Below are 57,671 nucleotides of genomic sequence, written 5' to 3'. Positions count from 1 at the left end.
GAAAAAGGTGCAGGAGGAGAACTACAATTAACCGATGCTATTAAAGCGTCACTAGGGGATGAAAAATGTTTTGGAATAAAGATTGAAGGTGATCGTTATGACATCGGCAAAGAAGAAGATTACATCAAGCTGATTAACAGGCTGTGGAAGAACAACTCTCTGAAATCTGAAACAGGGAAATAAAAGTATTAGTTGCTTTTATTTGCCTGTTCTTTTTGGACTAGCATCACGAGACATGATTGAGATGTTAAATCTCTAGGCAGATTTACTTTTCACTGTAATATCAATCTATACAACCTACTTAAAATGTTCATAAAATGTTCGAAACCCAAAAATCCTTATAAATCACATGTTTCTAAGGAGATTGTTAATATTAAGCTTTTTTATGTGATTTTTTTCACAGTTATTAGTTAAGTTTAGTAATAATCTAAATTCATAAGAAAAGCTAAAAGTAAGTTGTTTAAATCGTTTATAGATTGTAACAAATAAATAATTGTAGAATATTTCAAAGTTATAAAATTTAGTTAGATAAAAGAAAAAAATATAAAGAAGCTTGGTGATGAAAATGCATGGAATAGGAAAAGGACATCCACATGGAAACGGGCACCCACACGCAACTGGTGGTCATCCAGGAGGTATGGGAGCGCAAATTGATTATGATAAAGACCCATTTATTGTTATTTGGGAGGTAACGCGTGCTTGTGAATTAAAGTGTGTTCACTGTCGTGCTGACGCACAAACAAAACCAGATCCAAATGAATTAAGCCATGAAGAAGGCATTAAGCTTATTGATGAGATATATGAAATGAACAATCCAATGCTCGTATTTACAGGTGGTGACTGCATGATGCGTAAAGACCTTTTTGATCTTTCCGAATATGCAGTTAAAAAAGGAATGCGCGTTTCAATGACGCCTAGTGCAACTGATAATGTAACGAAAGAAGCAATGGAAAAAGCGAAAAATGTCGGACTTTCAAGATGGGGGATTAGCCTTGATGGGCCAACACCGGAAATTCATGATCATTTCCGAGGAACTCCAGGGTCATTTGATTTAACAGTAGAGAAAATTAAGTACTTAAATGAATTAAATATGCCGCTGCAAATTAACACAGTTATCTCTCGTTATAATTATGATTCATTGGAGAAAATGGCTCAATTAGTTGGGGAATTAAAAGCAGTGATGTGGTATATCTTCCTCCTTGTTCCTACAGGAAGAGGGCAGATGGATGCGTGCTTAACGCCAGCTGAACATGAAAAAGTTTTCCGTTGGCTCTATGAATTAGGTAAAACTGCACCTTATGATATTAAAACGACCGCTGCACAACACTATCGACGTGTAGTTATTCAACAGAAAACAAGAGAGAACCTTGTTGGTAAAGGTGATATTCGTTATGAAGATTCAATTACAGATACTGCTTATTTAATTGATGGCTTAAAGCGTGCACCTAAAGGGGTAAATGATGGAAATGGTTTTATTTTTGTTTCCCATACTGGTGATGTTATGCCAAGTGGTTTATTACCAATTGTAGTAGGGAACGTCAGGGAAAAGCCTTTGAAAGAAATTTATCGAGAGTCTCCCGTACTGAAAGAGCTACGTAATCCAGATCTATACAAAGGTAAGTGTGGTGTTTGTGAGTTTAAATTTGTTTGTGGTGGTTCTAGATCAAGAACATACGCTGTAACTGGTGACTATTTAGAGAGTGAGCCATTCTGTGTGTATATTCCAGAGGCTATGCGCACAAAAGAAAATTCACCTTCTGTATAAAAATTAGAGCACGAGTTTGACAATAGTCAAATTCGTGCTTTTTTTTATTTGTCAAACATATACATAGCATTTTCCATAAACTGACGAAACTAGCAATCTGTGATAATAAGCCCTAGATACGGTGTAAATATTATAGTAGAATTATAGGAGAAATTGAATTTACTAGGAATTAATATTCATTTAACTGTGAAGTAATTTTCGGTCGAGTTCTATCGCTCCTTTCTTTTACAGGAACTGGAAACAACGAAACGAAAGAAGTCGGCCGAAATTTCTATGTGAAAAAGTTGGAAGTAGAAAGGGATAATATGAAACTTAAAACAAAATTATATATCGGCTTTGGAACTATTGTAATCATTTTGTTAGTTATCAGTACAATTGTACTCTATACATTGAGTCTACAAAAAGACAAAATGGAGAACATCGTAAGAAACAATTATGAACGGGTTAGTTTAGCTCATAACTTGAAATACAATGTACAGACAAAAGCAAGAATAGTCAGAGAGTATTTTATCCATGATGAAGATGAGCTGCCAACATTTGAAGAAGAAACAATTAAAGATTTAATTCAGGAATCACACATGTTGTTTAGTCATTTAAAACAATTAATAACTCCTGAAGACGAATTGAAAAACATTGTTAATGAGTTAGAGCAACTCAATGTAAAACATAATGCAAATATTGAAGCTGCTCTACAATTTGTGAAGACTGGAAATCATAAGTCGGCAAAAGAAATTATATTAGTAGATAATTCTGAAGTGAGAATGTCCTTAATTCATGGTATAGATCAGTTAACAGACAATGAAGAAGTTGCAATGGATTTAGTGTTAGATGAAGCATTACAAACATATCAATTTACACTTGTTTTATTTGCAATATTAATTTCAATTAGCTTACTGTTAGTCCTTTTTATTACAGCTTCAGTAATACGTAGTTTTTCCATTAGTTTAAATAGCGTTCGCAATGTTATGATGAACATACCTAAGCAATCTTTTGCAAAAATCCCGAGAATAGAAACGAATATTAATAATGAGTTTGATGATGTTGCTAAAGCTTACAATGAAATGGCAGACGCTCTAGAAGAATATGCTAACAATGAAAAGGCATTGAAAAATTCATTACAAGAAGAAAACTGGGTCAAAACAAAATATGCTGAATTGGCTACTAGTTTTCAAGGTACACATAAATTGTCTGTATTTAGTGATACATTCATTACGAAAATTGCCCATTTTGTCGAGGCTAAGTACGGAGTTTTCTACTTTAAAGAACAAAAACGTTTTAGGAGAACATCGTCATACGCTGGTAACAAAGTCGATGATTTAGGGGAATTGCTCATACATGAAGGTGAAGGTCTCGTTGGTCAATGTGCATTGGATCAACAAATTATCCAGATAGATCAATTACCAAATGGATACATTGAGACAAAATCTGGACTTGGGCGAGCTAAGCCGACAGCGTTAATCATTCTGCCAATAAAATTTGAAGGTGACGTTTTAGGTGTTCTAGAATTAGCTAAATTTGAACCATTTACTCCACTGCAATGTCGCTTGCTTGAACAAGTTTGTAGTTCAATTGGCCCTAACCTTGATCGCATCCAATACCATATGGAAATTGAAAGGTTGCTATCTGATTCGCAAGCTTTAACAGAGGAATTACAAGCTCAGTCAGAAGAACTACAACAGCAACAGGAAGAACTTAGAACGATTAACGAAGATCTTTATAGAGAAAACCTTCGAGCTGACGAAAAAACAAAAGAGTTAGAATTAATAAAAAGTGATCTTGAACAAAAAAACAGAGAAGTAGTTCTGAGCTCGAAATATAAAACCGAATTTCTAGCAAATATGTCCCATGAACTAAGAACACCACTAAATAGTATGCTAATCTTATCGGAAATTCTTGCAGAAGATAATGATGCTAACTTATCTTCAAAGCAAATTGAATATGCTCGAACGATTCATACTTCAGGAAAAGACCTTTTAAATTTAATTAATGACATATTAGATCTGTCAAAAGTTGAATCTGGGAAATTAGATGTTTTTCCAGAAGAGATTGAAATTAATGAAATAAAAGCGTTTGTTAACAGACAATTTCTTCCTATAGCACGAAGTAAAGACTTGGAATTCGATATTATCCTTGATAAGGATACACCACATATTATCGTTAGTGATGATCAACGCGTAAAACAAATACTAAAAAACCTACTTTCCAACGCCTTTAAGTTTACAAACAAAGGAAAGGTTACTTTACATATGAAAGCTGCTAAGGAAAATAGCCCTTCTAAAATAATCTTTACCGTCACTGATACAGGAATTGGTATTCCTAAAAATAAGCTACAAGATATTTTTGAGGCTTTTAGCCAAGTCGATGGAACCACTTCACGAAAATATGGTGGAACGGGTTTAGGGCTATCCATTAGTAAGGAATTGTCTCAATTACTAGGTGGTTTTATTGAAGTAAGCAGTGAAGAAGGACGGGGTAGTCAATTCTCGTTACATCTACCGAATCTTATCGAAGAGAAACTAGTCCCCGATAATAAATTTGTTGCTGTCACGGTCGATCAAGATGAAGCACAAGTAGCTTCAACTGACGGGATTACTGAGGGAGATTTAAGTGAAATAGAGGAGCTTAAAAATAAAACTGTCTTACTTGTAGATGACGACATGCGCAATATATTTGCCTTAACAAGTGCATTAGAAAAGGAGAAAATGAATGTATTATTTGCTGAGAATGGAATTGAAGCTCTTAGCATTCTAGACAAAACTGAAATTGATATCGTTCTAATGGATATAATGATGCCAAAAATGAATGGTTTCGAAGCAATGGAACAAATTCGTCAAAATGATAAATTGAAAGAAATACCTATTATTGCGTTAACGGCAAAAGCAATGAAAACTGATCGTCAAAAGTGTATTAGTGCAGGGGCTTCGGATTATATAAGTAAGCCTCTGAAGATAGAACAATTATTGTCAGTAATGAAAGTCTGGCTATATAAATAGATGGAGGAAAACATTTGATGATTGATACTTCAGCACAAGATCAAATAGAAAAAATTGAAGTAGAATTGTTTCTTGAAGCTATCTTTCGTCAATATGGTTTTGATTTTCGCGACTATGCCTATGAATCGATTAGAAGGAGAATTTGGCATAGTGCTCGGGAACTGAAAGTGACTTCGATTTCTGAATATCAAGGGAAAATCCTTTACCAACCAGATTTAATGAAAAAACTGATCAATAATATATCAATTACAGTCACCGAAATGTTTCGTGACCCTAGTTTTTTTGAATCATTTCGTGTAAATATTGTACCACTTCTGCGAATGCAGCCTTTGATTAGAATTTGGGTTGCTGGTTGTTCCTCTGGAGAAGAAGTGTACTCATTAGCAGTCATATTACATGAAGAAGGTCTGTTCGATAAAACTAGAATTTATGCTACAGATATGAATGAAAATATCCTAGAAAGAGCTAAGGAAGGGCGGATTCCTTTAACACACATGCAAAAGTACACCCGGAATTATTTACAAGCAGGTGGGACAAGAGAATTTTCAAAATACTATAAGGTAGATGGTGAATTCGTCACTCTTGAACCATTTTTAAAGAAAAATATTATTTTCGCCCAACATAATCTAGCAACTGATCAATCATTTAACGAGTTTCATGTAATCATATGTAGAAACGTTTTAATATATTTTAATAAAGCCTTAAAAAAAAGAGTGTTTCAACTTTTTTATGATAGTTTAAGTGAAGTTGGAATTTTAGGGTTAGGAAGCCAAGAAGCAATTAGTTCAACGAACGCTTTTTCTGATGTTGATTATACGAATAAAATATATAAAAAGCTGGTGACTACTAAGAACTGAAAATTGAACTTAGGGGGGAAGTATTCATGGACCGTAATAAACCAAAGGTTCTACTTGTAGATGATCGGCCTGAAAATTTATTAGCTTTAGAAGCAGTACTAGCTGATCGAAATTATGAACTAGCCTTTGCAAATTCAGGCGAGGAAGCATTAAAGCAAGTTTTACAAAATGATTTTGCCGTCATCCTCTTGGATGTTCAAATGCCTGGCTTAAACGGTTTTGAGACGGCCAAATTAATTAAAGGGCGAAAGAATTCTGCGCACATTCCGATTATTTTTATAACTGCCTTAAGTAAAGCAAACGAACATATTAAAGAAGGTTATTTAACAGGCGCTGTGGATTATATTTTTAAACCATTTAATCGGACGATTTTAAAAAGTAAAGTTGACGTTTTTGTGCACATATTTAGGAAACAGAAACAGCTTGAACTAGAGCGCAATAAACTAGCAGTTCAACAAATGGAATTAAAGCATCAATATAATAACCTAGAAAAAGTAATTCAAGACAAAACAAAAGAGTTAGTCCTCACAAATAAAACTTTACAGACTACTCAGGAACGTTTCCAAAAGATCTTTCAGTTTAGTCCGAACCTAAAAGCGATTCGCTCTTTACATAATGGTTTATACATAAATGTAAACCAAAGTTGGTCTGAGCTGACTGGATATAACTTAGAAGAAATTAATTCGTTAAAAGGTTTGGAAATAATATCTACTGAAAATGATGTGCCATTGGACTTAAAAGGTGACCTAAGTAATATTAAAATAAAATATGTAACGAAAAACAAAGAAACAAGGGTAGGATTGTTGTCGACTGAAAAGATTGTTATTAATGACGAATTATGTGTCCTAAGCGTTATAACAGATATTACAGAACGAACAAAGTTAGAAAAAGAAATTTCTCGCTTAGATAATTTAAACCTAGTTGGTGAAATGGCTGCCGGAATTGCCCACGAAATTAGAAATCCAATGACAACGGTTATTGGGTTCCTACAAATTGCAAAAAATGATATAGGCACACCTATATCTGAGGAATATCTTAATTTAATGTTATCTGAACTTCGGCGTGCAAATGGAATTATTACGGAATTTTTGACATTGGCAAAAGATAAGGCTAGTAATAAAAGGATAGAAAACCTTAATTCAATTATTCAACTGATTTTTCCATTGCTACAGGCAGAGGCTCTAATGGGGAATAAAGAAGTTCAAATGGTACTAGGCGATATTCCTAACTTGAGTGTTGATGAAAAAGAAATGCGGCAAATGATCTTAAATTTAGGTTTGAATGGATTAGAAGCAATGAGTCACGGAGGAACATTAATGATAAAGACGTTCCTAAATGAGGTTGACCAAATTGTGCTACAAATTAAAGATGAAGGTAGTGGAATAAAAAAAGAGGTTTTAGAAAAAATGGGTACACCGTTTTTCACAACGAAGGAAAATGGTACTGGTTTAGGAATGGCCATATGCTATAGCATTGCATCAAGAAATGATGCTGAAATCTCAGTTGAAACAAGTAATAAAGGAACTAGCTTCTTTATATGTTTTTCCCAAGAAAAGAGATTAGAAACTTTACATACATAAAAAGAGGAGCTGTGCTTAATTATTCTTATTAGCATAGCTCCTTTAGTGTAAAAACTCATTCTCTCGTTACTTTTTTGGAGGAAATAAAGCTCCGATCTGTTTCATAATTGGACTAACTTGATTTACAGTTTTTATCATTTGGTCAAATTGATTAACCGCCTTTTGAAAGTCAAAACTCCCATCAGGGCCCGTAAACATCCCAGCCTGCTGGTTTGGTTGCTGTTGATGATTTTGTTGCTCTTGTCCTGTTGCTTGCCCCTGTTGGATAGGATGAGAGTATGGCATTTGTGGATAATACGGAGGCTGATAATTAAAGGGCTGCTGGTATTGATTTTGATAGGGAAAAGGGTGCAATTGCTGCTGTTGCTGATAAGGGAATTGTGGCTGCTGATTTCTATAAAACATGAAGTTCACTCCCTTTTGGTTAGTTATTCGATTTCAATTGTTCTTTTTTTATTTGGCATTGTAATTCTTAAGAGTCCGTCTCTGTAAGAGGCTTTAACATCCTTTTCAGAAATATAAAATGGTACCATGACTACTCTTTCTGTTTTTTGATATGATCTAGTACTACGAAAACTTTGTTGGATATCGTCTTTTTCCTCAATGATCTCTGCATTTTGAACACTTATCTTAATATGATTGCTATAAATATCTAAATCGATTTGCTCCTTCTTGACTCCAGGAAGTTGGGCTTCAATAATATAATGGCTTTTTGTTTCATATTGGTGTAATGGAAAACCAGACACAAATTGAAAATTGCGAAAAGCATTCTGAAAGAAACCATCGATTGATTTTAGGAAATCCGCTATCGGTAGTTCATTAAGTGGAGCTGGTAAGTTATCTTTCTTCTTACTCATCTTACAATCACCTCGGTAAAATATAATCCCATTTTCCATGGTATTCTCTGTTTATAGTATGTAAAGGCAAAAAAAATGTTTGGGCTTTTTGTTAGAGTATTCGTCCAAATTTCCAAGAAATGAAAAGAGTCTAGTCCCTTTTTAAGTTAGTATGAATATACTAGCAAAAAGAGGGTGATGTAATAAATGCTAACCGAAATGTTATCTCAAGTCGAAATTAGTGAACAATTGGCAATTGTTGTACCTGCGCTAATGATCATTGGTTATGCATTAAAGCGAACACCAAAAATTGCTGATTGGATGATTGTTTGGATTCTCCTAGTAATAGGAGTGATTGCAAGTGGGTTTACTTTAGGTTTTACAATAAGTGGAGTTGGAAATGGTATTATTGCAGCTGGGGCTGCAATTACAACGCATCAAGCTTATAAACAAACAAAAAATAGAGATAAAGCAGAATTAATTAGAGAGATTGTTGATGATAAACTTAAAAATATCGATGAAAATATGAGTAGAAAAAAAGATAAAAAAAGGAACTGAAATAAATAATTCAGCTCCTTTTTTTAAGATTAAGATAATGATTAATTTTTATGCTTTTGTCCAATGTGAATTGATATCAACACCTGCTGCTTTTAGTGTTTGGAAGATTGGGCAACGGGCATCACTTAGTTCACGAAGTTCTTGGATACGATCTTCACTTTCTGTTGTATTTAGTTTTGCTTCAATTTTAACCCATTCAAAATAAGTTCGAACACTGTTATCACCCATAAGTCCTCGTAAATCTAGTTCCCCAGTAACCTCGTACTCTATTCCTTGTAGGTTGAAATTGATTTCTTTTGCTACAAAGTTAGCAATAACATTTTCACAAGACACAAGTGCGCCTAAAAGAGTTGATAGTGGGTCTGGACCTTGATTCGTACCACCAAAGCTATCTGGCTCATCAATTGTAAAAGAGTGTTCCCCTGCAGTTAATTGTGTTTTCATTTTTTTGCTCACACCATTTGTTTTTACTGTAAGTTTTGACATTTCTACACCTCGCTTTTTTGTAGTAGCTCAACTCTTAATTGTTTTGCTGCTTCATTCATATTCCTAAGCTTTTGTTTTGCAATTTCTGGAGTGTTCATCGGTCTTTGAGCAAAAGTCCCAAAGCCACAGTCAGGGTTTAAATACATTTTGTCGATCGGGAAATATTTCGCCGCTTGTTTAACTCTTGCAACGATTTCTTCAACTGATTCTATTGTAGGTGTACGAGGGTTTACGACTCCTAAACCTAACTCTACATTTTCAAGCTTTGCTAGTTCTGTTAAGGCGTGCAATTCTCCTGCTCGAGGGGTAGCATATTCTAAAACATACTGGTCAACATTCATTTTTGCTAAGAAAGGCATAAGTGGATAGTATGGCCCACGAAGTAGCGTATCTTCTTGAGTACTCCAGTTGCCACGACAAACATGTATGCCAATTTTCGTGCCGCGATCACGCATGTTATCAGTTAACTTATTAATTAATCCTGTAGCAAAAGTAAGTTCTTCTTCTGAATCAGCTTTTGCTGTTAGGGCTCCACACATAAACGTTCGGTTTGCATTTTTTTGTGTAAATACAAGTTCTGTTAAGACCGGTTCATCAATTTGAATAAAGTCAACACCAGCCGCAATTAAATCTTCTATTTCTTCTCGTAATACTGAGACGATATCAACAGCCAAGTCTTCCTTTGTTGGATAAGCCTCTTTTGATAAACCATCGACCCACATAGCTCGTGTTAACAAGTAAGGACCTGGAATAGCGACTTTAATTTGTGCGCTCGTTTGTTCCTTTAAAAATTTATATTCATCAGTGGCAATCGGTTTCTTACGAGAAATTTTTCCAAAAGCAGCTGGGTTAGTTAATGAATATGCAGGCACATCTAATGTTCCAAGAATTTCTTCAAAGCTAGCTTTGTCCTCTACATATTCAAGTAAGTCTGCAACCGTTAACATTTTTACATTATCGATTTTGTCAGCAACGAATGAAATGAAGTTATCACGCCTTTGTTCCCCATCGGAAATAATATCAATGCCAGCTTCTTCTTGTCTTCTTGCACATTCAATAATTGCAACATTTGCAATTTGTTGAAAATCTTCCTCTGTAATTCGCTCAGCCCGAAGATCTCTTAATGCCTTAAGTACTTCACGTGTTCGTGGCCAACTTCCCACGATTGTAGTAGGTAAAAGCTTGCTAGTCAATATGGTTTCAACCCCTTAAAAAAATGTAATCGATGTAGAGAAACTTGTTATAAACTTGTTATAAGACAACTTGAAATTTGAGATTTATAGAAACGGAAGGTAGTAATGTTTGATAAATTGGTGACCGCTCTATTGTTGTTCGCCAAACATCTTCTAGATCACTTTCATCATTTGGAGATGTGACATAAAAGACGCCTGTTATCTCCTCTACTTTAGGGCTTCCATGATCTTCTAGCTCCATATGATATAGAATATTTTCAAGTTTTCCCTTTATCGTAAATTCCATTTCATCAATTACGATTTGACGCTTAGAAGCATGGGCTTTAAAGCCCACAACAAGGCATGAGCCAAGGGAAGTAAGGAGGTAATCAATGGCACTTGGTGCATCAACTTTCGGACTAAATTCAGCAGGTTGACCAGCAGTTAAGGTATGATTTCTAGAGAAGACTTTAGCAGAAAGCCCTTGTCCCTCTCGAACTCTTACACTCCATTGATAGCCCCGAGCAGCTTCTAAGTCCTCTTCAACTGATCCACTGCTTCCACCTTTGCGCACATAATAACTAGTATGTTGTTCATGCTTTTCGGAACCTAAAAACTCGTGCTCAACCATGCGACACCAAGCAGGGAGGTCATCAGCAACTGTTCTCTCTCTGCTTCGCACTTCTAAAAGTTGACCAGGCTCTAGTGGGTCCATACTTTTCTTAATAATAAGGAGCAGTCCAGAACCACAGTCTAAATCGCCGCCATCGCACATTCCATCTGGCTTTTGAAAAACCATTTTTAGTACCTCCTAGTATGTAATCGAAGCGGCACCAAGAGATAAAAATTCTACGACTTTCGCGCCGCCAACAATTGTTGCACCTTCTATTAAATTGTTCTCATCTAATTCACGCTTTTTGTGGCAAGGGCTACATACCCAAATGATTCCACCAGCTTCAACAAATTGATCCATTAATCCTTTTAATGGTGCAAACCCTTCTTCATGAACATCATCTGCATAACCTTTATCTGCAAGGTAAACACCATCAATATTCAAAAAGACAACTACTTCTTTACCAGATGCTACTGCTGCATTTGCAACGACGAAACCTACTGTTGCACGGTCTGTATCGTTTTTGCCGTTAGTTAAACTTACTAAAAATTTGTTTGTCATAATAATTCTCTCCTCTAAATAGTTAATTTTTTTGAATTACAAAATGGGTGATAAGTAAACCTTCTTCAAAAACTTCTAATAATGAGTGACCTTGCATCCGACACCAAGCAGGTATGTCTTCTTTGGCTCCTAAATCATACGAAATTACATGAATGATCTCTCCTTTTTGCATTTTTTTAACATTTAAGAAAACATTCATAATTAATTCACCACAACCTGCTTCACCAGCGTCATAAACAACATCAATTTGACCTTTATTATTTATTTTTATCACCACCATAAATAAAAGTTATAGTATTACTATGTAATTTTACTAAACTTTTCTTTTTTTGTAACTACGTTTTTAATTGAAAAATAAAAAACAGTTGTTTTTGGAATTAGAAAATTTATAGTATAATTATTTGGACAAAGAAAAGAGGAGATTTTTCGATGAATTTTTTTATGTTTTTAGCTACAGTTATTACAATTGTTGGATTATTTGGTCTTTATGATAGCATTCGATCGATTAAAAGAAATGGCGTTTTTCCTTCTGACCGAAAGTTGTACCGCTGGTTTGCTTTACTATTACTATTAGTTTTACCGGTCAGAAATTTTCAGGACCAACTTCAGATGATTAAAATAGGTTATTACATATTAATTCCTGTTGTCTTAATATGGTTGTTCTATGTTCATTTTCGAGATGGCAAAGCCTATATGGTTGTAGATATAGCAGAGGATGAGTTGATCGTTAAAATTGAGGATTGTTTTAAACAGCACAAAGTAAAATTAGTAAAAGAAAAAAAGTCACAAGGGAATTTTTTGTATAGGTACAAGCTTTCTGACACTGAGGCAACTATTGTCGTTAAGCAGTTAAAAGACATCTTAAATGACAAAGATCACTACTCCTATACTCTTACATTCAAAAAATGGTGGAGGCTACCAAATAGCGAAATTATTATTGAAGAGTTGTTGCGTAAGCTTCAGTTAGAACGCAAACCGTTACGTTCTAGAAAACGAAAAATGGTTGCCTTTAGTTATGGACTGTTATTTTTAGTAGGTGCTTATTTAGCGATGAATATCATTTAAATAAAAGTAGAAATAGCGGATTACTGTTAAGAACCTTCCGTTTCTAGTTCATCCGATTGTATTATTTATGTTTGGGAAAGTAATGGAAGAATATAGTTAAATACCAAAGTTACCAATATACATCTTTATGGTACTTGGTTTAGTTGGTGTTACGTTTGCTTTATTAGCTCTATAAACACAAAAAGTCTAACTTCGATTTATAGTTGAAGTTAGACTTTTTAATATACGAGTATAGTAAGCGTTTTCAAAAAAAAGGTCAGTGTAAAATACGTATATGGGGTTCTGTCTTTTCTATTAATTTCCCGTCTACAAGCTCTAGAATTCGATCGAAAAATTGCCCGCTTTCTGTTTCACCCGTAATAACTAATGTAAGTTGTTGCCTTCTTACGTAGTTTACAAGCACACTGTACAATTCATATTGTTCTTCATCATTTAACCCTTTTGTCAATTCATCTAATAATAAAAGCCTAGGATTCGACATTAAAATTCTAGCTATTGTAATTTTTAAACGGTCCAGCTTAGTTAAACTGTCAGGATATTTTGTAAGTTTTTCATCATTAATTCCAAGCATCGATAAAATAAACTGGGCCTCACCATTACATAAATCATAATCTGGACTATCCACTTCTTGGCCCATTAACAAATGCTGCTTCACACTTAAATATGGAATTAAGCAATCCTCACTTGTTAAAAATCCAATATGCTTCATACGCCAATCTGAACGCTTTTCAATGTCTAACAAGTTTGTTCCAAAGACTTCAATTGTTCCGTGATTAGGTGGTGTCATTGCAGCGATCATTTTTAATAATGTCGTTCTTCCACTACCATAATGACCGCCAATAAAGACGATCTCCCCTTCATGAACATGTAATGACAAGTCTTTAAATAAAATATTTTTTTGCTTTCCTGTAATATATTTCTTGGAAACATTATTTGCGGTTATCACATACACGCCCATCACCCCTCTCAATAATTAATAATATGATCTCTATATTTCTCCCATGTCTTTATTTAATCATTATTTAAATAGAAAATAAACACGAATTAAAGGAGAAAATCGAATATTGTATTAATTATTATCTTAATTCTGTTAGGTTGAGCTTGAGCTTAGTCTGTACTCCACCTGTTGCACAAAAGTAGTCACTAAGTATATGATTTATATAGGCGAAAATTATTAGGAGGAAGGCAAATGCTTGACAATTTATTATCTCGATATTCTTGGCTTGCGCAATGGGAAGATATCGGGATTGCTTTAGGTATTTTAATTATTTTTCACGTGTTTCGAAAAATCTTTACAAAGTATATTTATAAACTGTTATTACGTTTGGCGAAAAAGACGCCAACAGATATAGTTACGAATATATTCGTTGCCTTCGAAGGTCCTTTACGATTATTTTTTGTTGGAATTGGTTTCTATGTAGCTTTAATGTATTTACCATTAGAGAAAAATACAAACGAAATAATTATTCAAGTTTTTCGATCGTTTATTATATTTCTTGTTGGTTATGGACTTTTTAATTTATCGGCAGCTTCGTCAGCATTGTTTCAAAAGATTGGATTAAAGCTTGATGTCGAAGTAGATGAAATTTTATTACCGTTTCTATCTAAGCTTGCAAGAATAGTCGTTATTGCCTTGATGGTTAGTATTATTGCTGATGAATGGGGTTATGATATAAACGGTTTTGTAGCAGGTTTGGGCCTAGGGGGTCTAGCATTCGCGTTAGCTGCCAAAGACGCAATCGCCAACCTTTTTGGTGGCGTTATAATTATTACTGAAAAACCATTTTCAATTGGGGATTGGATCAAAACGCCAAGTGTAGAGGGGACGGTAGAAGATATTACATTTAGAAGTACAAAAATTCGTACCTTTGCGCAAGCGGTTGTTACTGTTCCAAACTCTACGTTATCTAACGAGCCGATTACGAACTGGACCAAGATGGGGAAACGGAGAATTTCATTTCATTTAGGTGTTACATATTCTACTCCTAAAGCAAATTTGGAAGCTTGTCTAACGAAAATAGAAAATATGCTTAAACTTCATGATGAAATTGATCAGGAAACAATATTCGTTCGCTTTGATGAATTTAATGAAAGTAGTTTAGATATTTTTGTATACTTTTTTACGAAAACGACTGTTTGGGGACAGTTTTTAGCTGTGAAAGAAGATGTCAATTTTAAGATCATGGAAATTCTCGAAGCAGAAGAGGTTTCTGTAGCATTTCCTAGTCGTAGTATTTATGTTGAGAAAGAAGCTTAAATTAAAAAAGGATGACAGTTAAATATGCCCTGTCATCCTAACCAAATTTATTTAATAAAGGATTTTAACCCCAAGATACCATCCTGCAATCTAATATCAACGATTTCTGCATCTTCAATATGTTGTAATATCATTCTATTTGCTTCGTCAAATGTTTCCTTGGTCATATGAATTTGTTCCATTACTTCTTTACTAAACGTTTGTTGTTTTTCGATTGAGAAGATTAATTCTTCAACGTTACCTTGAACTAAGCTAATAGCTCTAATGATACTGTCAATACTATTAGCAGTCTGGTCACTTAAAGTGATACCTTCATTTACAGCAACTAAGCTAGTTTGGGAGTCTTTTAACGCTTTTTCTGTATCTTGTTGCATATGTTTGATAAGCTCAGTAATGGAACGTGTACTTTGAGATGTATTTTCCGCCAACTTCCTTACTTCATCGGCAACAACCGCAAATCCTTTTCCATGTTCACCAGCTCTAGCAGCTTCGATAGATGCATTTAAAGCTAGAAGGTTAGTTTGTTCAGCGATATCGTTAATAACATTAACAATTCCTTCAATTTCTTTAGATCTAGAACCAACTTGTGACATACTTAAAGCTGTTTGTTTTGCTTCCTCACCAAGTCTATGAATAAGAGATTGAACTTGTTCGACAGCTTTTTGTCCTTCTTTTGATTTTATCTCCATTTCATTTGCAGACTGGATTAATGACCGCCCTTTTTCAGATGTTGCAACTGAATTATTACTAGCTTGGAGACTAATGTCATTAACAATAGTGAAGTGTTTTTTAATTTTTTCAACGAGGTCAGCTAAAATTGTATGCTGATTATTAACAGAATCGTGTTGGTCTAAGATCCCAGCTAAATCCTCATCCATTGTTTGTAAAAATGAATGAATAGCTTCGTTTTTTTCTTGTAGAGCCTTTTTTGTTACACTTAATTCTAAAGTTAGTTCTTCTTTTTCATTGAGTAAGTTCTTATAAGAACTTTTTAATACGATCATTCTTGATGCACCCCGATTTTCCTTAGTACTATAATGAGAATAATAATCAATTAATACCTTAAATATATTATAATATTATCATAACATAAAAGTTAATCGAGAATACTATAATTTCTAACATTATTACTGTTCTAATAGTGGGTTTTAGTTAGAGATTGAGAAGGTTATTTGCAGGATTTTGACATTTTTAATAGAATATCTTTTGAAGGATATTTTTGGCGGTTAAATTATAATAATAATTATTATTACTTTATATTTACTATCAATTGTTATTAAATACTGTATTTTACACTAATAGTGGAGGGATATTGATGTCTTCTGAAGTAATTGTATATAGTAGTACAGGCTGTCCTTACTGTGAAAAAGTAAAAAATCAATTAACTGAATGGGGAATTGATTACGAAGTACGAAATGTTTCGATACATAAGGAGTATTTTGATCAATTACGAGCAAATAAAGTTTACGGTACGCCTGCTACATATGTTAACGGTAAACTAATCTTAGGGTTTCAAGAGAAAAAATTCAAAAAAGCCTTTGGTATTGAGGACAAGGAAGCAAATACAGAAAGGTAAAACTACAATATTAAACAGCGTAAGTCGAGAAAGAGAATTGATCAATTCAATTCTTTTTTTTTATTTTAAAAAAAGGTTGCAAATATAAAACCTCTGTTATAGTATAATCTTATAAAAGTAAAACTGTAGTAAAACAGTTTGTTGAAACTATAAAAAACTAGGAGATGAGAAAAAATGAAAAAGTATCAAGAAGAAGTATATGAATTAGAAACAAATTGGCAAAGTGAAAGATGGGCAGGAATTATTCGAAATTACACTGCTGAAGAAGTAGTAAGATTAAGAGGTTCCGTCCAAATTGAACATACACTAGCACGGCGTGGTGCAGAGCGTCTTTGGAACCAATTACAGTCTATGGATTTTGTAGCCGCGTTAGGTGCATTAACTGGTAACCAAGCAATTCAGCAAGCGAAGGCAGGGTTGCAAGCGGTATACTTAAGTGGGTGGCAAGTGGCTGCTGACGCTAATTTAGCAGGACAAATGTATCCAGATCAAAGCTTATATCCAGCAAATAGTGTACCTATGGTTGTTAAAAGAATTAACCAAGCATTACAACGTGCAGACCAAATTCAACACATGGAAGGAAAAGATGAAATTGATTACTTTCTCCCGATTGTGGCTGATGCCGAAGCAGGTTTTGGTGGTCAATTGAATGTTTTTGAACTAATGAAAGGAATGATCGAAGCTGGAGCTGCAGCGGTTCATTTTGAAGATCAGCTTGCTTCAGAGAAGAAATGTGGACATTTAGGTGGAAAAGTATTAATTCCCACACAAACAGCTATTCGGAACCTTACAGCTGCAAGACTTGCTGCTGACGTCTCTGGTGTCCCAACTCTTATCATTGCAAGAACAGATGCGGATGCGGCAGACTTGATTACAAGTGATGTTGATCCATACGATCATCAGTTTATTACAGGTGAAAGAACACCCGAAGGTTTTTTCCGTACTAATGCAGGCATTGAACAGGCAATTTCGCGTGGGTTGGCTTATGCTCCTTATGCCGATTTAGTTTGGTGCGAAACATCAAAGCCTAGCTTAGAAGAAGCCAAAGCATTTGCTGATGCTATTCACGCTAAATTTCCAGGAAAGATGCTCGCCTATAATTGTTCTCCTTCATTTAATTGGAAAGCGAATCTTGACGAAGATACGATCGAGCGCTACCAAATTGAACTTAGTAAAATGGGCTATAAATTCCAATTTGTTACATTGGCAGGCTTTCACGCTTTGAACCACAGTATGTTTGAATTAGCTCACGCCTATAAAACTCGTGGTATGGGGGCTTATTCTGAACTTCAACAAGCAGAATTCGCTAGTGAAGCTAAAGGATACACCGCTACTCGTCACCAACGAGAAGTAGGAACAGGTTATTTTGATGAGGTTTCACAGGCAGTTTCAGGTGGGACATCTTCAACAACAGCATTAAAGGGTTCTACTGAAGTGTCGCAGTTCTAATTTGTTTTAAGCGTTATTAAACTCCATCTGAAGAGGCTGTCCGATAAGTCTCAGTTCACCTTTAAGTGCTATGTAGAAGTGTATGTTTGTATACGATCTAATCATAGTTGACGAGGTGACTGTAACTTGCTTTTCGGTTAGTCTCTTTTTTTCTTCCTTAAATAAATTTTTCCAACTTACACATGAATATTTATAATTTTAGTCAAACTAAGCGAGGAAGAATTTATTAGATTGGAGTTTATAAACAATGAAAAAAAGGACAATAACTATTATTTCACTATTAGCGGTCATCATTGTAGGTACAGTTCTATTTCGTTTTTTACATCTTGAATTCGCATTTGTTCCAGGTAATGAAGTAAGAGTCAATGATAAAGACCAAGGGGGACTATTTGGTGGTCAAGCAACTGAAGAAAATGAAGGGCAAGAGCAAATTGAATTAGGTAGAGAAATGTTTTATACAGAAACGTTTGGCAATGAAGTGTTTTTCACTGATATTATGGGATTATTTGATGGACCGTTTACTTTAATAAACATCGGAAAGGCGATTATGCAGTTAAACGGTGAAGGAACTTCAAATCTTCAAGTTGAAGCAGCAGAAGATTTTCAAGCAGGTGACATAACGATAAAAAAAGGGGAATTAATAAACACAGGACTTGATGTAGCAAAAGGGGGCATGACACCAATAGGTGTAAAATTTCTAGTAAGTGAAGGCCGTCTTAAAGCAGGGATTAGCTGTGCAATTTGTCATGCTTCTGTAGATGATCGTGGAAACGTCATTTCTGGTATCCCAAACAATGATTTAAATGTTGGTCTATCCCTAGCAATGGCTACCAATACAGCTTCTTATTTTACTCATGGGCAGTTGGACAGCTTAGAAGATTTTGTTTCAGAACATTATTTAGTCAAAGTTGAAACAGACAAAGGGAAAAAAGAACAGTTACCAGATCCTGATTTACTAGAAGCATATATTGATGAAGAACTAGTGAAATGGCCAATTGGTACTAATGATCCAACAATTAATGAAGATAACAATGCAGTGAAGTTCCCACATGTTTTTACAAAGGGAAATCACCCATATGGCTGGAGTGGTCAAGGTTTAATCGGTCCATTTAATGGTTTAAGTGCAGCGTTAAACAATGCCCATGGACAAAATATGGATGCGACAAGTCAAGCGCCGAAGAGTAAAGAAGTTTTGGATATTCATGAAGAAGTTTATTTAGGAACTGTTCTGCAACGTTCCCAATCTCCTAAATACCGCTGGGATCCGAAAAGTGGTGAAAAACCTTCGGAGTTTTTTAAGAGAGTAGATCCTACACCTGGTGCGCCTGGTGTAATTGAATTGATACCGACACCGAATTTTCCAAAAATGTCCTTTTTATCAACTGTTGGTGCATTTACTAGTTCGCCAGGGTATAAAGCGTGGGAGCAAGTGAATGCGATGGCTGCGTTTATGAATTCATTAGAGCCTCCAAAAACAGGTTTAAAAAAGGATCCAGAAGTTTATGCCGAAGGAGAGCGGGTATTTGAACAGGCTGGCTGTACAAGTTGTCATGGGGGGCGCTATTTTACCAATAATACATTAATCCCAGTCGAGGAAATAGGAACGAACCCAGCAAGAGCAAAAGCATTTCGTCAGGCAGAAAATTATTTTGATAAAGATGCGAAAATGTATGCAAAGGATACACCGGTTCCACTCCCTGATAAACCAAAGGTAATAGATGTCGAAATGTCTAAAGAAGAGCAAGAACAGCTAGAGATGGGCTGGGCGCAAGAGGGTTCAAACGGAGGTTACAAGACGATGGGCTTATTTGGTTTATACTGGACTGCTCCGTATTTACATGATGGTGGTGTTGCGGTAGGTAAAAAAGGGGAAATTGGTGTACCAAATACATTGCTAAAAGGGATCAAAGCAGACCCAGTGGAAAGTCTTCGTGCGTTAATTGACTCAAATATTCGTCAGCAAGTAATTGCAGCTAATGAAGAAAACGAGAAGCTTCGTACTGCAAATGTGACAGGAAGAGGACATGAAAAATGGGTAGATGAGTCGACAGGTTTTACAAAAGAACAGCAGGATGCGTTAATCCATTACCTTTTACAAATTACTGATAATTAAATGGGGCATTTCAAATGAAAGCAGTAACGTATCAAGGTGTTAAAAAAGTAAAAGTACAAGAAGTTGAGGAGCCGATATTAGAATATCAGGATGATATTATAATTCGGACAACAGCTTGCTCAATATGTGGTTCTGATCTCCATTGCTACCATGGTATGATCCCTAGCATGTCTAAAAATTATATAACAGGTCACGAAGTAGTGGGAGTTGTTGAAGAAGTTGGTTTGGAGGTTACAAAAGTAAAAAAAGGGGACAAAGTTGTTGTTCCCTTTAATATCGCTTGTGGAAAATGTTACTATTGCCGTAACAAATTGGAAAGTCAATGTGAGGTTGCAAATCGCAACTATGAAATAGGTGCAACATTTGGTTGTTCTCGACTTTATGGAGATTATCCAGGCGTTCAAGCTGAATTTGTACGAGTCCCCTTTGCTAATTTTGCACCGTTTCGTTTACCGGAACATAACGAACTTTCAGATGGAGAGCTTGTCCTATTGACTGATGCATTACCAACGGCCTACTGGGCGGTAGAACAAGCTGGTGTGAAAGCTGGAGATACAGTTATTATTTTAGGGTGTGGACCAATTGGCTTACTAACACAAAAAATGGCTTGGTTTAGAGGTGCAAAACGTGTAATTGCTGTGGATCATATTCAGACCCGACTACAACATGCACATAAAACGAACAAAGTTGAAATATATAATTTTAAAAAAATAAATGAGCTCGGAAATCTTCTAAAAGAAATAACACACGGTGGTGCAGATTCCGTTATTGATTGTGTTGGTATGAGTGGTAAGATTACGTCGGGCGAGCTACTCCAAAGCTTAGTCGGCCTTCATGGTGGCTCAATGGGGGCAATTACGATGGCAAGCCAATCAGTTCGTATCGGTGGTACAGTAGCACTTGTGGGTGTTTACGGAACAAGGTATAATGCGTTCCCTTTAGGAGATTTCTTTTCTCGAAACGTAACATTAAGAATGGGAATGGCACCAGTCGTTCATCTCATACCAGGTTTATTTGACATGTTATTGAATGAAAAAATAATTGTAAAAGATGTTATTAGTCACGAAATGCCGTTAGATGATGCTAAAAAAGCCTATAAGATGTTTGATGTACATAAGGATGAGTGTTTAAAAATTATTCTTAAACCTTAACAAAGCTTTTAATTAGATGAGCTAAATAAATGATTTTCGAGAGCAGAAAGTCGGGAGTATCCAAATTAAAGCAAAAACAATCGCATTTTGCTTGTCACTATCTAAACTTTTTGATAAAGTAAAGTATAAATTGTATATTAATACATAATTAAAAAGATAATGTACATAAGTATGGGAGGAAATAAACTATGAAAATGATGGATGCAAACGAAATTATTTCGTTTATTTCAAACAGCGTAAAGTCAACACCTGTGAAAGTTTATGTAAAAGGTAACCTAGAAGGAATTAATTTTGGTGAGAAGACAAAGACATTTATTTCGGGTTCAACTGGAACATTATTTGGTGAGTGGACAGAGATTGATGCAGCCCTAAAGGCTAATGCAGATAATATCGAAGACTATGTGGTTGAGAATGACCGTCGTAATTCTGCGATTCCTTTATTAGACTTGAAGAATATTAAAGCACGTATTGAACCTGGAGCAATCATTCGTGATCAAGTTGAGATTGGAGACAATGCGGTTATTATGATGGGAGCATCAATTAATATTGGTTCAGTTGTTGGTGAAGGAACGATGATTGATATGAACGTCGTATTAGGTGGAAGGGCTACTGTTGGTAAGAATTGTCATATTGGTGCTGGATCTGTATTAGCTGGTGTTATTGAACCACCTTCAGCTAAACCGGTAGTTGTCGAAGATGATGTGGTTGTTGGAGCTAACGCTGTTATCTTAGAAGGGGTAACAGTTGGTAAAGGCGCGGTAGTTGCTGCTGGTGCGATTGTAACTGAAGATGTACCACCAAACACAGTTGTTGCAGGAGTCCCTGCTCGTGTTATTAAAGAAATCGATGAGAAAACAAAAGGGAAAACTGAAATTAAGCAAGAACTTCGCCGTTTAAACGAAGATAGATAATATTAAAAATGCCTGCTAGCCTTTAAAGGCAGTAGGCATTTTTCTTTATAATACGTCAGTTACTGAATACTAAAAAAAGAGGTAGTTATTATGAATAATTCTCAATTCGTAAATGTAAGGAGAGACTTACATCAAATTCCTGAGCTTGGATTTGAGGAATTTAAGACTCAGCAATATTTACTATCGTTTATAAAAAAATTACCCCAACAATTTTTACAAATAGACACTTGGAAAACTGGTGTTTTTGTAAAAGTACTTGGGTCAGATTCTACAATGGTGATTGGATATCGTGCAGATATTGATGGTTTGCCGATGGAGGAAGAAACGAATTTAGCGTTTAAATCCCAGCATAAAGGGAAAATGCATGGTTGCGGTCATGATTTTCATATGAGCATCGCTCTTGGTGTACTATCTCATTTTGCAGCAAATCAACCAAAGCAAACATTGTTATTTATTTTTCAACCAGCAGAGGAAGGGCCTGGTGGGGCAAAACCGATGCTTGAGAGTGAATATCTAAAAAATAATCGTCCAAACATGATGATGGGATTGCACATTGCCCCTGAATATCCTGTTGGAACTGTGGCGACAAGAAAAGGGTTACTCTTTGCTAATACGTCTGAATTATTCATCGACTTTTTGGGGAAAGGTGGCCATGCGGCCTTTCCACATACAGCTAACGATATGGTTGTTGCAGCTAGTTATTTTGTCACACAAATTCAGTCAATTGTTGCTAGAAATGCCGACCCGCTTGATTCCGCAGTTGTAACTATAGGGAAAATAACTGGCGGTTCGAAACAAAATATCATTGCAGAACGTGCTAGAGTGGAAGGGACAATTCGAACATTATCGATGGATTCTATGGAGAAAATAAAGAAGAGGGTTTCAGCTATAGCTAATGGAATTGAGATAGGGTTTGAATGCAGTCTCTCGATCGACTTTGGTGCGAATTATTGTCAAGTTTATAACGACGAGAAGATAACGAAGAATTTTATGGACTTTGTTCAAAACCGAGATAATAGCCAATTAGTTGAGTGTCGAGAGGCAATGACTGGTGAAGATTTTGGTTATTTCCTAGCAGAAATTCCAGGGTTTATGTTTTGGCTAGGAGTTGACTCTACATCTGGTCTTCATTCAGGTTCGTTGAATCCTAACGAAGAGGCTATTCCATTTGCGATTGAACTTATAATCGATTATGTAAAAACGTTCTAAATTTAAAAGGTTGCCTATAAAAGAATAAGACAACAGAATAATCTTCCATTTAGTTGGACAAATTATCGTTGTAGAGAAATGTATCTTTACATATTTAACGGATGATTTGGAAGGAGGAACGTTTTATGGCTAAGATTGGTGTCGAGCAATCTTTAACTGATGTTCAGGAAGCGTTACAATCAAGAGGTTATGACGTCGTCCAATTAAAGCAGGAAAATGATGCCCAAGGGTGTGACTGCTGTGTAATTACAGGGCAAGACCAAAATATGATGGGCATTCAGAATGTTGTTACGAAGGGTTCTGTTATCAACGCCGCCGGTTTAACTGCTGAGGAAGTTTGCCAACAAGTAGAAACTAAAATTCAGTAAACGACAAGGACTGGGAATGACAAAAAAAGCTAACTAACTTTAGTTTAACTAAAGAGCTAGCTTTTGTGTCATTCCTATTTCTTTTCAACAAAAACTTGATGTGGAAATGGGATTTCAATGCCGTGGCGATCAAGAGCCTCTTTTAGTGATTTCCGAAGTTTTCTTTCAATCGCCCACTGTGACATGTTTTCTGTCTTAGCAATAATCCTGATTACTACATCGGAATCGCCTAAACTTTGAACACCTACAACATCAGGTCCTTCTTTAATTGCTAATTCCTGTTGAGCAAATTCATCACAGGTTGCTTGTAAAATGGCAATTGCTTCATCAATGTTTTCGTCATAAGCAATGCTAATATCAACTAAGGCACGCATATTCCCGCGTGAATGGTTGCTAACATTTTTGATCTCTCGATTAGGAATAAAGTGCAATGTTCCATCAAACCCGCGAAGCTTAGTCGTTCGTAAACCGACATCTTCGACAACACCGTCTAATCCAGCCATAGTTACATAATCGTCAACATCAATTTGTTTTTCTAGTAATAGAAAAAAACCTGTGACAACATCGCTTACTAATCCTTGCGCACCAAAACCAATTGCAAGTCCGATGATACCAGCCCCAGCTATTAATGGCGCAATTTCATAATCAAATATTCCTATAACAATAGTGAGTAAAAAGAATATTAGAAAATATGTAAAGATATTAAGGGCAAGCTTTTCTAATGTCTTTGTTCGGCCAGGGTGCATTCCTCTTTGTTGTTGCATTTTCATAAATGTACTAGAGATAATCCCGGTTCCAATTTTCTTTACGAGGATATAAAAAAGAAAAATTCCTATTAACTGGATAATAATAATTGAGAGACTTACTAGTAGTCCACTCCAATCGTATGATTCAAGCCAGCTCAAATTCAAGCAGTTCAACTCCATCCTTAAAAAAATTGTATCGCACTTTAAGTATTCCCCTTGCCGCGACGAGACTAAACATCCTTTAAAGTCTACCATAATAGAAAAGGAATTCTAAAACGATATGACTTAGTATTCTGTTTTCATAGTTCAGTGCATATGATTCGTTTATTTCATTTAGAACAGGTTATAATAGCAATAGTATTATTTTAAAGGATGAATTTACTTTTTTATCAACTTTTTATAATTCTTCTTTTATAATAATTATAATTTAACCTGTATAACGGGTATTATTTTAGGAGGTTTTACATATGAGTGACAAAAGAATGGTAGCAAAACAAGCACCTAGATTTGAGATGGACGCAGTAATGCCCAATAAAGAGTTTGGAAAAGTTAGTTTAGAAGAGAACATGAAGAATGATAAGTGGACGGTTCTTTACTTCTATCCAATGGACTTCACTTTCGTATGTCCAACAGAAATTATTTCTTTAAGCGATCGTTATGATGAGTTTGAAGATCTAGATGCAGAAGTTATTGGAGTCTCTACAGATACAATTCATACTCATTTGGCTTGGATTAATACTGACAGAACTGCTAATGGTTTAGGAGATTTAAAATATCCTTTAGCTGCTGACACTAACCACGCTATTTCAAGAGAATATGGTGTGTTAATTGAAGACGCTGGGATTGCTTTACGTGGATTATTCATCATTAGTCCTGAAGGCGAGCTAATGTACTCAGTAGTAAATCACAATAACATTGGTCGTGATGTTGATGAGACATTACGTGTACTGCAAGCCCTACAAACTGGCGGATTATGCCCAGCGAACTGGAAGCCAGGTCAAGAAACATTATAATTAGATAATTCGCTAAATGAAAGGTCTAGCTAAATGTTAGGCCTTTTCTTACACTATTTCCTAGGAGTTGATAATATGAAGTTAAGATCAGCTATGCCTGAGCTAGTTGGAGCTACAGAGTGGTTGAATGGTCAAGTAACAAAGAATGATTTAGTTGGTGAAAAACCAACGTTGTTTCACTTTTGGTCAATTAGCTGCCATTTATGTAAAGAAGGGATGTCAAATATAAATGAATTCCGCGATCTATATAAAGATCAATTAAATGTCGTGGCTGTGCATATGCCTCGGTCAGAAAAAGATCTTGATATTGAAGAAATAAAAAGAGTTGCCAATGAGCATGATATTACACATCCGATCTTTGTTGATGGAGATCATAAGTTAACAGATGCTTTTGAAAACAAATATGTTCCTGCCTATTATGTATTTGATAGTGAAGGGCAACTCCGTCATTTTCAAGCTGGTGGTGGCGGAATAAAGATGTTAACAAAACGCGTCAATCGCGTATTAGGCATAAAAGAAGAATAGTAAACTAATTTATGAGGATTTATAAATCGTTCCACTAATTTTTTGATGTTTTTCTCTTTAATTTGATAATTTAAAAGTCACCTCTTTCTATAGATATTTGTATATATAGAAAGAGGTGATCTTTTTATGAATATAAATGATAAAAGAAATAGTTTAGTAAGGCATAGAAGTAAAACTTATCGTCGAAGATCTAAATCGCAAATAAAGAATATTGCCATCCATCATAGTGCAACAACATCAGGTAGTGCCGAAGCGTTTGCCAGATATCACGTAAATCAGCTTGATTGGCCTGGAATCGCTTATCATTATGTTGTTAATAAAGATGGCTCTATTGATTTATGTCATGATCCAGAAGTCGTTAGTTATCATGTAGGCAATAGTAATGGAAGAGCTCTTGGTATTTGTATGGTTGGAGATTTTCGTACTCAGACTTTGGGGAGTGCACAAAGAAATGCGACACTTGAGTTAGTTAGAACGTTATTAGATGAATTTAATTTAACTGTTGACGATGTTTGGGGACATATCGAATTCCCTGGTTACTCGTGGAAACCATGTCCTTCGATCAGTATGGAACAGTTTAGAAGATCATTAAGAACTGATCAAGGTGAAACTCCTATACCGAATATTCCGGTGCCGAGCCAACCTAGAAATAGAGCGGTTTTAAGTCAAGGTGATCGAGGTGAGGATGTAAGAACGCTACAACAAAAGCTTAATGAATTAGGGTTTAATACAGGTCCTACTGATGGAATTTTTGGTCCACTAACAGCAGATGCAGTGGAAAGATTTCAAAGAAGTGCACGTATTCGCGTTGATGGAATAGTTGGACCAGAAACAAGGAACGCACTTGATAATTTTAATTCAGTAACAGATCCAGTAGAACATGGTGCTCCTTCAGATGAGCCTGACTGGAGGGAAGAGCATTACAATGAAGAAAATAGAAGAATGCTTCGTTTAATTAGACCGATGATGCGTGGGCAAGACGTAGTCGAAGTTCAGCAAAAAGTAGGGGCGCTTACTGATGGTGTCTATGGTCCTGAGACTGAAAGAAGAGTCATGGAGTTTCAGAGAAGAAACAATTTAACTGTTGATGGAATCGTCGGTCCATTAACGTGGGCGATGTTTGATGGAGTTGCTGAAAATACACCTAGCTATGAAAGGTTGCTATCATTACAAAGTCCGATGCTACGCGGTGAAGATGTGAAACAAGTACAACGAGCGCTAGGCGTTCAAGTTGATGGGCTTTATGGGCCTAACACTCAACGAGCCGTTCGGAATTTCCAAAGAAGTGCGGGAATAAGTGTAGATGGGATTGTTGGGCCTCAAACTTGGAATCGTCTGTTTTAATTTATGTATAGCTAACTGGTCCTTTTATTGCATGCTAAGTTGGAATTAGTTTGCTCATTCTTTACCTTTTAGAAATTCAATTACTATAATATTAAAAATATTATGTTATGATAAAATAAGGTAAGCAATTAGTTCCGATGGATGGAGGAAATACGACTCTATGAAAAAACAGTTTGCTGTAATTGGATTAGGTAGATTCGGTGGAAGTATATGTAGATCTTTAAGTGAACAAGGAATGGAAGTACTTGCAATTGATACCGATGAAGAAAAAATCAATATTTATTCTAGTGTCGTTACTCATGCAGTAGTTGCAGACGGTGCAGATGAAGCCGCACTTAGAAGTCTTGGTATTAGAAATTTTGATCATGTAATAGTAGCAATTGGTGATAATATTCAGGCTAGTATCTTAACAACACTTATTTTAGATGAACTTGGGGTAAAGCATATTACAGTTAAAGCTCAAAATGATTATCATGAGAGGGTTTTAAATAAAATTGGCGCTCATAAGGTGGTTCACCCTGAAAGAGATATGGGAGTAAGGATTGCCCATAATATTGTTTCCAAAAATGTTTTGGATTATTTAGAGCTTTCAAAGGATTATAGTATTGTAGAGCTTATTGTCGGAGATAGAATGAACAATAAAACATTAGTAGAGTTAAATATTCGGGCTAAATATGGCGTGAATATCATGGCGATTAAAAGAGATGGTGTGATAAATGTGTCTCCATACGCCACTGAGAAGATACTAAAGGGAGATATTCTCATTGTTATCGGCGCGGTTTTAGACATTAATAAGTTAGAAGATGCGTTATTTGATAAAGATTAAAAAAACGAAAGGGGGGCCCTTTCGTTTTTTTTAATACTAAGTAAGTAGTAAACTATACTTAACTTGAGATTTTAGTGCTTAAATAGTTACACTTCCATAATAATTGGTAATATCATTGGTTTGCGTTTTGTTTTCTCGTATAAAAATGGACCTAAAACATCAGTTATTTCATTTTTAATTTCAGACCATTGTGTAGTTTTACGGTCCATAATTGATTGTAAATGTTTTGCAAGAAGGGACTGGGCATCGTTGATTAAATCACCAGATTCTCGCATATAAACAAAACCTCTTGAAATAATATCGGGACCTGCTGTTACTTTGAATTCTTTCATATTTAAACTTACAACAACTACGACAAGTCCTTCTTCTGATAATATACGGCGATCACGCAAGACGATGTTTCCGATATCACCAATCCCATTTCCATCCACGTATACTGAGCCCGAAGGAACTTTACCGACAAGCGCAGCCTCATCATTTCCTAATGCTAAAACTTCGCCATTATCCATCACAAAGCAGTTTTCTTCAGGTACATCGCAATCGACAGCAAGTTTCACGTGCATTTTTAACATTCTATATTCACCGTGTATTGGCATGAAATATTTAGGTTTAATTAAGCGTAACATTAACTTTTGTTCTTCTTGACTGCCGTGGCCAGATGTATGAATATCACTTAAAGATCCGTGAATAACCTCTGCTCCAGCACGGTACAATTGATTAATTGTTTTACTCACACTTAACGTATTTCCTGGAATAGGAGATGAAGAAAAGACTACGGTGTCTCCAGGAATAATTTGAATTTGACGATGTGTACCAAAAGCTATGCGCGATAAGGCAGCCATTGGTTCGCCTTGACTTCCCGTACATAAGATTGTCACTTCATTTGCAGGAAGCTTATTTAACTGACTATGTTCAATAAATGTCCCTTTAGGTGCTCTTATATATCCTAACTCTTGACCGATATTAATGGCATTTTCCATACTTCTTCCAAATACAGCAACTTTACGTTTATTTGCAACTGCTGATTCTACAACCTGTTGTAGGCGATGAATATTAGAAGCAAAAGTAGCAAAAATTAATCTGCCATCAATTTTACGGAAGATTGAATCAATGCTCTCACCGACTTTACGTTCTGACATTGTAAATCCGGGAACTTCACTGTTAGTGCTATCAGATAGTAGGCAAAGTACACCTTCTTGTCCAATTTGAGCCATCTTTGTTAAATTAGCTGGTTCACCTACAGGGGTGAAATCAAATTTAAAATCACCAGTGTGAACAATGTTTCCAGGTGGAGTTTTGACAACAATACCATATGAATCTGGGATACTGTGGGTAGTTCTAAAGAATGAAACTGAGACGTTTTCGAATTTAATAATGTCATCTTCTTTAATTTCTATCATTTTTGTTTTTCTAAATAAACCGTGTTCTTCCAATTTACCTTTTAATAAGCCTAGCGCTAACTTTCCGCCGTAAATTGGAATATTTACTTGTCTTAATAGGTAAGGAATACCACCAATGTGATCTTCGTGTCCATGAGTGATAAAAAGGCCTTTAATTTTTTCGACGTTTTTTACTAAATAGGTATAATCCGGAATAACGTAGTCAATACCTAGCAACTCATCTTCTGGAAACTTTATTCCAGCATCGATTAAAATGATTTCCTCTTGAAATTGAACAGCATAAGTGTTTTTTCCAATTTCACCTAAGCCACCTAGGGCGAAAACCGCTGTTTGATTACTCTTAACTTGTTTCATAATTATATATTCTCCACATTATAGTTTTCGCTTTGTTTTTCATATTCGAGATATGCACCTTCCACTGGTAAAACAAATTCAATATTGTATGGACGGGAGGCTAATTTTTGCCTTACTTCCATTTCTGAATTTGCTTCAACATAAAGCGATTTTGTTTTTTCTCTAACAGATACTTCTGAGACTCTTTCTTGATATAACACTTTGAAAATCATTAAAACCTCTCCTTAAAATCGTTAATTTATCTTTCACCATTATAAATGATACTGGTTTTTATTTCATGTTTTCTTTTTTTCTACCTAATTGACTAATATTCATTGTAAACATAAGTAGTAACTTAAGGTTAAACCAATATGACTTAGAAACCATTCAATTAGCATCATACATTATTTTTCTTTAGATAACAAATTTAGGTAGCAAATTTATGATTCTAATAGTCGTTTTTTTGGAAGAAGTTCACGACATCGCTTAAGTAATTTTTCACGCCATTTTTTAAACATGAGTATACCTCCAGTTATTCCAATAATTTTTCTTACTGTTAGTATGTGTTCCATAGGAAAACTCATGAATGGAAAAAAATGATCGCAAAATATCTTTTTGAATAAAAAAAGAGACAGACAAAATATGCCCATCTCCATTATTACTTTTATTTAAATAGTTCAGGCACTGGTTTCATAAGTGGATCCTTAGCATCCTCAATTCTATCGTAAAACATAACGCCGTTTAAATGATCGATTTCATGTTGGAAAACGATTGCAGGGAGGCCGCGAAGTCGGACCGAAATGTCTTCGCCTTCAAGATTTGTTCCTTGAACTGTTATTCTTGCGTACCTAGGTACTAATCCTGAAACATCTCTATCAACAGATAAACAGCCTTCACCATTTTCTAATTGAGTCATTTCCACTGAATGACTAACTATTTTTGGGTTATACAAAGCGTACTCATATAAATTTTCATTTTGGTCAGTAACTAAAACAGCGATCATTCGCTTGGAGACATTAATTTGAGGTGCCGCAAGCCCTACACCAGGTCTTAAATTATACTTTTCAGCAATTTGGGGATCCTGACTATTATGTAGAAACTCCATCATTTTTTGGAGAGTTTCCTGATCTTCCTTGGACGCGGGTAGAGAAACTTCTTTTGCAACTTTTCTTAAAGTGGGATGACCCTCTTGGATGACATCTTTCATTGTTATCAATACTCTCACAACTCCTTACAATCACTTTTTAATCTTAATATTATACTACAGTTAAAAAAAAGGAAAGAAACGAGAGAAAAATTACTCTCGTTCCTTCCAATATAAATTTATTGTTTTTTGAAGAAGTAGTACTAGATTAAGCTCTCGGGTACCAAGCGGCACCTACGATTACTAATAAAATGAAAAGTACTACAATTAAAGCGAAGCCAGTTCCAGCAGGTCTTGCTACTGGAGCAGCATGAACAGGAGCACCATAACCTAATCCACATGGATCCCAACAACCGTGTCCGTACATAATGATATTCCTCCTTAAATAGTTTTATCGCTTTGGTTGCGATTTAATAATATGCTATGCAAGAAACTATTCTGTGGTTGGATGAGTACCTAGTTTCATTATAAATAATAAAATTACTTGTACTAAAAAAAGGTTAAAGAAATATATATAAGTGAAAGAAAAACCATTTAAATGTTGTCAAAATGTTTTTTTTAGTATAGTGTTTTAATGAAACACCCTAAGTGGAAAAGTTTTTTATAAGGGGGATTTAAATTGTGTTTACATTAAAGAAAATCAAAAGTGCTTTGATACTAGTCTTACTGGTAGTAGCGGTCGGTTGTGCAAAAACGAATCCTGCAGAAGAAGTTTATTACCATTTAGAAAAAGCGGTTAGCTTAGAGTCAACATTTGAAGAACAACAAGAACCACTCTCAAAAGCAGAAATTGATGAATATGAACTTTATGATCAAATTCTAGAACTTTCTGATTTAGATGAAATCAAAACATTAGCAAGTAATGCAGAGGAATTAGCTAATTCGCGAATTTCGATGATTGAGTTAGAGAAAGAAAGTATTGATGAGGCATACGAAGAATATACAAAGATAAAGGCAGTAATAGAGACGTTCAAAGATGAAGATCTAAAAAAATTAGCCAATCAGTTAGTAACTGTAATGGACAGCAGGTATGAGACTTACTTAGAGCTATATCGCGAATATAAAGAGGCTATAACTCTAGACTTGGAGCTATATCAACTAATACAAAAAGAAGATTTAACGATTGACGAGTTAGAAGCTCAACATGATAAGGTTAATATCTCATATGAAAGAGTAAATCAATATAAAGAAAAGTTTAACGAATACACTATTCAATATAATGAACTTAAGCGAGAATTTTACGATTTCGCTGAATTAGATGTTGTATACAACTAAGTACATAGAGGATATTCATTTTAGTGAACAATTTAAAAGGTAATTAATTATCTCCTTTTGAAGAGTTTACTAACATGAATTATCCTCTTTTTGTTTTTTGAAGCAAAATATAACAGATATGAGTGTATTAACACTGTGAAAATGTTGTTATTTAAGGGTTTTCAGGATTTTATAATACAGAAAATTTTAAAACACTGTAACAGTTTAGATTGTAATTGTTATCGAGTTTCGTGGGGTTGTTAAAAAACCTTGTAAAATCAGTACAAAATCATTGACAGTTGATTTTATGATGTTGTAAACTAATTTCAAATAGCAAGTGTTGTACCATTATTTCTAACAGTAAAGTGATACAGATTATTTTAGGAATATGTAATTACGAGAAAGATCGATAAATTTTGCTTTATTTAGCGGTTGTATTGATCTGTAATATGGGCAACCTAAATGAGAGTTTTATGCGCAATTATATTTTCTTTTGATAAGAAAGGAAGAGGTGACGTGATATGATGAAAAGTAAAACATTAGAGCAAGTTGAAAGCCAATTTGAAACCTTCCAAATTTTAAATGAAGAAGGAGAAGTAGTGAATGAGGCGGCGATGCCGAAATTAAGAGATGAACAATTACAAGAATTAATGAAGCGTATGGTCTATACAAGAATTTGGGATCAACGTGCTATTTCGTTAAATCGTCAAGGGAGATTAGGTTTCTATGCTCCTGTTGCTGGGCAAGAAGCTTCAATGCTTGGATCTCATTTTGCCTTAGAAAAAAACGATTGGATTTTACCAGGATATCGTGATATTCCTCAGATCGTATTTCATGGTGTTCCACTAGAACAAGCATTTTTATGGTCTCGTGGCCATTTTAAAGGTGGACAAATGCCAGATGGTGTTAACGTGTTAATGCCACAAATTATTATCGGTGCACAAATTATCCAAGCGGCAGGAGTTGCTTTAGGACTTAAACGTAAAAATACAAATACTGTAGCAATTACGTATACAGGTGACGGAGGAGCTTCTCAAGGTGATTTCTATGAAGGGTTAAACTTTGCAGGAGCATATGCTGCACCAGCGATCTTTGTCGTTCAAAACAATCGCTTTGCGATTTCAACCCCGGTTGAAAAGCAATCAGCAGCAAGAACAATTGCGCAAAAAGCAGTTGCTGCGGGAATTCATGGTGTTCAGGTAGATGGTATGGATGTTCTAGCAGTCTACGCTGCGACCGAAGAAGCACGTGAACGTGGTTTAAGAGGAGATGGACCAACTCTAATTGAAACGTTAACTTATCGTTATGGTCCTCATACAATGGCTGGTGATGATCCAACTCGTTATCGAACAACAGATTTAGATGATGAGTGGGAAAAGAAAGATCCACTAGTTCGTTTCCGTAAATTCTTAGAAAATAAAAACTTATGGTCAGAACAACAAGAAAATGAAGTTGTAGAGCAAGCGAAAGAGGATATTAAAGCGGCTATAAAAAAAGCTGATGGAGCACCAAAGCAAAAAGTGACTGATTTAATTGGATTTATGTATGAAACGCTTCCTAATAATTTACAAGAGCAAATGGAACAATATAAAGCAAAGGAGACGAAATAAACTATGGCACAAATGACAATGATCCAAGCAATTACAGATGCCATGCGCGTAGAGTTAAAACGTGATGAAAGCATTCTTCTATTCGGAGAGGACGTAGGTAAGAACGGTGGGGTATTCCGTGCTACTGAAGGTCTTCAAGCTGAATTTGGAGAAGATCGAGTATTTGATACTCCATTAGCTGAATCGGGAATTGGCGGACTTGCAATTGGTCTAGGTTTAACTGGTTTTCGACCGATTATGGAAATTCAATTCTTTGGTTTCGTATTTGAGGTTTTCGATTCGATTGCTGCACAAATGGCACGTATGCGTTACCGTTCTGGCGGGAAATATCATTCCCCAGTTACAATTCGCTCTCCTTTTGGTGGTGGGGTAAAAACACCTGAATTACATGCCGATAGTTTAGAAGGGTTAATGGCTCAAACTCCTGGTGTAAAAGTTGTTATCCCTGCGACACCATATGACGCAAAAGGATTGTTAATTTCAGCTATTCGTGACAATGATCCAGTAGTATTTTTAGAGCATATGAAGCTTTACCGTTCTTTTCGAGGTGAAGTACCTGAAGGGGAATACACAATTGAATTAGGGAAAGCCGACGTAAAGCGTGAAGGGAAAGATATCTCTATTATTACTTATGGTGCAATGGTTCATTCGTCACTCAAAGCTGCTGAAGAATTAGCTAAAGAAGGAATTGAAGCGGAAGTAATTGACTTACGTACAATTAGCCCAATTGATATAGATGCAATCATCACCTCTGTTGAGAAGACAAATCGTGCCATCGTTGTTCAAGAAGCACAAATCCAAGCTGGAATTGCTGCAAATATCGTTGCCGAAATTACTGAAAGAGCAATTTTAAGTTTAGAAGCTCCAGTGCTTCGTGTAGCTTCACCAGATACTGTTTTCCCGTTTGCATCTGCAGAAGATGTTTGGTTACCTGGATATAAGGAAATCGTAGAAAAAGCGAAAACAGTTATTAACTTCTAAATTAAAAAAGAAGCGTTTCGCTTCTTTTTCACGCATTGGACTGACTTGAATTTATAGACCTCATACACATTGCAGCAATAGTTTATACTTAAAGAAGGTTCTTGATAATTCTAAAAGCATTATTTTTGAAGATGAGAATAGGGAGGCGTTTTTAGTGGCGTTTGAATTTAAACTTCCTGATATCGGTGAAGGAATTCATGAAGGTGAGATTGTTAAATGGTTTGTCAAACCAGGAGATGAAGTTAAAGAGGACGATATTCTACTAGAGGTTCAAAATGACAAAGCTGTTGTTGAAATACCATCACCGGTAGAAGGTAAAATATTAGAGTTAAAAGTTACAGAAGGGACTGTAGCAGTTGTTGGAGATGTTCTAGTAACAATCGATTATGATGGTGAAATCCCTGCATCAGCCCACGGTCATCATGATGAGGAAGAGGATACTGCTCCTGCTGTTACAACAACTAAAGAAGACGTTGTAGCTGAGGTAGTGGCAGAAGTTGATGAATCTAGAAGAATTATTGCGATGCCATCTGTTCGTAAATATGCTCGAGAAAAAGGTATCGACATCCGTAAAGTAAATGGCACTGGAAATAATGGTCGTATTTTAAAAGCTGACATAGATAATTTCGGTACAGCTGCTCCAAAAACTATTGATGAGACTACAGTTACTGAAGCTAAACCACCGGTATCTGAAAATAAGAGTGCGAGCGAAAAGAAAGCTGTTAAGCCATATGAAGCTGTTCATGGTGAGTTAGAGACTCGTGAAAAAATGAGTGGTATTCGTAAAGCCATCTCAAATGCAATGGTAAATTCAAAGCACACTGCTCCACACGTAACATTAATGGATGAAATTGATGTAACTGACTTAGTTTTGCATCGTAAGAAATTCAAAGGAATCGCAGCTGATAAAGGTATTAAATTAACATACTTACCATACGTTGTTAAAGCACTTACTTCTGCTTTGCGAGAATACCCAACATTAAACGCCTCAATTGACGATATTAACGAAGAGGTTGTATATAAGCATTATTATAATATCGGTATTGCAGCTGATACTGAAAAAGGTTTACTAGTTCCTGTTGTCAAGGATGCTGACCGTAAATCGATCTTCAAAATTTCTGCGGAAATTAGTGAGTTAGCGACAAGTGCACGTGATGGAAAGTTATCGCCAGATAAGATGAAAGGTGGTTCTTGTACAATCACAAACATTGGTTCAGCAGGCGGTCAATGGTTTACTCCGGTAATTAATCACCCGGAAGTAGCTATTTTAGGTATTGGACGAATCGCTGAAAAACCAGTCGTTAAAAATGGAGAGATTGTTGTTGCTCCGGTTCTTGCGTTATCGTTAAGTTTTGATCATCGTTTAATTGACGGTGCAACTGCACAAAATGCGTTAAATCATATTAAACGCTTACTGAACGATCCACAATTATTAGTTATGGAGGCGTAAAAAAATGGTAGTAGGAGATTTTGCGGTAGAAGTAGAAACGCTCGTTATTGGTGCCGGTCCTGGAGGTTATGTCGCTGCAATTCGTGCGGCACAACTTGGTCAAAAAGTAACGATTGTCGAGAAAGAAAATTTAGGTGGAGTTTGCTTAAATGTAGGTTGTATTCCTTCAAAAGCTTTAATTGCTGCTGGACATAAGTACCATGATGCGACTAATTCTGAAGATATGGGAATTACAGTAGGTAACGTAACCTTAGATTTTTCAAAAGTACAAAAGTGGAAATCGTCGGTTGTAAACAAACTTACTGGCGGTGTCGAAGCTTTATTGAAGGGTAATAAAGTGGATATCGTTAGAGGCGAAGCATTTTTTGTTGATGAGAATACTGTTCGAATTATGGACGAAAAATCATCACAAACATACAAATTTAATCATTGTATTATCGCTACTGGTTCTAGACCAATTGAATTGCCTGCTTTTAAATGGAGCAAGCGTGTTATTTCGTCAACTGGAGCTCTAGCGCTTCAAGAAGTTCCTAAAAAAATGATCGTAATCGGTGGTGGATATATTGGTGTCGAGTTAGGGTCTGCGTATGCCAACCTTGGAACTGAATTGATCATTTTAGAAGGCGGCAATCAAGTTTTACCTGGTTTTGAGAAACCAATGAGCCAATTGGTAACAAAGCGTTTAAAGAATAATGGAGCGCAAATTTTTACAAATGCATTGGCGCAAGGTGTAGAAGAAACTGCTGATGGTGTAAAAGTTACTGCTGAAATAAAAGGCGAAACACAAACGTTTGAAGCGGATTACGTTTTAGTAACTGTTGGGCGCCGTCCAAACACTGAAGATCTTGGTTTAGAGCAAGCTGGAATTGAAATGACTGAGCGTGGCTTAGTGAAAGTTGATAAGCAATGTAAAACAAATGTAAATGGAATTTTTGCAATTGGTGATATTGTTGATGGACCGGCACTTGCACATAAAGCTTCTTATGAAGGTAAGGTAGCTGCCGAAGTTATTTCTGGTCACCCGGCAGAAGTCGATTACTTGGCTATTCCTGCTGTTGTTTTCTCTGGTCCTGAATTAGCTTCAGTTGGATTAACTGAGGCAGAGGCGAAAGATGCGGGCTATGACGTTGTAGTTTCTAAATTTCCATTTGCCGCAAATGGTCGTGCGTTATCATTAAATGAAACAGATGGCTTTATGAAAATGGTTACTAGAAAAGAAGATGGGTTAGTACTAGGAGTTCAAATTGCTGGCTTAAATGCATCAGATATGATTTCTGAAGCGTGTGTTGCGATAGAGGCGGGAATGACAGCTGAAGATATTGCAATGACAATTCATGCTCATCCATCGTTAGGTGAAATCACAATGGAAACTGCTGAGGTTGCTATTGGAATGCCGATCCATATTGTAAAATAAGAACGAAGAACCAAATAAAGAGGATGACTTAGGTAAAGTCATCCTCTTTATTTCTGTAACAATCCTTCTTCAAGCATTGTTAAAATTTCGTATTTTTTCAAAGCGCCTTCAACGCGTATAGTAATAAGATCATTATGTATAACTAATAAAGTCGGATATTCTTCAATTTGATAATGACGAACTAAGTCACGATCAGATGATTGAATAATATTAAACGAACGAATTTTTTCTGGATACTTTTTTTTGACATCTAAAAGGGCATCGTAATAATCTCCTTCTGCACTAATATAGTGTTCATCTGAGAAAAGTAATGTAATGTTTTCATCTTTTTTCTGTAGAAAAGGATAGTTTGTAATAATTTCTTCGCTTTTTGAGCAACTTGTCATTAATAATAGGAAGATTGGGATCAAAGCAATAATCAGTCTTAATCTCACCACAGTACCATTCACTTCCTTTTTTCGGTGAATAAAAATTATACATTTTTATTTAGTTTACCACGGAAGTGAACGGATTTTCAGTTCGTAATGAAACTGTTACATAATTGAAAAGATTATGATTGAATTATTCTAATAGTAGCTTGAAAGAAAATTATACTAACTAATTGCAATTAATCATATTGAATTTGCTTTCCGAATATATATCCCGGATAGTTTTTGTTATTCTCAGAAAAAAAGTGTTCTGCCAATGTAGCTTGTTGTACTACTGATAAACATTCAAGAATAGCAAGAAGTTCATGTAGAAATGCCCCTTTTTGCTGATACATTGCTTTATCCTGGATTTCCTTCTTTAACAGCTCATAAAGTTGTTCTTGTGCATAACTAACACTTTTCTGATTATGTTGGAGAACGTTCGTACAAAGGTTAATAATAAATTCTACCGATGTTAGTACTACCTTTTTTTCATCTGGAGAAAAGTCTTTGTTAATGGTGATGTAACTTAAATTACCTACGTGAAATATAATTCTTTGTAGTTGTGCTAATTTCCGTTGTAAGAAATGAAAGGATCGTTCTTCTAACTCATTCGTTTTACGATACTGCCACTCAGCTTCTTGGTAATCACTAATTTTGAAGGCTTTATCTAATTCCTGATGAAGATCGCGTGTTGTAACATCCAAGTTTAACTCTTTTTCTTCCACAATTGAAGAAATAATTTGTTCTAAATGCTTTGCGGTATTTACATAAAGTTGGTTAACTTTTTGTACGAGTAATGGACCGAATTTAGGAGGTAATACGGCAAAGTTTACTAGTGTAGAAATAATAATTCCTAACGATGTTCCGGATAGTCTTAAAATAAATTCGCTAAGGATACTCTCGTTTGAAATCGGAATCATAGCTACAGCTGTAAGTGTAGCTACTAATGTTACATTATCTAATTTTAAGCGATGACAAAATAAAATAGTCATCATGCTAACAAGAGCGAAGGTAAGAGCACCATGACCGAGAAACATATCAAAAATTAACGCGAAACTAGCTCCGATTGCAGCGGCTGGAAGACGAATGATACCTCTTTTTAGCGATTCGGCAGCTGTTGGTTCAGTTGTAACGATTGCAGTAATTACTGCGAATATGACTGGTAAATTTAATTTCATGCAGACAATCGCAGTAATGAAAACGGAAATTCCAGTTTTTATAATTCTCGGACCGATAAACTTAAGTGGGTTCATTTTATCTTCACCTTTAAAAAGTCTTAATAGATAAAGTATTTGTTTAAAATGGAAAAGTATGCAAAAAGTAGATCATGGGTGAAAACATATGCTAGTATCAAAACTTATGTTACATTACAAGAGTGAATTTCATAATTACCTTAATCGAGCTATTTGAAACTAAATGTAGTTGCCAATGGTTTTAACGCAACTACATTTAGGACTTAGTAGCAAAAATAATGAATTATGAAATTCATTGATTATAAAAATTTAATTTAGGGTGATACGATGAATAAGTTTGTAATTATTTTTGTTGTTGTTACGTTTGTTTTCTTGACAGTTGCATGTTCTAGTGGTGATGCACTTGAGGAAGAGCAAGTTGTTGAAGACGTTGAGATGGTAACAGAGGAGACAATTGAAGATGGAGCAGAACCAGAAGCAAGTATTATAGATGAATCTGAGATAGAGTTAAAAATAGAACAAGTAGAGAGGGTACCTCGATACATATTGCAAAGTGATCATACTGTTAAACCTATCGATGAATTGGGTGATCAGCAGGTGGTTCTCTTAACAATTGATGACGCGCCAAATCGCTATTCAGTTGAGATGGCTAATTTGCTAAAAGAAAAAGATGTTAACGCCATTTTCTTTGTGAATGGTCATTTCATAAATGATGAAGCTGGTAGAGAAAAGTTGAAAACGATCTATGAGCTTGGTTTTGAAATTGGTAACCATACGATGAATCATCCAAACTTAAAAAACTTATCAGAAGAGAAACAAAGGCAAGAAATTATCGAACTCAATGACTTAATTGAAGAAATAACAGGCGAAAGACCGAGGTTTTTCAGAGCCCCTTTTGGAGTTAATACAGAGGTGTCTAAACAGGTAGTTACAGAAGAGTCGATGCAGTGGATGAATTGGACATATGGTTATGATTTCAATAAAGAATATATGGAAAAGAATGCATTGGCGGATATAATGGTCAATACCACTTTACTCCGACCTGGTGCAAACTTACTAATGCATGATCACCCCTGGACATTAGAGGCATTGCCAGATATTATTGAGGGCCTAAAAGAGAAAGGTTACGGTTTTGTAGATCCTAAGGAAATCGAATAATGTTTAAAAAGGAGGCTGTCACAAAAGCGTCTGACACCGGTGAAAGTGAACTTTCATTGGTGTTTGACACTTTGTTTTGGGACAGCCTCCTTTTGCATGCTCTCGCAGCCATGAGGCTTTTCTGAAGCGAACAGATAAAGTTTTTTTCACAGGGTTTAACGATGTTTTTTGATGGCGAAAATAGAAGCTAGTAATTTGTGAAGGGTGAAACGGATGAAACGGATAAATAGAACTAAACGTCTTTTACTAATATTGGCTAGCTTCTTAGTAACGACGGCTTGTGGTTTGAATAACCAAGATGATCAACAGCAAAAAAAATTTTCGATAGAAGAAGCAGATAACTCCCTCACTCATCAGAATATTATTGAGGTTAAGGAATTGATGCTTCATCAAATATTTGACCAGACATTATTTCTAGTTGCAGATTTAATGGCTGTTGTTGAAGGTAAATACGATTATAACGAAATACATCGATTATTAAAAATGGAGATTGGTGATCATGTATATAAAATGGTTTATGGAGTGCCGGTTGTCGAGATGTCTGGTATGTATTTACCATATGATGACATAGAATTAGTTCTTTTTAAGGAAGATGTTTATTTGCCAACAAGCTTTTTAGATAAAGTGCTAGGAATGGATGTTGTATTAAGCAATGAAAGCATCACTTTTTCGAAATCCTATGAAGGCTTAATGGCTAGCCAATCAAATTTAAATGGTCGTCTGAATGAGGAAATGACCGTTGAAGAAATGATTGAATACTTATCTTTTCTTGATAAACCAATCGAGGGAGCTCAAGCGAGTACGATCCCAAATCACCTGCCAGGTGCCAAAAGACCTTATCGAAATGGATATCATGAGGGTATTGATTGGTATCCTTATTCTTCAGGTCAACATATATCTACCACTACACCTGTTTATGCAATGGCTGATGGTATTGTTGTGAGAGCTGACAATAATTATGATGAATACTCGTCACCACAAATTCGGAACAAAGATTTAGCTGTTACAAGTAAATTGGGGGAAACGCCGCAATATATCTTTGATCGCCTTCGTGGAAGGCAAGTTTGGGTTCAGTATGAAAAAGGTGTCATGATTCGATTTGCTCATCTTGATGCAATTGGTGATAATATTAAGGTTGGAAACAAGGTTTCTAAGGACACTGTAATAGGTTATGTCGGGAATTCTGGTACAAGTGGAGCTGTCAATGGTGATGGCACACAAATACATCTCCATCAAGATATCCTTATTTATGGTGAGTTGTTCTGGAAACAGTACACACCAGAGCAAGTAAAACGAATTGTTTTAGGTATCTTTGGTGACTAAAGTTAAGTTTAAGAGTGAATGGCAATATTTTTAGTTTCAATCGTATTTGTCGTGATATTTTTGATTTCAATTGTGATTAAATAATTTTTATGGAAATCTTCCTTTGGTATTTTAAAAATTAAGGAGGATTTTTGTGTTTCATTATGATCTACAGTAATAAACTCATCGTTCATCAAATCCCAATTTAAAGGAATATCGGCATTTACCGAAAACGAGTGAACTCTGCTAGCTAAGTTTCGAATTTGGATATCAAAAGAAAATATTTTGTAATCTTCTAGTTGTACTCCTATTACATTCTCTGAAATTTTTACTGTGTACTGGTTGCTAGTAAGGCTAAATGCGACTAAAGAAAACAGCAAGCCAATTAAGAGGGTTAGTAATAATAAATTTATACCTTTTAAAAAACTAAAATGATTTTCTTTTTTGGATTTATCTGCAAATAACTTCTGAAAATGCCCATATGGGCAAGCGTTTGAACAAAAGCGTTGTTTTAAATGATGAATAATCAAGAAAAAAATGGTCGTTAAAAAAACAAAAAATGTTCCTACAACTGATAACAGTTGTAGGTTTATAATTGTAGCAGCTAAATATGTTGGATTAATAAAATAGGCCAATAACCCAAAAGAAGCTGATATTGATACGATTAGAGAAGTTATAAACATTGTCACTGTTTTTAATTTGGGTCTCTTTTTTAGAAATGCTTGGGAGGAGAGTTTATAAAGAACATTTACAACTGTGTTGTGCGGACATACCCAGCTACAAAACTTTCGTTCATACCATTTGGAGATAGCTAAAAAAACGATCACTAACAAAAGGACAGCAAATAAATATATAAAGCCAACTCCAAAAGAAAATCCTTTTCTAAAAAGGTAAAAGGATTGAGTTATTAAATCTAACCGAAAAATATCTAAAATTGGAACTGAAAAAAAGGCCAGTAATATAAATAGTTGTGATTTCGTTCTTAGTTTTTTTGCTGTCATCTTGAATCTCCTCACTTACTAAAATTATTTCCAACTATCCTACAAAACATGACAGCATTTGCGGCTGTGCTATGCTATTCTGTTTGAGTTGCTGTTCTAAAATGAGCGATAATCATTATAGAAAATTGGATAGAAGATGTTTGCAGATTTAGGCCGAGACATAATGGAGGGATTTTAATGAATAAGTCAGACAAACTTGATGAACTTAGACTTGAAGTTGGTATGATTGCAGATCGAGTTTCTACACGTCATGAATTTTACTTAGGCATTATTAATACTATCGGCAAGCATCTTCCTAAGCGTTTTGGGGTAGCGATCTACCTCTCTCAAAATGGTCAGTTTTCTTATTTAATCGGAACAAAACATATATCTGAAAAAAAACTTGTTAAATTCGGTGAAGGGATGTTTAGTATTTGTAGTATAAGGGGTAAAGTTACCATAGATAGTGAAGAAGGTAAAACAAAGGCATATGCCCCATTTTACGATGGACACCACTTGATAGGGATATTATACGTTGAATGTCAAAATGCAGAGTATATTGTATCTGACGAAGACCAAATCTTTCTTCATGAGATCACGAGGTTTATAGAAGTGAAGGGTAAATATTTAAAGACTTCAATTGATAATTATGAGTGTTAATTGATAATGGTTATGCATAAGTTAATTATAGTTATAACTATCTATATTAATTAGTATTAACAATATGGTTACAATTTAAAAGGTTTTCAGTGTATTTCTAAATTTTTATTTTGGTTAATTATTTAATTGTGTTCACAAAATATACAATTGACGATAATACTTATTTTAGTTATAATAAAATTCAGAAAACTTTAAAAGGAGGCGTTATTATTGAACTTGTTTGAAAGACTTTATGACGAGCAAGAAGACGTGAAAGTCCAGTTTATTGGGTTTACTACTGAGAATGCGCGCTATGATTTTGGAATTGTATACACAAATATGTTCTTTGGAAAGCCTCTTGTAGTCTGCATGCAAACAGGACGATCAACTTTACTTTGTGCAGAGGAAGCTGAGGATTGGGAGCATGTAAAGAAAGTATTCCGGATCAATTGTGAGGATGAAGCAAAAGATCTTGCACTGTTTTTTGCCCAAAAGCTGCCAACGATGAGTTTTGAAACTCAATATTAAATAAGAAAAGCTAAGCCTCTGGTTTGGCTTTTTTTTATGTTATTAAACTTTTAAATGTGTTATACAATTTATAGTTGACAGGGTATATGTGACATATTATTATTAAGATAAGGTTATTGAAACGCTTACAAAAAGCTGGAGGGGTGAAGTGGATGGGTGTAATCATTTGTCAAACTTGTGGAGAGATGGAGCATATTGAGGCTGAAAAGGTGTCGACATTTTATGGATCAAGCTGTGAAAATTGTAAAGATAGCCAGTGTGAAAACTAAACTTTAACAAAAAACTATAGAAAGGGTAGACAATTTGTGTCTACCCTTTTTTTGTAATAGTATATCACATTAACTAATTGCTTTATGTTCTTTGATAACCCGGATGTTTTTAAATGTTTCATCTTCAGGTCCTTGAACTGGTAAGCCTGCATCGATATTTTCTTGAATATATTCAATGTTTTCTTCAGTAATTATTTCTCCTGGGATATAAATTGGAATTCCAGGTGGATACACCATGACAAATTCAGCGATGATACGCCCAGCAGCATCTTTAAAAGGAATGACTTCTGTTTCCGAATAAAAAGCATCGCGAGGAGACAGCGCTAGTGTTGGAATGTCAGGAACATGAACAGCGATCGCCTTCTTTTCTTGAGGCTGTCCGTTTACTAAATGTTTGTTAGACAATTCTCTTAATGCATTAATCAAAATACCTGTAGTTGAACTATCATCACCAATCGAAATAATGCAAAGAATGTTATAAAGATCGGAAAGTTCTACCTCTATATTGTAGTTTTCACGTAACCAAACTTCTACCTCATAGCCAGTAATGCCTAGATTTTTGACAGAGATAATCATTTTTGTTGGATCGAAATCGTATGTCGCTTTTGTACCTAAAATTTCAGGACCGACACAATAATAGCCATTTATTTTATTTATCTCGTTTCGTGTTTTATTTGCTAATTTAATTGTCCGATCAATTAAATCGTGACCCTTTGTCGCTAATTGCTTTCTAGCAACGTCAAGCGAAGCTAGAAGTAAATAAGAGGTAGAAGTGGTTGTAAGCATACTAATAATTGACTGGACTCGTTTCGGAGAAACTAAGTTACCTCTTACATTTAAAACGGAGCTTTGGGTCATCGAGCCACCAAGCTTATGGACACTAGTTGCAGCCATATCAGCGCCAGCTTGCATCGCTGACATCGGCAGCTCATCATGAAAATGAATGTGAACTCCATGTGCTTCATCTACAAGAACAGGTATCCCATAACTGTGAACAATATCGACTATTTTTTCTAAATTGGCTGATATACCAAAATAGGTAGGGTTGATGACCAATACTCCTTTAGCATCAGGGTGTGCTTTTAACGCTCTTTCTACAGTCTCAGTCGTAATCCCATGAGAAATCCCTAAATCTGGATCAATGACTGGATGAATGAAAATCGGTGTCGCACCAGAAAAGATAATCGCTGACATGATTGATTTATGTACGTTTCTAGGAACGATAATTTTATCCCCAGGTCCACAAACACTCATAATCATCGTCATAATTGCACCACTTGTTCCTTGAACAGAGAAGAAAGTGTGGTCAGCTCCAAAAGCTTCCGCAGCTAAATGTTGAGCTTCCTTTATCATTCCATGGGGATGATGAAGATCGTCTAAAGGACCGATGTTTATTAAGTCAATCGATAGGGCATTATCACCTATAAAGTTACGGAACTCAGGATCCATCCCAGTTCCTTTCTTATGTCCTGGAATATGAAACTGAACTGGATTTTTACTAACATGTTCAAGTAATCCAGTAAATAGTGGAGTTTTTTGTTGTGACATAATAGTTACACCTCTTAACATAAATTAAATATATTAACGTCGATTGTTAAACGGACCGTTCTAATATATTTTCGTAAAACGACAAAAATTTATTGAATTCTTCAAAACAAAATGAGTATATCAAATTAGCATAAAAATTCAAAGAGAAAAATGAAATAAAATGCGTTTAAAAGGAGTTTTCTTCTTTCTTCTAGAAATTATTAGTGAAATGTTTGTATAGTTATACGTTTACTAAAAAGCTATTTTTGAAATGAGGGAGTAAATGTGAAAACTAGAGTAACTGATTTATTAGAAACAAAGTATCCAATTATTCAAGGGGGGCTTGCGTACCTGGCTTATTCTGACTTAGCTGCTGCTGTTTCGAATGCAGGTGGATTAGGGCAGATTACAGCAATGTCTCTAGCAACGCCAGAAGAGCTTCGCAGTGAAATTCATAAAGTAAGAGAAAAGACATCTAAACCTTTTGGAGTTAATTTTGCTATTGGGCAACATGGGAGACCGTTTAGGGATATGCTTGAAGTTGCGATTGAGGAGGGAGTTTCTGTTGTTTCGATGACTGGCGGGAACCCAGCTCCAATTTTTGAGCAACTTAGGGGGACAAATGTGAAAAAAATCGTCTTAGTTGCCGCAAAGCGTCAAGCTGTGAAGGCAGAAGAATTAGGTGCTGACGCAGTTATGGTTGTTGGTCAGGAGGGGGGCGGTCATTTAGGGAGAAATGATACAAGTACACTCGTTTTAATTCCACAAGTTGTTGACGCCGTTTCTATACCCGTGATTGCTTCTGGTGGAATAGGTGATGGCAGAGGGTTAATGGCAGCACTAGCTTTAGGGGCTGAAGGTATTGAGATGGGTACTCGTTTTGTAGCGACAAAAGAATGTGTTCATGCCCATCAAGCTTATAAGCAAAAGCTGGTTGACTTAACGGAAAACGATACAGTCGTTATTAAGCGGAGTTTAGGGGCTCCAGCTCGTGCGCTGAAAAATGGTTGGACCGATCAAATCATTTCTATGGAAGAGCGAGGAGCTACCTTTGAAACATTAAAGGAGTATATTAGTGGTGAAGCGAATAAAAGATTTATTTATCAAGGTGCAGAAAGTGAAGGCTTTGGTTGGGCAGGGCAGGTAGTCGGTCTAATAAATGATATTCCAACTGTTAGTGAACTTTTTGAAAGAATGATCATAGAGGTAAATGAAATTCAAAATAAATGGAAACAGCTATAGATTAAGAGTAATATAATAGGTGTTATAACTTACAAACGCAAGGAGTCTTAAAATGAATATTAACATCCCGATATCTCTCGACTGGACGAAAGCAGAAGTGATTGATGTAGTTCAATTTTTTCATGGGGTTGAGAAAGCTTATGAAAATGGAATTGAAAGAGCGGAAATGCTTAAATTATATCGACGATTTAAAGAGGTTGTACCTAGTAAAAGTGAGGAGAAGCAACTGTTTAGGCAGTTTGATAATGACTCAAACTATATCTGTTACAATGTTGTAAAAGAGGCACTAAATAAAGATGCGCTCAAAAGTAAAATCAAGCTTGGATAAAAGCCAAGCTTGATTTTTTTGTAGAAGTCTGCAAAATCTCCACAATCGTTTTACGTACTAAAATGACATTTTGTATAGTGGCATTAATGTTTGCATTGTTTCTTTAGTAAGTGCCATAAACCGATTTCCATCTGATAAGATTGGATCATTTGCATCTACGTGGCGACCAACGAGAAACTCAGCTTTTTTTACATCTCGAAACCTTAGTAACATGTTTTCCAAATCAGGCTTGTCTAAATCCTTCACAGCATAAGCCTCTTTTTTCATATGATCTAAAGATATCACAAAGTCTTTTGGGATGGTTTCAAAAACTTCATCTAAATTATTCAAATAGTTTTCTGCGATTTGTTTTTTATTTGGAGCCTCGTAAATAAGTGCAAACCAAACGAACACATGATCATCGAAAAGTCCGACTTGAAAATGAGGATGTTTCTTGTAGCCACGTTTATCATGGCAAATGGCTAACCAAGTATCCTTTGGGGGATTAACGGTTCGTCTTGCATGTTTTGCAACGTGTAAAAACATTTCATTACCGCTTACAGCTGAAAGGTCACCGCAAAGAACTTCTCCAATCTCCCTAAATTTAGGTTGTATCCTTTTTTGAATAGCACTCATCCGTTCTTCTAATCCATCAATCGAAAATGTTTCGAAATCCTTTTTTGTAAAACCAGGAAACATTCAAATCAATTCCTCTCCGTAATAATTTGAAACTATTTTACCATAACTTGAAAATATAGCATAAAGAATCTGTTTCGTTAATGTTAAATAAAAATAATTGCCTAGTTTAGGATAGAGCTATTAGTGGTAATTTGTATTTGTAATAACGGAAGATAAATTCTATTCTAGTTAGAAAATTTCCCAGCAAACTTATAAAAGATTACCGAAGTTAGAAACATTCTAATCGACACAACATATGTTATAATAAGAACCGATAAATCAGAAAATTCCGTTAATTCCTTCTCCTCAATTCTTATATGAAGCTTATTGTTTAAAAATATAAACGACTAAAAGGAGTGTAGGTTACCATGGAACAAGTAATTCATACGTTTAAAAAAACTGATGGTGAGAAAAGAATCGCTGTTCTTCGGCTTGAAATTGATTATGAGTTGGCAACTCTACACGATGCGATGGTTGCTGAAGATTTTGGTATAATTGAAAAGTGTAAAAAAAACCTAGAGAAATTCCGTAAAGAGCTTGTTCGTCTTGAAGTGTAGTGGGATTTGCTAAGGTGATACAGATTGACTATTGAATTTTGAAGATGGTGGTCAACTGTTTCATCTTTTTGTGGACAGATCTTCGGTTGAGTTCTTGATTGAGCCCCTTATAGGAACTAGATACAGCGAAGGCGAAAGTAGCCGATGTTGTCGTTGGATTTCCTTGAACGAGCCTCTAAAATTCGTTAGAGTTATACAGCGAAGAGAAGGGAAATCCAGCGGCTTTTTACTATTGTAGGTGTCTTGACATGATTTTCGGGACAAAGCAGTTCATGCTGATTCTTTATTATTCAGACTTGTTTATGACATAATAGAAGTAATACATACAAAGGGGTTATGAAAATGAGCAATAACGATTGGGGATATATTGCAAATAGGGCAAAAGAGTTAGTGAGAGAAGCTGCTAAGTTAATTAAAGATTCACTAAAAGACGAACGTACTATAGAGTATAAATCAAACCCTAATGACTTAGTTACAGAAATGGATAGGAAAATAGAAGCCTTTTTTAATGAAGAGATTAACAAAGAATTTCAAGAACATTTGATTTTAGGTGAAGAGGGAACTGGACAAGATTTAGAAACACTTAATGGAATTGTATGGATTATTGACCCTATTGATGGAACGACTAATTTTGTTCATCAACAACGTCATTTCGCCATTTCTGTTGGTATTTATGAGGAGGCGGTCGGGAAGATAGGGATCATCTACGATGTTATGGCTGATGAACTATTTACAGCTGTAAAAGGAGAAGGTGCTTTTTTAAATAATACGAAGCTACCAAAGTTAAATGAAGCTAACCTCAAAGAAGCGTTGATTGCGATTAATTCCGGATGGATTGTTGAAGACACGAGAATGCTCTCACTTGTTAAAGAGTGTCGTGGAACTCGTTCCTATGGTTCAGCTGCTATTGAAATTGCTTCCGTTGCTGCTAATCGAACAGATGCGTACATTAGTCTTAATCTATCTCCATGGGATTTTGCTGCTGGAGCGATCATTATTGAAGAATTAGGGGGACGGATAACCACGGTAGAAGGTGAACAAATCAATTTACTAAAAGCTGGCACGATCTGCGTTGCTAAGCCTGGTTTATACGAACAGCTACAAGAACTAATTTTTAAAAAGGGATGAGCTAAATTGAATAAATAGTTTTTTCTAAATCCTTTATATTATAGTGTAATGAACCACTAATTTAATAATTTACTCAAATTTCTTTGAAGGTAACTTCTAATTCAAATTTGCTATTGGTAGTTATTTCTATGGTGCTGGTTATTGTAATATTCATTCAGAAGTATTATTACTCAAACTGTAAGAATGTTAATTTATGAGCTAATACAAGGGAATTTGTTTATTAATAAAATATTTTTCGATCTTTAAGGATTATAATTGAATTTTGACAAGGTTAGTGGGTAAGTGGGTGCTTGTTTATGTATTGAATTTTCTGTATAAAGGTTCGAAATCAAATGTAAAAGGAAGATGTTTATGAATCTATTTCGATCATTTTCAAGTATTCGCATGAAGCTATTAGTCCTGTTTATTCCAATTATTCTTCTATCATCGATTTTTATTACTACGTTGATTTTTTTAGATGCTAAAGAGGAAATGACGAAGTTAACAATAAATAAGGTTGATAATAGGTTATTATACATTTCTGAACAAATGGAGCGGGAATTTGACTTAAATGAACAAATCGCACAGAGCATAAGAGCTTTATATTCAGCCAAAGGAACGTCACTATCGAAACAAGACTATCAAAAGTTTATCGAAACGGTGATTGAAAATAATGACAACACATTAGGCGCAGGAATTTGGTTAGAACCCTATCAGTCAAGCCCAGAAGATAAGTATTTTGGACCATATGTTTATAAAGATGGGGATAGCTCAGTTTATACCGAGGAATATGAAGGACCTGAATATGATTATCCTAACACAGATTGGTATATCGCAGGGAAAAGTGTTGGAGAAGGAAATGTAGCCTGGACAGATCCTTACTATGATGAAACTAGTGGGATGACGATAATTACTACGGCTGTGCCCATTTATCAAACGGGCAAATTTGTCGGAGTCGTTACTGCTGATTATGATTTAACAACAGTGCAAATGCTCGTTGCTCAAGAGGTATTTGAAAAATCAGGTTACTTATTGATGATAGCCTCTAATGGAAAATTCATTGCCCATCAAGATAGCGATAAAGTTATGGCCCAACCGATAACAGAAGATGAGGAATTATCTAGTCTTGGGAGAGCGGTTTCCGGTCAAGTAAAGGGTGTTGAAACGGTCTCAATAGCAAATGAAGACTGGGAAGCTTATTTTGTGACATTTGAACGTACTGATTGGAAATTAGTAGCACTTGCCCCTACTAATGAGTTATACGAAGTTGTACAGTCATTGTTAAAAAAATCTGTTCTGATTATGTTAGGTGTCATTCTCTTTTCTGTAGTGGTGATTATATTCTTCAGTAATCAAATTTCGAGACAAGTTAACCAATTTTTAGAAAATATCGGGTTGTTAGCTGAAGGGAATTTCACCAACCAAGTTTCAATAAATACAAAAGATGAATTTGGTAAGATGGGAATGCATTATAATCAAGCCATTTCGAAGTTAAAGGCGATGATTCAAAAGATTAGTCAGACATCTGAAAGTGTTGCTGCTAGTGCTGAGCAATTAACTGCAAGTGCTGAGGAAACGAATAAATCGGTCAGTGAAGTAGCAAATTCTATTCAAGATGTAGCAACTAATAATAATAAACAGTCACAATATTCAATTCGTTTAGATCTAGGTACACAAGGGATTTTAGAAAAAATGCATGTGATTTCAAGTGATATTACCCTGATGAAAAATACAAACAATGAACATTCTGAGCTTGCAAATGAAGGTAATCATCAAGTTAGAGAAGTAATAAGTCAAATGAATAAAATAAATTCTCAAGTGAAACAGTCGGCAGCTACTATTCACAAACTTAATCAAAAGTCGAAAAAGATTGAAGAAATTATCTCAATCATTACTAACATTGCTGATCAAACTAATTTATTAGCTTTAAATGCAGCAATTGAAGCAGCTCGTGCTGGTGAACATGGAAAAGGTTTTGCGGTCGTGGCAGATGAAGTTCGTAAATTAGCTGAACAATCAAGCCAGGCTTCAAGTGAAATCAATTCATTAATTCAAGAAATCCAACGAGGAATTGGTGAATCGGTAGAGATTATGGATCAAAGCACAAAGTCAACACAATCTGGAATTCAAGTTGTTGAAAAAACTGGACAAGCTTTCGAGAAAATCTCTCTTTCATTTGAAGATGTTAATATCTTAACCGAAAATTTTTACGGGTCGGTCATGAGCATTTTAGAAGAGACAAAACAAATGAAAGAAATGGTTGTCGCAGTTAGAGAGATATCCGTTTCCAATGATGATTATGCTCAAAATGTTTCAGCAGCATCGGAGCAACAATCGGCCATCGTTCATGAAATGACAATTGCAACGGCAGAACTAGCGAGGATGGCTGCAGAATTACAAGAAGAATTAAATAAGTTTAAAGTTTAAAATTACCAAAGGATAAATTGAACCCAACTTTTAAGAGGACTTTCCTAAGTACTCCTATAAGCGGGTTCTTTTTTAAAAATATTTGTGTTTTAGTAGTACTTGATGTCTAGCTTCAGGTCCTATTTGCTCCTATTGTTACTCGTCGAAAAGTTTGCAAAATGTGTATTCAAGAAGTTGCTTGTCAGAACATTGTTTATCGAAGCGCCGCAGGCTCACTGCGCTTTTCTGAGTTCATGTTGATTAATTTGCTTGCGTAGCTCGTTTTTTCCTTAAAGAAAAACCTACCCCACAGCAAATGGTAGCCGTCAATATGGATAAACTAAAAACAAGGATACTTCCTAAAGATATTGAAATTCCTATACCAACAATAGAGAAGGTGGTTACAATAGATAATAATAAAAAAATTATTTGTTCTTTTTTCACATAAATCCCTCCTATTTGTAAGTGTACAAGGAATTCAGAAAAAATAAAACTGTTTTGATTTAAAGGTTATTTAATGGCTGAAGTTAAAAATAGTAGTCATTATGAAAAAATGTGCTATAATAGAGCAGTTGTAAACAAATTCGGAAAAATATATGGATAAATAAGGAGAGACAAAATAGATGAAGCAACGAGAAGATATTCGAAACATCGCAATTATTGCCCACGTTGACCACGGTAAAACAACTCTTGTTGATAAGTTGTTACACCAATCAGGTACGTTTCGAACAAATGAACATGTAGAAGAAAGAGCAATGGATTCAAATGCTATCGAGAAAGAGAGAGGTATTACAATTCTTGCTAAAAACACCGCTCTTCAATATGGAGAGACAAGAATAAATATTTTAGATACACCTGGACATGCCGATTTCGGTGGTGAAGTTGAACGAATTATGAAAATGGTTGACGGTGTTTTGCTTGTTGTCGATTCATACGAAGGTTGTATGCCACAAACTCGTTTTGTACTTAAAAAAGCTCTTGAACAAAACCTAAAACCGATCGTTGTTGTCAATAAGATTGACAAACCTTCTGCAAGACCTCTAGAGGTAGTTGACGAAGTTGTTGATCTATTAATTGATTTAGGGGCTGATGAAGAACAATTGGAATTCCCAGTTATTTATGCTTCAGCAATTAATGGAACGGCAAGTTTAGATCCTGATCCAGCAAATCAACAAGAAAATATGACTGACTTATTCACAGCCATTATAGATTATATTCCCGCACCAATTGATAATAGTGACGAAGGCTTACAATTCCAAGTAACAATGTTAGATTACAATGATTATTTAGGAAGAGTTGGAATTGGACGTGTATTTAGAGGGAGTATTGAAGTAGGGCAACCTGTAGCGTTAATGAAGCTAGATGGTTCTGTAAAACAATTTAGAGTTACAAAGCTGTTTGGTTTCTTAGGTTTAAAACGTGTAGAAATTCAAAAAGCTATCTCTGGGGACATTATTGCAATCTCTGGTATGGAAGAAATCAACGTTGGTGAAACGGTGTGTCCTTTAGATAACCAAGAACCACTTCCAATCTTACGGATTGATGAGCCAACATTACAAATGACTTTCTCAGTAAATAATAGCCCATTTGCTGGCCGTGAAGGTAAATTTGTTACAAGTAGAAAAATTGAAGAACGTCTTCGTGCACAACTTGAAACAGACGTAAGTTTACGAGTGGATAACACAGATTCACCTGATGCATGGGTTGTTTCTGGCCGTGGTGAACTTCATTTATCTATCTTAATTGAAAACATGAGACGTGAAGGTTTTGAACTACAAGTGTCAAAACCTGAAGTAATCGTTAAAGAGGTTGATGGCGTTCGTTCAGAACCTGTTGAACGTGTACAAATCGACGTTCCAGATGAATTTACAGGTGCAATTATGGAATCAGTTGGTGAGCGTAAAGGTGAAATGTTAAATATGGTTAATAATGGCAGTGGTCATGTTCGCCTTGAATTCCTAGTTCCAGCCCGTGGTTTAATTGGTTATACGACAGAGTTTATGACTCAAACAAGAGGTTACGGAATTATTAACCACACGTTTGATAGCTATCAGCCATTACTTGAAGGACGTGTTGGCGGAAGACGTCAAGGTGTTCTAGTATCAATGGAAAATGGAAAAGCTAGTCAATACGGAATTATGCAAGTTGAAGACCGTGGTATTATTTTCGTAGATCCAGGTGCTGAAGTTTACGAAGGTATGATTGTTGGTGAACATACTCGTGAAAATGATATTACCGTTAATATTACAAAAATTAAGCAAATGACAAATATGCGTTCAGCTAATAAAGACCAAACAGTTACAATGAAAAAACCTAAAATCATGACATTAGAAGAGTCATTAGAATATTTGAATGATGATGAATTATGTGAGATTACACCTACTTCTATTCGTTTAAGAAAGAAAATTTTAGATAAAAACGAACGTGAGCGCATCGAAAAGAAAAAGAAAATAGCAACTCAAGGGTAAAATTTTGCTCGTAAGGAGGGCTTAGTATGGGTACTTCTGAGGGAAAGATTGTCACACCAAATTTTTCATCTTTAGCTGAAGCACTAGGAGCTGGAAATCCTGAACAATTTTTATTCGCATTTTCAATGCTATATTTAATAGTAGTTGTGCTAACGATTATTGTTTTTAATCTCGGATTTGCAAGGAAGCTTCCAATTTTAAAAACAGTTGTTGTTTACATTGTTTTATTATTTGGGTCAATTTTTATGACTATTCTTGCACTACGTCTTCCAGTTGTAGAATCATTACTGATTGCGACATTTGTGTTAGGAGCTTATAAATATCGGCTTCACAAGGAAAAACGAGAAAAAGCTGTTAATGGTTAAAAAAAAAGCTGGCAGAAAGGATGATCCTTTTTGTCAGCTTTTTATTTTACTCAGTGTCGATCAGTACAGTAATTTATGTCTACCAATCATCATCCTCCTGCACAGGCTTATTTATTCGGAATTTTCCTGTTGCAAGTCGTGCTTTTGTTCGTTCTGTGATGCGGTCATGACAACTCGTGCATGTGTACGTATGTATTGGCCTGTTTCGTAATCTTTTTGCTAAAAAAGATTCATTTTCAATGGATTCAATCTTATCACAAATAACACATTTTACTCTCAATTTTCTCACCCCGTTACTAACAGTGGTACCTTCAACTATATATTCATCTGCCACCACCTCCATCTCTGCTCTAGTTCAAAGGAAAGAGAAGTTACTCGGATAAGCCTGACTTCTAGTCGAAGTTACCGGGCAGCAGCTGAAAATTTGAAAAGGTGACCTTTTATTGATAAACAGATTGCTTTTTCTTTTGGAAGTGTATACAAGCATTATAGTTTAAATATTAGTTATTGTGAAGTGGCAGTAGATTTAAACTCAGCTTGTTTAATTATTATCCACATTTTTACATTTTTTGATTTGATATTTACTTAACTTGATCATTCTTCATTCAAACTATTCTCGATATCTAGCCAGATTATAAAAACGAGTGCTTAATGGTTTTAACCTGAGGAAAAAAAAGGTATAGTATAATTGTAACAAACTTTTTTCAATGGTATTTTTGCAGGGAGCATTATTTCGCAAATTTATTAAGGAGGTTCGTACGTTGGCAAATCAAATAGAAGTTGTATTAACAGATGATTTATTCCAATTACTTCAAAAAGAGCTTTTTGTCACTATTGCAACTGTAGATCACGAAACTGGCGGTCCGAATGTAAGTGCAATTTCATGGGTTTTCGCCCCAACTAAAGAAGCCATTCGTTTTGCTGTAGATAACCGGTCACGAATAGTTCAGAACATCAAAGCTAACTCGCAAGTTGTTCTGAATATTATTGGTAACGAGTCTACATATTCTATTAGCGGATTAGCTGGTGTGAAAGTAGAAAAGTTAGAAGAGGTTCCATTAAAATTAGCTCTCATAGAAATACAAATTAAGGAAGTACGTGATGTTATGTTTTATGGATCGAAAATTTCTATAGCTCCGCAATATGAAAAAACATATGACAAAGAAGCTGCAGAAAAACTAGATAATCAAGTTATGAACGCAATGAAAAAAGCTTAGTCTTGGACTAAGCTTTTTTGTTTTTAATTACTATTTTCTTCTCGCAGCTGCTTTCGCTTTTCCCGCTCAGTTCCATCGTCGTTAGGGTGTCCACTTAACTTTTCATCATCCATATTTCTTTTTCCTTGTTCTTCTTGAATTTCCTTTAAATTACGATTTTGATCTTCACTAAGTCTTCCTTGATTAGCATCTGTTGGTTCAGGTTCTGACTTTCTATGCTCTGCTCCGGGAACTACAGGGATAATTCGACCAATAATCCCTGCTAACTCATCCATAATTCCTGCAATTGGGTGCCCAGCATTAATTTCTTTTCTCATTTCTTTTAGTCTTGCATTAATATCAGGGTCCGCACTAATAAACGCATATGCACCATGAGGGTCATTACTCAATGCTTCAGCAGCTTCGTATTTTACGATACCGACATCAGAGCGGTCTAATCCTGCTTTTACATCAATCCCAATAACAGCTAAATCACCTAACACTATAGCAGTTGCACTATTAACATTTGGAACTCGTTCTGTAAGATGTACTAAATGTTCTGCGATTTCTTCCGCAGTTTTGGTTTCTTTTTGTCTTGGATCTTTTCCTTGTTCAGCTATCCCTAGAGGTTGTTGATTACCTGGTTTGTGTTCCTCTGTCGCATTTGGCTGACAAGCAAAAAGTAACGAAACAGTTATTACATATATACATAATTGAATGGTTTTCATAATAAATCATCCCTTTCATAGTAAATATTTATAAATATTGTTCGTTTCTTCGTCTATCTTTATTCTGTTGTACATACATTTATAGTGAAATATCTTTTCCATTAACTTATTTTGCCTAGAAAAAGCCCCTTTGAAATGTTTTATTTAATAATTTTTTGGCCACGCTATCTCATTTTAGTTTTCTATGCATAACTTAATAATAAGACACCATTCCCAATTTACTTAATCAAGGAGGCGTGACGTTGAATAAAATCTACGTCTTAGATACGAATGTATTACTGCAAGATCCATTTGCAATTTTTGCATTTGAGGAAAATGAAGTAGTAATTCCTGCAATAGTATTAGAAGAGGTTGATTCGAAAAAACGGTATATGGACGAGATTGGTCGAAATGCCAGGCAGGTAGCAAAACTTATGGATCAGTTTCGAGAAAAAGGGAAACTCCATGACAAGGTTCGTTTAGAAAATGGTGGCCAATTAAGAGTAGAATTAAATCATCGCTCATTTGAAAAAATGAAAGATATGTTTGATGAAAAAAGCAATGATAACCGAATTATTGCAGTTGCACTGAACTTACAATTAGAAGAAAATCTGAAGGGGGACGGGAAACCAGTTATTTTGGTATCGAAGGATGCCCTGATGAGAGTGAAGGCAGATGCAATTGGCATTCAAGCAGAGGATTTTCTTAGCGATAGGGTTTTAACTTCTGACCATATATACTCAGGTTATGTTGAGGTTTATGTAGGCTTGGAAGTTTTGAATAAATATTACAAAGAACAAAAAATCGATATAAAAGAATTAAGATATAAAAATATATATCCAAATCAATTTGTCATTTTGAAAGATGAACTAGGTAGTTCTGCATCAGCTATTGGTAAAGTAGATAAGGATTGCAGATTAGTCATTCCATTAATAAGGGAACTTGATCAAGTTTGGGGGATAAAACCACGAAATGTTCAACAACGAATGGCGTTTGAGTTATTATTGAGAGATGATTTGCCATTAGTGACTTTGGTGGGGAAGGCTGGTACTGGAAAAACACTACTTTCGCT

At 35.4% G+C, this 57,671-nt stretch carries 60 protein-coding genes (2 of these 60 cut by a window edge); 38 read left to right on the top strand and 22 right to left on the bottom strand.

What is annotated here, in order from left to right:
- The 5 genes from ACK4M9_RS09665 to ACK4M9_RS09645 all read left to right on the top strand — a co-directional run.
- On the top strand, positions 1–183 hold the final stretch of the coding sequence (locus ACK4M9_RS09665; RefSeq protein WP_409849799.1) for a UTP--glucose-1-phosphate uridylyltransferase. Its footprint begins 648 nt before the window's first position; the window shows 183 of its 831 coding nt (coding positions 649–831); its start codon lies off the left edge, out of view; its stop codon occupies positions 181–183.
- 382 nt (positions 184–565) lie between these two features.
- Positions 566–1,765 carry a TIGR04053 family radical SAM/SPASM domain-containing protein gene (locus tag ACK4M9_RS09660; protein WP_409849797.1) on the top strand — a complete coding sequence of 400 codons (1,200 nt, stop codon included), beginning with the start codon at positions 566–568 and terminating at the stop codon, positions 1,763–1,765.
- Positions 1,766–2,070: 305 nt separating this feature from the next.
- The gene (locus tag ACK4M9_RS09655) at positions 2,071–4,758 is read left to right on the top strand and encodes a response regulator (protein WP_409849795.1); all 2,688 of its coding nucleotides are present in this window, start codon (positions 2,071–2,073) and stop codon (positions 4,756–4,758) included.
- 17 nt (positions 4,759–4,775) lie between these two features.
- Positions 4,776–5,615 carry a CheR family methyltransferase gene (locus tag ACK4M9_RS09650; RefSeq protein ID WP_409849872.1) on the top strand — a complete coding sequence of 280 codons (840 nt, stop codon included), beginning with the start codon at positions 4,776–4,778 and terminating at the stop codon, positions 5,613–5,615.
- Between the two features lie 26 nt (positions 5,616–5,641).
- Complete coding sequence (locus ACK4M9_RS09645) at positions 5,642–7,195, top strand: response regulator (RefSeq protein WP_409849793.1); 1,554 nt, start codon at positions 5,642–5,644, stop codon at positions 7,193–7,195.
- 66 nt (positions 7,196–7,261) lie between these two features.
- Here ACK4M9_RS09645 and ACK4M9_RS09640 read toward each other — a convergent pair whose 3' ends face one another.
- Entirely contained in the window at positions 7,262–7,600 is a 339-nt protein-coding gene (locus tag ACK4M9_RS09640) for a YppG family protein (protein ID WP_409849791.1), read from the bottom strand.
- 23 nt (positions 7,601–7,623) lie between these two features.
- The gene (locus tag ACK4M9_RS09635) at positions 7,624–8,052 is read right to left on the bottom strand and encodes an Hsp20/alpha crystallin family protein (protein WP_409849789.1); all 429 of its coding nucleotides are present in this window, start codon (positions 8,050–8,052) and stop codon (positions 7,624–7,626) included.
- Between the two features lie 186 nt (positions 8,053–8,238).
- Between ACK4M9_RS09635 and ACK4M9_RS09630 the strand changes: the two genes are divergently transcribed.
- The gene (locus tag ACK4M9_RS09630; protein ID WP_409849787.1) at positions 8,239–8,589 is read left to right on the top strand and encodes a phage holin family protein; all 351 of its coding nucleotides are present in this window, start codon (positions 8,239–8,241) and stop codon (positions 8,587–8,589) included.
- Positions 8,590–8,637: 48 nt separating this feature from the next.
- On the opposite strand, the gene ACK4M9_RS09625 is transcribed toward ACK4M9_RS09630, so the two are convergent.
- The 5 genes from ACK4M9_RS09625 to ACK4M9_RS09605 are packed head-to-tail and all read right to left on the bottom strand — an operon-like array spanning position 8,638 to position 11,695.
- Positions 8,638–9,075 (bottom strand): OsmC family protein, encoded by a 438-nt coding sequence (locus ACK4M9_RS09625; protein ID WP_409849785.1) that lies wholly within the window; start codon positions 9,073–9,075, stop codon positions 8,638–8,640.
- A 2-nt stretch (positions 9,076–9,077) separates the two neighbouring features.
- A complete protein-coding gene (locus ACK4M9_RS09620; RefSeq protein WP_409849783.1) occupies positions 9,078–10,268 on the bottom strand; it encodes a vitamin-B12 independent methionine synthase in 1,191 nt (396 codons plus the stop codon).
- A 58-nt stretch (positions 10,269–10,326) separates the two neighbouring features.
- Positions 10,327–11,046, bottom strand: coding sequence for a sulfurtransferase TusA family protein (locus ACK4M9_RS09615; RefSeq protein ID WP_409849781.1), 720 nt, complete (start codon positions 11,044–11,046; stop codon positions 10,327–10,329).
- Between the two features lie 12 nt (positions 11,047–11,058).
- Positions 11,059–11,421 carry a DsrE family protein gene (locus tag ACK4M9_RS09610; RefSeq protein ID WP_409849779.1) on the bottom strand — a complete coding sequence of 121 codons (363 nt, stop codon included), beginning with the start codon at positions 11,419–11,421 and terminating at the stop codon, positions 11,059–11,061.
- Between the two features lie 22 nt (positions 11,422–11,443).
- Positions 11,444–11,695 (bottom strand): sulfurtransferase TusA family protein, encoded by a 252-nt coding sequence (locus tag ACK4M9_RS09605; protein WP_409849777.1) that lies wholly within the window; start codon positions 11,693–11,695, stop codon positions 11,444–11,446.
- Between the two features lie 155 nt (positions 11,696–11,850).
- On the opposite strand from ACK4M9_RS09605, the gene ACK4M9_RS09600 reads away from it, so the two are divergent.
- A complete protein-coding gene (locus tag ACK4M9_RS09600) occupies positions 11,851–12,486 on the top strand; it encodes a hypothetical protein (RefSeq protein WP_409849775.1) in 636 nt (211 codons plus the stop codon).
- Positions 12,487–12,742: 256 nt separating this feature from the next.
- On the opposite strand, the gene ACK4M9_RS09595 is transcribed toward ACK4M9_RS09600, so the two are convergent.
- Positions 12,743–13,438 (bottom strand): ATP-binding cassette domain-containing protein, encoded by a 696-nt coding sequence (locus ACK4M9_RS09595; protein ID WP_409849773.1) that lies wholly within the window; start codon positions 13,436–13,438, stop codon positions 12,743–12,745.
- Between the two features lie 237 nt (positions 13,439–13,675).
- Here ACK4M9_RS09595 and ACK4M9_RS09590 point away from each other — a divergent pair, with 237 nt between their 5' ends.
- Positions 13,676–14,743, top strand: coding sequence for a mechanosensitive ion channel family protein (locus ACK4M9_RS09590; protein ID WP_409849771.1), 1,068 nt, complete (start codon positions 13,676–13,678; stop codon positions 14,741–14,743).
- Positions 14,744–14,790: 47 nt separating this feature from the next.
- On the opposite strand, the gene ACK4M9_RS09585 is transcribed toward ACK4M9_RS09590, so the two are convergent.
- A complete protein-coding gene (locus ACK4M9_RS09585; protein WP_409849870.1) occupies positions 14,791–15,336 on the bottom strand; it encodes a methyl-accepting chemotaxis protein in 546 nt (181 codons plus the stop codon).
- 722 nt (positions 15,337–16,058) lie between these two features.
- Here ACK4M9_RS09585 and ACK4M9_RS09580 point away from each other — a divergent pair.
- The 7 genes from ACK4M9_RS09580 (at position 16,059) to ACK4M9_RS09550 (ending at position 23,520) form a co-directional block, all read left to right on the top strand.
- Positions 16,059–16,319: a glutaredoxin family protein gene (locus ACK4M9_RS09580; RefSeq protein ID WP_409849769.1), complete on the top strand. Its 261-nt coding sequence runs from the start codon at positions 16,059–16,061 to the stop codon at positions 16,317–16,319.
- A 174-nt stretch (positions 16,320–16,493) separates the two neighbouring features.
- On the top strand, positions 16,494–17,768 hold the full coding sequence (gene aceA / locus ACK4M9_RS09575) for an isocitrate lyase (RefSeq protein ID WP_409849767.1): 1,275 nt from the start codon (positions 16,494–16,496) through the stop codon (positions 17,766–17,768).
- Between the two features lie 247 nt (positions 17,769–18,015).
- Entirely contained in the window at positions 18,016–19,881 is a 1,866-nt protein-coding gene (locus ACK4M9_RS09570; protein ID WP_409849765.1) for an electron transport protein, read from the top strand.
- Positions 19,882–19,895: 14 nt separating this feature from the next.
- Positions 19,896–21,032, top strand: coding sequence for an alcohol dehydrogenase catalytic domain-containing protein (locus tag ACK4M9_RS09565; RefSeq protein WP_409849763.1), 1,137 nt, complete (start codon positions 19,896–19,898; stop codon positions 21,030–21,032).
- A gap of 188 nt (positions 21,033–21,220) precedes the next feature.
- Positions 21,221–21,943, top strand: coding sequence for a 2,3,4,5-tetrahydropyridine-2,6-dicarboxylate N-acetyltransferase (gene dapD, locus ACK4M9_RS09560; RefSeq protein WP_409849761.1), 723 nt, complete (start codon positions 21,221–21,223; stop codon positions 21,941–21,943).
- 90 nt (positions 21,944–22,033) lie between these two features.
- Positions 22,034–23,152 (top strand): N-acetyldiaminopimelate deacetylase, encoded by a 1,119-nt coding sequence (locus ACK4M9_RS09555; RefSeq protein WP_409849759.1) that lies wholly within the window; start codon positions 22,034–22,036, stop codon positions 23,150–23,152.
- Positions 23,153–23,277: 125 nt separating this feature from the next.
- On the top strand, positions 23,278–23,520 hold the full coding sequence (locus ACK4M9_RS09550) for a YkuS family protein (protein ID WP_409849757.1): 243 nt from the start codon (positions 23,278–23,280) through the stop codon (positions 23,518–23,520).
- A 74-nt stretch (positions 23,521–23,594) separates the two neighbouring features.
- On the opposite strand, the gene ACK4M9_RS09545 is transcribed toward ACK4M9_RS09550, so the two are convergent.
- The gene (locus tag ACK4M9_RS09545; protein WP_409849755.1) at positions 23,595–24,431 is read right to left on the bottom strand and encodes a mechanosensitive ion channel family protein; all 837 of its coding nucleotides are present in this window, start codon (positions 24,429–24,431) and stop codon (positions 23,595–23,597) included.
- Positions 24,432–24,733: 302 nt separating this feature from the next.
- Here ACK4M9_RS09545 and ACK4M9_RS09540 point away from each other — a divergent pair, with 302 nt between their 5' ends.
- The 4 genes from ACK4M9_RS09540 to ACK4M9_RS09525 all read left to right on the top strand — a co-directional run bounded on the left by ACK4M9_RS09540 (position 24,734) and on the right by ACK4M9_RS09525 (position 27,974).
- Positions 24,734–25,279 carry a peroxiredoxin gene (locus tag ACK4M9_RS09540; protein WP_409849753.1) on the top strand — a complete coding sequence of 182 codons (546 nt, stop codon included), beginning with the start codon at positions 24,734–24,736 and terminating at the stop codon, positions 25,277–25,279.
- A 75-nt stretch (positions 25,280–25,354) separates the two neighbouring features.
- Positions 25,355–25,804 carry a redoxin domain-containing protein gene (locus ACK4M9_RS09535; protein WP_409849751.1) on the top strand — a complete coding sequence of 150 codons (450 nt, stop codon included), beginning with the start codon at positions 25,355–25,357 and terminating at the stop codon, positions 25,802–25,804.
- Between the two features lie 126 nt (positions 25,805–25,930).
- The gene (locus ACK4M9_RS09530; RefSeq protein ID WP_409849749.1) at positions 25,931–27,148 is read left to right on the top strand and encodes a peptidoglycan recognition protein family protein; all 1,218 of its coding nucleotides are present in this window, start codon (positions 25,931–25,933) and stop codon (positions 27,146–27,148) included.
- Between the two features lie 160 nt (positions 27,149–27,308).
- The gene (locus tag ACK4M9_RS09525; RefSeq protein WP_409849747.1) at positions 27,309–27,974 is read left to right on the top strand and encodes a potassium channel family protein; all 666 of its coding nucleotides are present in this window, start codon (positions 27,309–27,311) and stop codon (positions 27,972–27,974) included.
- An 86-nt stretch (positions 27,975–28,060) separates the two neighbouring features.
- Here ACK4M9_RS09525 and rnjA read toward each other — a convergent pair whose 3' ends face one another.
- The 4 genes from rnjA to ACK4M9_RS09505 all read right to left on the bottom strand — a co-directional run bounded on the left by rnjA (position 28,061) and on the right by ACK4M9_RS09505 (position 31,218).
- Positions 28,061–29,728, bottom strand: coding sequence for a ribonuclease J1 (gene rnjA / locus ACK4M9_RS09520; protein WP_409849745.1), 1,668 nt, complete (start codon positions 29,726–29,728; stop codon positions 28,061–28,063).
- Between the two features lie 2 nt (positions 29,729–29,730).
- Complete coding sequence (locus ACK4M9_RS09515; protein WP_409849744.1) at positions 29,731–29,940, bottom strand: DNA-dependent RNA polymerase subunit epsilon; 210 nt, start codon at positions 29,938–29,940, stop codon at positions 29,731–29,733.
- Positions 29,941–30,371: 431 nt separating this feature from the next.
- Positions 30,372–30,923, bottom strand: a complete 552-nt coding sequence (gene def, locus ACK4M9_RS09510; protein ID WP_409849742.1) for a peptide deformylase — start codon at positions 30,921–30,923, stop codon at positions 30,372–30,374.
- Between the two features lie 136 nt (positions 30,924–31,059).
- The gene (locus ACK4M9_RS09505) at positions 31,060–31,218 is read right to left on the bottom strand and encodes a YjcZ family sporulation protein (protein ID WP_409849740.1); all 159 of its coding nucleotides are present in this window, start codon (positions 31,216–31,218) and stop codon (positions 31,060–31,062) included.
- Between the two features lie 254 nt (positions 31,219–31,472).
- Between ACK4M9_RS09505 and ACK4M9_RS09500 the strand changes: the two genes are divergently transcribed.
- The 5 genes from ACK4M9_RS09500 (at position 31,473) to lpdA (ending at position 37,560) form a co-directional block, all read left to right on the top strand.
- Entirely contained in the window at positions 31,473–32,126 is a 654-nt protein-coding gene (locus ACK4M9_RS09500; RefSeq protein ID WP_409849738.1) for a YkyA family protein, read from the top strand.
- 503 nt (positions 32,127–32,629) lie between these two features.
- Positions 32,630–33,715 (top strand): pyruvate dehydrogenase (acetyl-transferring) E1 component subunit alpha, encoded by a 1,086-nt coding sequence (pdhA, locus tag ACK4M9_RS09495; RefSeq protein WP_409849868.1) that lies wholly within the window; start codon positions 32,630–32,632, stop codon positions 33,713–33,715.
- A gap of 3 nt (positions 33,716–33,718) precedes the next feature.
- Positions 33,719–34,696, top strand: a complete 978-nt coding sequence (locus tag ACK4M9_RS09490; RefSeq protein ID WP_409849736.1) for an alpha-ketoacid dehydrogenase subunit beta — start codon at positions 33,719–33,721, stop codon at positions 34,694–34,696.
- A 154-nt stretch (positions 34,697–34,850) separates the two neighbouring features.
- On the top strand, positions 34,851–36,146 hold the full coding sequence (locus tag ACK4M9_RS09485; protein ID WP_409849734.1) for a dihydrolipoamide acetyltransferase family protein: 1,296 nt from the start codon (positions 34,851–34,853) through the stop codon (positions 36,144–36,146).
- A gap of 4 nt (positions 36,147–36,150) precedes the next feature.
- A complete protein-coding gene (lpdA, locus tag ACK4M9_RS09480; protein ID WP_409849732.1) occupies positions 36,151–37,560 on the top strand; it encodes a dihydrolipoyl dehydrogenase in 1,410 nt (469 codons plus the stop codon).
- A 47-nt stretch (positions 37,561–37,607) separates the two neighbouring features.
- Here the strand turns inward: lpdA and ACK4M9_RS09475 are convergent, their stop codons facing one another.
- Positions 37,608–37,997 (bottom strand): hypothetical protein, encoded by a 390-nt coding sequence (locus ACK4M9_RS09475; protein WP_409849730.1) that lies wholly within the window; start codon positions 37,995–37,997, stop codon positions 37,608–37,610.
- 170 nt (positions 37,998–38,167) lie between these two features.
- On the bottom strand, positions 38,168–39,223 hold the full coding sequence (locus ACK4M9_RS09470) for an FUSC family protein (RefSeq protein WP_409849728.1): 1,056 nt from the start codon (positions 39,221–39,223) through the stop codon (positions 38,168–38,170).
- 267 nt (positions 39,224–39,490) lie between these two features.
- Here ACK4M9_RS09470 and ACK4M9_RS09465 point away from each other — a divergent pair, with 267 nt between their 5' ends.
- Positions 39,491–40,321 carry a polysaccharide deacetylase family protein gene (locus ACK4M9_RS09465; RefSeq protein WP_409849726.1) on the top strand — a complete coding sequence of 277 codons (831 nt, stop codon included), beginning with the start codon at positions 39,491–39,493 and terminating at the stop codon, positions 40,319–40,321.
- Positions 40,322–40,534: 213 nt separating this feature from the next.
- The gene (locus tag ACK4M9_RS09460) at positions 40,535–41,644 is read left to right on the top strand and encodes a M23 family metallopeptidase (protein WP_409849724.1); all 1,110 of its coding nucleotides are present in this window, start codon (positions 40,535–40,537) and stop codon (positions 41,642–41,644) included.
- 8 nt (positions 41,645–41,652) lie between these two features.
- Here ACK4M9_RS09460 and ACK4M9_RS09455 read toward each other — a convergent pair whose 3' ends face one another.
- Positions 41,653–42,624, bottom strand: coding sequence for a 4Fe-4S binding protein (locus tag ACK4M9_RS09455; protein ID WP_409849722.1), 972 nt, complete (start codon positions 42,622–42,624; stop codon positions 41,653–41,655).
- 177 nt (positions 42,625–42,801) lie between these two features.
- Between ACK4M9_RS09455 and ACK4M9_RS09450 the strand changes: the two genes are divergently transcribed.
- The 3 genes from ACK4M9_RS09450 (at position 42,802) to ACK4M9_RS09440 (ending at position 44,039) form a co-directional block, all read left to right on the top strand.
- Complete coding sequence (locus ACK4M9_RS09450; RefSeq protein WP_409849720.1) at positions 42,802–43,263, top strand: hypothetical protein; 462 nt, start codon at positions 42,802–42,804, stop codon at positions 43,261–43,263.
- Between the two features lie 210 nt (positions 43,264–43,473).
- Complete coding sequence (locus tag ACK4M9_RS09445; protein ID WP_409849718.1) at positions 43,474–43,770, top strand: DUF3055 domain-containing protein; 297 nt, start codon at positions 43,474–43,476, stop codon at positions 43,768–43,770.
- 152 nt (positions 43,771–43,922) lie between these two features.
- On the top strand, positions 43,923–44,039 hold the full coding sequence (locus ACK4M9_RS09440; protein ID WP_409849716.1) for a GapA-binding peptide SR1P: 117 nt from the start codon (positions 43,923–43,925) through the stop codon (positions 44,037–44,039).
- A 69-nt stretch (positions 44,040–44,108) separates the two neighbouring features.
- Here ACK4M9_RS09440 and ACK4M9_RS09435 read toward each other — a convergent pair whose 3' ends face one another.
- On the bottom strand, positions 44,109–45,587 hold the full coding sequence (locus ACK4M9_RS09435; RefSeq protein ID WP_409849714.1) for an aminotransferase class I/II-fold pyridoxal phosphate-dependent enzyme: 1,479 nt from the start codon (positions 45,585–45,587) through the stop codon (positions 44,109–44,111).
- Between the two features lie 264 nt (positions 45,588–45,851).
- Here ACK4M9_RS09435 and ACK4M9_RS09430 point away from each other — a divergent pair, with 264 nt between their 5' ends.
- Both ACK4M9_RS09430 and ACK4M9_RS09425 read left to right on the top strand, forming a co-directional pair.
- Positions 45,852–46,808 carry an NAD(P)H-dependent flavin oxidoreductase gene (locus ACK4M9_RS09430; RefSeq protein ID WP_409849712.1) on the top strand — a complete coding sequence of 319 codons (957 nt, stop codon included), beginning with the start codon at positions 45,852–45,854 and terminating at the stop codon, positions 46,806–46,808.
- A 52-nt stretch (positions 46,809–46,860) separates the two neighbouring features.
- Positions 46,861–47,136: a UPF0223 family protein gene (locus ACK4M9_RS09425; protein ID WP_409849710.1), complete on the top strand. Its 276-nt coding sequence runs from the start codon at positions 46,861–46,863 to the stop codon at positions 47,134–47,136.
- 57 nt (positions 47,137–47,193) lie between these two features.
- Here the strand turns inward: ACK4M9_RS09425 and ACK4M9_RS09420 are convergent, their stop codons facing one another.
- Positions 47,194–47,814: a YktB family protein gene (locus ACK4M9_RS09420; RefSeq protein WP_409849708.1), complete on the bottom strand. Its 621-nt coding sequence runs from the start codon at positions 47,812–47,814 to the stop codon at positions 47,194–47,196.
- A gap of 347 nt (positions 47,815–48,161) precedes the next feature.
- Between ACK4M9_RS09420 and ACK4M9_RS09415 the strand changes: the two genes are divergently transcribed.
- The 3 genes from ACK4M9_RS09415 to ACK4M9_RS09405 all read left to right on the top strand — a co-directional run bounded on the left by ACK4M9_RS09415 (position 48,162) and on the right by ACK4M9_RS09405 (position 51,884).
- Complete coding sequence (locus ACK4M9_RS09415) at positions 48,162–48,350, top strand: hypothetical protein (RefSeq protein WP_409849706.1); 189 nt, start codon at positions 48,162–48,164, stop codon at positions 48,348–48,350.
- A 342-nt stretch (positions 48,351–48,692) separates the two neighbouring features.
- Positions 48,693–49,478: an inositol monophosphatase family protein gene (locus ACK4M9_RS09410; protein WP_409849704.1), complete on the top strand. Its 786-nt coding sequence runs from the start codon at positions 48,693–48,695 to the stop codon at positions 49,476–49,478.
- Positions 49,479–49,829: 351 nt separating this feature from the next.
- A complete protein-coding gene (locus tag ACK4M9_RS09405) occupies positions 49,830–51,884 on the top strand; it encodes a methyl-accepting chemotaxis protein (RefSeq protein ID WP_409849702.1) in 2,055 nt (684 codons plus the stop codon).
- Positions 51,885–52,124: 240 nt separating this feature from the next.
- Here ACK4M9_RS09405 and ACK4M9_RS09400 read toward each other — a convergent pair whose 3' ends face one another.
- Positions 52,125–52,307, bottom strand: a complete 183-nt coding sequence (locus ACK4M9_RS09400) for a DUF5325 family protein (protein WP_409849700.1) — start codon at positions 52,305–52,307, stop codon at positions 52,125–52,127.
- A 179-nt stretch (positions 52,308–52,486) separates the two neighbouring features.
- On the opposite strand from ACK4M9_RS09400, the gene typA reads away from it, so the two are divergent.
- Positions 52,487–54,331, top strand: coding sequence for a translational GTPase TypA (typA, locus tag ACK4M9_RS09395; RefSeq protein WP_409849699.1), 1,845 nt, complete (start codon positions 52,487–52,489; stop codon positions 54,329–54,331).
- A gap of 26 nt (positions 54,332–54,357) precedes the next feature.
- Positions 54,358–54,696, top strand: a complete 339-nt coding sequence (locus ACK4M9_RS09390) for a YlaH-like family protein (RefSeq protein WP_409849697.1) — start codon at positions 54,358–54,360, stop codon at positions 54,694–54,696.
- Positions 54,697–54,775: 79 nt separating this feature from the next.
- On the opposite strand, the gene ACK4M9_RS09385 is transcribed toward ACK4M9_RS09390, so the two are convergent.
- Positions 54,776–54,976 carry a YlaI family protein gene (locus ACK4M9_RS09385; RefSeq protein WP_409849695.1) on the bottom strand — a complete coding sequence of 67 codons (201 nt, stop codon included), beginning with the start codon at positions 54,974–54,976 and terminating at the stop codon, positions 54,776–54,778.
- 481 nt (positions 54,977–55,457) lie between these two features.
- On the opposite strand from ACK4M9_RS09385, the gene ACK4M9_RS09380 reads away from it, so the two are divergent.
- Positions 55,458–55,913 (top strand): pyridoxamine 5'-phosphate oxidase family protein, encoded by a 456-nt coding sequence (locus ACK4M9_RS09380; RefSeq protein ID WP_409849693.1) that lies wholly within the window; start codon positions 55,458–55,460, stop codon positions 55,911–55,913.
- 23 nt (positions 55,914–55,936) lie between these two features.
- Here the strand turns inward: ACK4M9_RS09380 and ACK4M9_RS09375 are convergent, their stop codons facing one another.
- Entirely contained in the window at positions 55,937–56,620 is a 684-nt protein-coding gene (locus tag ACK4M9_RS09375) for a YhcN/YlaJ family sporulation lipoprotein (RefSeq protein WP_409849691.1), read from the bottom strand.
- Between the two features lie 242 nt (positions 56,621–56,862).
- Here ACK4M9_RS09375 and ACK4M9_RS09370 point away from each other — a divergent pair, with 242 nt between their 5' ends.
- Positions 56,863–57,671 carry the 5' portion of a PhoH family protein gene (locus ACK4M9_RS09370; RefSeq protein ID WP_409849689.1) on the top strand. 520 nt of this gene lie beyond the right edge of the window, so the window shows 809 of its 1,329 coding nt (coding positions 1–809); its start codon is at positions 56,863–56,865; its stop codon lies beyond the right edge, outside the window.

Origin of the sequence: Anaerobacillus sp. (assembly GCF_046314235.1) — a bacterium.
Taxonomy (GTDB): Bacteria; Bacillota; Bacilli; order Bacillales; family Anaerobacillaceae; genus Anaerobacillus.
Note: the sequence above shows the minus strand (reverse complement) of the source record. Positions and strands in the feature narration are given on the sequence as shown.

What these genes read in the sequence shown, in the direction of transcription:
- ACK4M9_RS09615 (WP_409849781.1), bottom strand. Translation starts at nt 11,046, where the DNA reads ATGGTTTTTCAAAAGCCAGATGGAATGTGCGATGGCGGCGATTTAGAC.
- pdhA (WP_409849868.1), top strand. Translation starts at nt 32,630, where the DNA reads ATGAAAAGTAAAACATTAGAGCAAGTTGAAAGCCAATTTGAAACCTTC.
- ACK4M9_RS09455 (WP_409849722.1), bottom strand. Translation starts at nt 42,624, where the DNA reads ATGACAGCAAAAAAACTAAGAACGAAATCACAACTATTTATATTACTG.
- ACK4M9_RS09530 (WP_409849749.1), top strand. Translation starts at nt 25,931, where the DNA reads ATGAATATAAATGATAAAAGAAATAGTTTAGTAAGGCATAGAAGTAAA.
- ACK4M9_RS09450 (WP_409849720.1), top strand. Translation starts at nt 42,802, where the DNA reads ATGAATAAGTCAGACAAACTTGATGAACTTAGACTTGAAGTTGGTATG.
- ACK4M9_RS09490 (WP_409849736.1), top strand. Translation starts at nt 33,719, where the DNA reads ATGGCACAAATGACAATGATCCAAGCAATTACAGATGCCATGCGCGTA.
- ACK4M9_RS09655 (WP_409849795.1), top strand. Translation starts at nt 2,071, where the DNA reads ATGAAACTTAAAACAAAATTATATATCGGCTTTGGAACTATTGTAATC.
- ACK4M9_RS09590 (WP_409849771.1), top strand. Translation starts at nt 13,676, where the DNA reads ATGCTTGACAATTTATTATCTCGATATTCTTGGCTTGCGCAATGGGAA.
- rnjA (WP_409849745.1), bottom strand. Translation starts at nt 29,728, where the DNA reads ATGAAACAAGTTAAGAGTAATCAAACAGCGGTTTTCGCCCTAGGTGGC.
- typA (WP_409849699.1), top strand. Translation starts at nt 52,487, where the DNA reads ATGAAGCAACGAGAAGATATTCGAAACATCGCAATTATTGCCCACGTT.
- ACK4M9_RS09570 (WP_409849765.1), top strand. Translation starts at nt 18,016, where the DNA reads ATGAAAAAAAGGACAATAACTATTATTTCACTATTAGCGGTCATCATT.
- ACK4M9_RS09540 (WP_409849753.1), top strand. Translation starts at nt 24,734, where the DNA reads ATGAGTGACAAAAGAATGGTAGCAAAACAAGCACCTAGATTTGAGATG.
- ACK4M9_RS09555 (WP_409849759.1), top strand. Translation starts at nt 22,034, where the DNA reads ATGAATAATTCTCAATTCGTAAATGTAAGGAGAGACTTACATCAAATT.
- aceA (WP_409849767.1), top strand. Translation starts at nt 16,494, where the DNA reads ATGAAAAAGTATCAAGAAGAAGTATATGAATTAGAAACAAATTGGCAA.
- ACK4M9_RS09580 (WP_409849769.1), top strand. Translation starts at nt 16,059, where the DNA reads ATGTCTTCTGAAGTAATTGTATATAGTAGTACAGGCTGTCCTTACTGT.
- ACK4M9_RS09610 (WP_409849779.1), bottom strand. Translation starts at nt 11,421, where the DNA reads ATGACAAACAAATTTTTAGTAAGTTTAACTAACGGCAAAAACGATACA.
- ACK4M9_RS09420 (WP_409849708.1), bottom strand. Translation starts at nt 47,814, where the DNA reads ATGTTTCCTGGTTTTACAAAAAAGGATTTCGAAACATTTTCGATTGAT.
- ACK4M9_RS09460 (WP_409849724.1), top strand. Translation starts at nt 40,535, where the DNA reads ATGAAACGGATAAATAGAACTAAACGTCTTTTACTAATATTGGCTAGC.
- dapD (WP_409849761.1), top strand. Translation starts at nt 21,221, where the DNA reads ATGAAAATGATGGATGCAAACGAAATTATTTCGTTTATTTCAAACAGC.
- ACK4M9_RS09440 (WP_409849716.1), top strand. Translation starts at nt 43,923, where the DNA reads ATGGGTGTAATCATTTGTCAAACTTGTGGAGAGATGGAGCATATTGAG.
- ACK4M9_RS09650 (WP_409849872.1), top strand. Translation starts at nt 4,776, where the DNA reads ATGATTGATACTTCAGCACAAGATCAAATAGAAAAAATTGAAGTAGAA.
- ACK4M9_RS09425 (WP_409849710.1), top strand. Translation starts at nt 46,861, where the DNA reads ATGAATATTAACATCCCGATATCTCTCGACTGGACGAAAGCAGAAGTG.
- ACK4M9_RS09600 (WP_409849775.1), top strand. Translation starts at nt 11,851, where the DNA reads ATGAATTTTTTTATGTTTTTAGCTACAGTTATTACAATTGTTGGATTA.
- ACK4M9_RS09525 (WP_409849747.1), top strand. Translation starts at nt 27,309, where the DNA reads ATGAAAAAACAGTTTGCTGTAATTGGATTAGGTAGATTCGGTGGAAGT.
- ACK4M9_RS09535 (WP_409849751.1), top strand. Translation starts at nt 25,355, where the DNA reads ATGAAGTTAAGATCAGCTATGCCTGAGCTAGTTGGAGCTACAGAGTGG.
- ACK4M9_RS09635 (WP_409849789.1), bottom strand. Translation starts at nt 8,052, where the DNA reads ATGAGTAAGAAGAAAGATAACTTACCAGCTCCACTTAATGAACTACCG.
- ACK4M9_RS09550 (WP_409849757.1), top strand. Translation starts at nt 23,278, where the DNA reads ATGGCTAAGATTGGTGTCGAGCAATCTTTAACTGATGTTCAGGAAGCG.
- ACK4M9_RS09465 (WP_409849726.1), top strand. Translation starts at nt 39,491, where the DNA reads ATGAATAAGTTTGTAATTATTTTTGTTGTTGTTACGTTTGTTTTCTTG.
- ACK4M9_RS09410 (WP_409849704.1), top strand. Translation starts at nt 48,693, where the DNA reads ATGAGCAATAACGATTGGGGATATATTGCAAATAGGGCAAAAGAGTTA.
- ACK4M9_RS09415 (WP_409849706.1), top strand. Translation starts at nt 48,162, where the DNA reads ATGGAACAAGTAATTCATACGTTTAAAAAAACTGATGGTGAGAAAAGA.
- ACK4M9_RS09565 (WP_409849763.1), top strand. Translation starts at nt 19,896, where the DNA reads ATGAAAGCAGTAACGTATCAAGGTGTTAAAAAAGTAAAAGTACAAGAA.
- ACK4M9_RS09375 (WP_409849691.1), bottom strand. Translation starts at nt 56,620, where the DNA reads ATGAAAACCATTCAATTATGTATATATGTAATAACTGTTTCGTTACTT.
- ACK4M9_RS09625 (WP_409849785.1), bottom strand. Translation starts at nt 9,075, where the DNA reads ATGTCAAAACTTACAGTAAAAACAAATGGTGTGAGCAAAAAAATGAAA.
- ACK4M9_RS09435 (WP_409849714.1), bottom strand. Translation starts at nt 45,587, where the DNA reads ATGTCACAACAAAAAACTCCACTATTTACTGGATTACTTGAACATGTT.
- ACK4M9_RS09515 (WP_409849744.1), bottom strand. Translation starts at nt 29,940, where the DNA reads ATGATTTTCAAAGTGTTATATCAAGAAAGAGTCTCAGAAGTATCTGTT.
- ACK4M9_RS09640 (WP_409849791.1), bottom strand. Translation starts at nt 7,600, where the DNA reads ATGTTTTATAGAAATCAGCAGCCACAATTCCCTTATCAGCAACAGCAG.
- ACK4M9_RS09585 (WP_409849870.1), bottom strand. Translation starts at nt 15,336, where the DNA reads ATGTCACAAGTTGGTTCTAGATCTAAAGAAATTGAAGGAATTGTTAAT.
- ACK4M9_RS09660 (WP_409849797.1), top strand. Translation starts at nt 566, where the DNA reads ATGCATGGAATAGGAAAAGGACATCCACATGGAAACGGGCACCCACAC.
- ACK4M9_RS09405 (WP_409849702.1), top strand. Translation starts at nt 49,830, where the DNA reads ATGAATCTATTTCGATCATTTTCAAGTATTCGCATGAAGCTATTAGTC.
- ACK4M9_RS09390 (WP_409849697.1), top strand. Translation starts at nt 54,358, where the DNA reads ATGGGTACTTCTGAGGGAAAGATTGTCACACCAAATTTTTCATCTTTA.
- lpdA (WP_409849732.1), top strand. Translation starts at nt 36,151, where the DNA reads ATGGTAGTAGGAGATTTTGCGGTAGAAGTAGAAACGCTCGTTATTGGT.
- ACK4M9_RS09645 (WP_409849793.1), top strand. Translation starts at nt 5,642, where the DNA reads ATGGACCGTAATAAACCAAAGGTTCTACTTGTAGATGATCGGCCTGAA.
- ACK4M9_RS09630 (WP_409849787.1), top strand. Translation starts at nt 8,239, where the DNA reads ATGCTAACCGAAATGTTATCTCAAGTCGAAATTAGTGAACAATTGGCA.
- ACK4M9_RS09505 (WP_409849740.1), bottom strand. Translation starts at nt 31,218, where the DNA reads ATGTACGGACACGGTTGTTGGGATCCATGTGGATTAGGTTATGGTGCT.
- ACK4M9_RS09470 (WP_409849728.1), bottom strand. Translation starts at nt 39,223, where the DNA reads ATGAACCCACTTAAGTTTATCGGTCCGAGAATTATAAAAACTGGAATT.